61 protein-coding genes and 4 tRNA genes (1 of these 65 only partly in view) are annotated in these 55,887 nt (G+C 60.2%); 6 read left to right on the top strand and 59 right to left on the bottom strand.

Annotation, left to right across the window (positions count from 1 at the left end):
- The 4 genes in view from AC57B1_RS10375 to pilM are tightly spaced (each overlapping or abutting the next) and all read right to left on the bottom strand, a layout consistent with a single transcriptional unit that may run on beyond the window.
- Positions 1–1,503, bottom strand: the 5' portion of a protein-coding gene (locus tag AC57B1_RS10375; RefSeq protein ID WP_496417466.1) for a type IV pilus secretin PilQ. 279 nt of this gene lie to the left of the window's left edge; the window shows 1,503 of its 1,782 coding nt (coding positions 1–1,503); its start codon is at positions 1,501–1,503; its stop codon lies beyond the left edge, outside the window.
- Entirely contained in the window at positions 1,503–2,447 is a 945-nt protein-coding gene (locus tag AC57B1_RS10370; protein ID WP_496417465.1) for a hypothetical protein, read from the bottom strand. The genes AC57B1_RS10375 and AC57B1_RS10370 overlap by 1 nt, the downstream gene beginning before the upstream one ends.
- Positions 2,444–3,163 carry a fimbrial assembly protein gene (locus AC57B1_RS10365; protein WP_496417464.1) on the bottom strand — a complete coding sequence of 240 codons (720 nt, stop codon included), beginning with the start codon at positions 3,161–3,163 and terminating at the stop codon, positions 2,444–2,446. The genes AC57B1_RS10370 and AC57B1_RS10365 overlap by 4 nt, the downstream gene beginning before the upstream one ends.
- Positions 3,160–4,152 carry a type IV pilus biogenesis protein PilM gene (gene pilM / locus AC57B1_RS10360; RefSeq protein WP_408353136.1) on the bottom strand — a complete coding sequence of 331 codons (993 nt, stop codon included), beginning with the start codon at positions 4,150–4,152 and terminating at the stop codon, positions 3,160–3,162. The genes AC57B1_RS10365 and pilM overlap by 4 nt, the downstream gene beginning before the upstream one ends.
- 253 nt (positions 4,153–4,405) lie before the next feature.
- Here pilM and AC57B1_RS10355 point away from each other — a divergent pair, with 253 nt between their 5' ends.
- A complete protein-coding gene (locus AC57B1_RS10355) occupies positions 4,406–6,805 on the top strand; it encodes a penicillin-binding protein 1A (protein ID WP_408353138.1) in 2,400 nt (799 codons plus the stop codon).
- Positions 6,806–6,926: 121 nt separating this feature from the next.
- Here AC57B1_RS10355 and cyaY read toward each other — a convergent pair whose 3' ends face one another.
- Positions 6,927–7,244 (bottom strand): iron donor protein CyaY, encoded by a 318-nt coding sequence (cyaY, locus tag AC57B1_RS10350; RefSeq protein ID WP_091798393.1) that lies wholly within the window; start codon positions 7,242–7,244, stop codon positions 6,927–6,929.
- A gap of 35 nt (positions 7,245–7,279) precedes the next feature.
- Here cyaY and lptM point away from each other — a divergent pair, with 35 nt between their 5' ends.
- On the top strand, positions 7,280–7,621 hold the full coding sequence (lptM, locus tag AC57B1_RS10345; protein ID WP_408353140.1) for an LPS translocon maturation chaperone LptM: 342 nt from the start codon (positions 7,280–7,282) through the stop codon (positions 7,619–7,621).
- 9 nt (positions 7,622–7,630) lie between these two features.
- The gene (gene lysA, locus AC57B1_RS10340; protein WP_408353142.1) at positions 7,631–8,893 is read left to right on the top strand and encodes a diaminopimelate decarboxylase; all 1,263 of its coding nucleotides are present in this window, start codon (positions 7,631–7,633) and stop codon (positions 8,891–8,893) included.
- A gap of 103 nt (positions 8,894–8,996) precedes the next feature.
- On the opposite strand, the gene msrQ is transcribed toward lysA, so the two are convergent.
- The 5 genes from msrQ to AC57B1_RS10315 form a co-directional block, all read right to left on the bottom strand.
- The gene (msrQ, locus tag AC57B1_RS10335; protein WP_496417463.1) at positions 8,997–9,698 is read right to left on the bottom strand and encodes a protein-methionine-sulfoxide reductase heme-binding subunit MsrQ; all 702 of its coding nucleotides are present in this window, start codon (positions 9,696–9,698) and stop codon (positions 8,997–8,999) included.
- Between the two features lie 11 nt (positions 9,699–9,709).
- Positions 9,710–10,705 (bottom strand): protein-methionine-sulfoxide reductase catalytic subunit MsrP, encoded by a 996-nt coding sequence (gene msrP, locus AC57B1_RS10330; RefSeq protein ID WP_496417462.1) that lies wholly within the window; start codon positions 10,703–10,705, stop codon positions 9,710–9,712.
- Between the two features lie 197 nt (positions 10,706–10,902).
- A complete protein-coding gene (gene ccsB, locus AC57B1_RS10325) occupies positions 10,903–12,111 on the bottom strand; it encodes a c-type cytochrome biogenesis protein CcsB (RefSeq protein WP_408481603.1) in 1,209 nt (402 codons plus the stop codon).
- 4 nt (positions 12,112–12,115) lie between these two features.
- A complete protein-coding gene (locus AC57B1_RS10320; protein ID WP_496417461.1) occupies positions 12,116–14,338 on the bottom strand; it encodes a cytochrome c biogenesis protein ResB in 2,223 nt (740 codons plus the stop codon).
- 122 nt (positions 14,339–14,460) lie between these two features.
- Positions 14,461–15,114 (bottom strand): c-type cytochrome, encoded by a 654-nt coding sequence (locus tag AC57B1_RS10315; RefSeq protein ID WP_091798367.1) that lies wholly within the window; start codon positions 15,112–15,114, stop codon positions 14,461–14,463.
- A 265-nt stretch (positions 15,115–15,379) separates the two neighbouring features.
- On the opposite strand from AC57B1_RS10315, the gene yihA reads away from it, so the two are divergent.
- Both yihA and hemB read left to right on the top strand, forming a co-directional pair.
- Positions 15,380–16,030, top strand: a complete 651-nt coding sequence (yihA, locus tag AC57B1_RS10310; RefSeq protein WP_496417460.1) for a ribosome biogenesis GTP-binding protein YihA/YsxC — start codon at positions 15,380–15,382, stop codon at positions 16,028–16,030.
- 253 nt (positions 16,031–16,283) lie between these two features.
- Positions 16,284–17,282 (top strand): porphobilinogen synthase, encoded by a 999-nt coding sequence (gene hemB / locus AC57B1_RS10305; RefSeq protein ID WP_496417459.1) that lies wholly within the window; start codon positions 16,284–16,286, stop codon positions 17,280–17,282.
- Positions 17,283–17,728: 446 nt separating this feature from the next.
- Here the strand turns inward: hemB and dsbD are convergent, their stop codons facing one another.
- From dsbD to rpoB, 38 genes are all read right to left on the bottom strand, one after another.
- A complete protein-coding gene (gene dsbD, locus AC57B1_RS10300) occupies positions 17,729–19,606 on the bottom strand; it encodes a protein-disulfide reductase DsbD (RefSeq protein WP_496417458.1) in 1,878 nt (625 codons plus the stop codon).
- The gene (cutA, locus tag AC57B1_RS10295) at positions 19,599–19,931 is read right to left on the bottom strand and encodes a divalent-cation tolerance protein CutA (RefSeq protein ID WP_496417457.1); all 333 of its coding nucleotides are present in this window, start codon (positions 19,929–19,931) and stop codon (positions 19,599–19,601) included. The genes dsbD and cutA overlap by 8 nt, the downstream gene beginning before the upstream one ends.
- Positions 19,932–20,116: 185 nt before the next feature.
- Positions 20,117–20,509, bottom strand: a complete 393-nt coding sequence (rplQ, locus tag AC57B1_RS10290; protein ID WP_496417456.1) for a 50S ribosomal protein L17 — start codon at positions 20,507–20,509, stop codon at positions 20,117–20,119.
- Positions 20,510–20,679: 170 nt separating this feature from the next.
- Positions 20,680–21,657 carry a DNA-directed RNA polymerase subunit alpha gene (locus AC57B1_RS10285; protein ID WP_028199575.1) on the bottom strand — a complete coding sequence of 326 codons (978 nt, stop codon included), beginning with the start codon at positions 21,655–21,657 and terminating at the stop codon, positions 20,680–20,682.
- Positions 21,658–21,781: 124 nt separating this feature from the next.
- Positions 21,782–22,405 (bottom strand): 30S ribosomal protein S4, encoded by a 624-nt coding sequence (gene rpsD, locus AC57B1_RS10280; RefSeq protein ID WP_007180123.1) that lies wholly within the window; start codon positions 22,403–22,405, stop codon positions 21,782–21,784.
- Positions 22,406–22,552: 147 nt separating this feature from the next.
- Complete coding sequence (gene rpsK, locus AC57B1_RS10275; protein WP_006052224.1) at positions 22,553–22,957, bottom strand: 30S ribosomal protein S11; 405 nt, start codon at positions 22,955–22,957, stop codon at positions 22,553–22,555.
- Between the two features lie 28 nt (positions 22,958–22,985).
- Positions 22,986–23,351 (bottom strand): 30S ribosomal protein S13, encoded by a 366-nt coding sequence (gene rpsM / locus AC57B1_RS10270; protein ID WP_006052223.1) that lies wholly within the window; start codon positions 23,349–23,351, stop codon positions 22,986–22,988.
- A gap of 41 nt (positions 23,352–23,392) precedes the next feature.
- Positions 23,393–23,509, bottom strand: coding sequence for a 50S ribosomal protein L36 (gene rpmJ, locus AC57B1_RS10265; RefSeq protein ID WP_004199844.1), 117 nt, complete (start codon positions 23,507–23,509; stop codon positions 23,393–23,395).
- Between the two features lie 20 nt (positions 23,510–23,529).
- Positions 23,530–23,748: a translation initiation factor IF-1 gene (gene infA, locus AC57B1_RS10260; protein WP_004521905.1), complete on the bottom strand. Its 219-nt coding sequence runs from the start codon at positions 23,746–23,748 to the stop codon at positions 23,530–23,532.
- Between the two features lie 8 nt (positions 23,749–23,756).
- Positions 23,757–25,103, bottom strand: coding sequence for a preprotein translocase subunit SecY (gene secY, locus AC57B1_RS10255; protein ID WP_091798353.1), 1,347 nt, complete (start codon positions 25,101–25,103; stop codon positions 23,757–23,759).
- Between the two features lie 46 nt (positions 25,104–25,149).
- On the bottom strand, positions 25,150–25,584 hold the full coding sequence (rplO, locus tag AC57B1_RS10250) for a 50S ribosomal protein L15 (RefSeq protein ID WP_007180125.1): 435 nt from the start codon (positions 25,582–25,584) through the stop codon (positions 25,150–25,152).
- A 29-nt stretch (positions 25,585–25,613) separates the two neighbouring features.
- Positions 25,614–25,796: a 50S ribosomal protein L30 gene (gene rpmD / locus AC57B1_RS10245; RefSeq protein ID WP_007180126.1), complete on the bottom strand. Its 183-nt coding sequence runs from the start codon at positions 25,794–25,796 to the stop codon at positions 25,614–25,616.
- A gap of 10 nt (positions 25,797–25,806) precedes the next feature.
- On the bottom strand, positions 25,807–26,325 hold the full coding sequence (gene rpsE, locus AC57B1_RS10240) for a 30S ribosomal protein S5 (RefSeq protein WP_007180127.1): 519 nt from the start codon (positions 26,323–26,325) through the stop codon (positions 25,807–25,809).
- A gap of 14 nt (positions 26,326–26,339) precedes the next feature.
- Complete coding sequence (rplR, locus tag AC57B1_RS10235) at positions 26,340–26,705, bottom strand: 50S ribosomal protein L18 (protein ID WP_006052218.1); 366 nt, start codon at positions 26,703–26,705, stop codon at positions 26,340–26,342.
- A 12-nt stretch (positions 26,706–26,717) separates the two neighbouring features.
- Positions 26,718–27,248, bottom strand: coding sequence for a 50S ribosomal protein L6 (gene rplF / locus AC57B1_RS10230; RefSeq protein ID WP_012434569.1), 531 nt, complete (start codon positions 27,246–27,248; stop codon positions 26,718–26,720).
- Positions 27,249–27,266: 18 nt separating this feature from the next.
- A complete protein-coding gene (rpsH, locus tag AC57B1_RS10225) occupies positions 27,267–27,662 on the bottom strand; it encodes a 30S ribosomal protein S8 (RefSeq protein WP_006052216.1) in 396 nt (131 codons plus the stop codon).
- A 14-nt stretch (positions 27,663–27,676) separates the two neighbouring features.
- Positions 27,677–27,982 carry a 30S ribosomal protein S14 gene (rpsN, locus tag AC57B1_RS10220; protein WP_006052215.1) on the bottom strand — a complete coding sequence of 102 codons (306 nt, stop codon included), beginning with the start codon at positions 27,980–27,982 and terminating at the stop codon, positions 27,677–27,679.
- A gap of 7 nt (positions 27,983–27,989) precedes the next feature.
- The gene (rplE, locus tag AC57B1_RS10215; RefSeq protein ID WP_006052214.1) at positions 27,990–28,529 is read right to left on the bottom strand and encodes a 50S ribosomal protein L5; all 540 of its coding nucleotides are present in this window, start codon (positions 28,527–28,529) and stop codon (positions 27,990–27,992) included.
- Between the two features lie 17 nt (positions 28,530–28,546).
- Complete coding sequence (gene rplX / locus AC57B1_RS10210; RefSeq protein WP_006052213.1) at positions 28,547–28,855, bottom strand: 50S ribosomal protein L24; 309 nt, start codon at positions 28,853–28,855, stop codon at positions 28,547–28,549.
- Between the two features lie 9 nt (positions 28,856–28,864).
- Entirely contained in the window at positions 28,865–29,233 is a 369-nt protein-coding gene (gene rplN, locus AC57B1_RS10205) for a 50S ribosomal protein L14 (protein ID WP_006052212.1), read from the bottom strand.
- A gap of 290 nt (positions 29,234–29,523) precedes the next feature.
- Positions 29,524–29,796 (bottom strand): 30S ribosomal protein S17, encoded by a 273-nt coding sequence (rpsQ, locus tag AC57B1_RS10200; RefSeq protein ID WP_007180129.1) that lies wholly within the window; start codon positions 29,794–29,796, stop codon positions 29,524–29,526.
- The gene (gene rpmC, locus AC57B1_RS10195; RefSeq protein WP_007180130.1) at positions 29,793–29,987 is read right to left on the bottom strand and encodes a 50S ribosomal protein L29; all 195 of its coding nucleotides are present in this window, start codon (positions 29,985–29,987) and stop codon (positions 29,793–29,795) included. Before rpmC ends, rpsQ begins: the two co-directional genes overlap by 4 nt.
- Positions 29,988–29,997: 10 nt before the next feature.
- Complete coding sequence (gene rplP / locus AC57B1_RS10190; RefSeq protein WP_007180131.1) at positions 29,998–30,414, bottom strand: 50S ribosomal protein L16; 417 nt, start codon at positions 30,412–30,414, stop codon at positions 29,998–30,000.
- Between the two features lie 2 nt (positions 30,415–30,416).
- Entirely contained in the window at positions 30,417–31,223 is an 807-nt protein-coding gene (gene rpsC, locus AC57B1_RS10185; protein WP_007180132.1) for a 30S ribosomal protein S3, read from the bottom strand.
- Positions 31,224–31,234: 11 nt separating this feature from the next.
- Positions 31,235–31,567 (bottom strand): 50S ribosomal protein L22, encoded by a 333-nt coding sequence (gene rplV / locus AC57B1_RS10180; RefSeq protein WP_007180133.1) that lies wholly within the window; start codon positions 31,565–31,567, stop codon positions 31,235–31,237.
- A gap of 7 nt (positions 31,568–31,574) precedes the next feature.
- Positions 31,575–31,850 carry a 30S ribosomal protein S19 gene (gene rpsS, locus AC57B1_RS10175; RefSeq protein WP_004199273.1) on the bottom strand — a complete coding sequence of 92 codons (276 nt, stop codon included), beginning with the start codon at positions 31,848–31,850 and terminating at the stop codon, positions 31,575–31,577.
- A gap of 10 nt (positions 31,851–31,860) precedes the next feature.
- The gene (gene rplB / locus AC57B1_RS10170; protein WP_091798350.1) at positions 31,861–32,688 is read right to left on the bottom strand and encodes a 50S ribosomal protein L2; all 828 of its coding nucleotides are present in this window, start codon (positions 32,686–32,688) and stop codon (positions 31,861–31,863) included.
- A 2-nt stretch (positions 32,689–32,690) separates the two neighbouring features.
- Entirely contained in the window at positions 32,691–33,005 is a 315-nt protein-coding gene (rplW, locus tag AC57B1_RS10165) for a 50S ribosomal protein L23 (protein ID WP_007180135.1), read from the bottom strand.
- Positions 33,002–33,622 carry a 50S ribosomal protein L4 gene (gene rplD, locus AC57B1_RS10160; protein WP_007180136.1) on the bottom strand — a complete coding sequence of 207 codons (621 nt, stop codon included), beginning with the start codon at positions 33,620–33,622 and terminating at the stop codon, positions 33,002–33,004. The genes rplW and rplD overlap by 4 nt, the downstream gene beginning before the upstream one ends.
- Entirely contained in the window at positions 33,622–34,281 is a 660-nt protein-coding gene (gene rplC, locus AC57B1_RS10155) for a 50S ribosomal protein L3 (protein WP_007180137.1), read from the bottom strand. The genes rplD and rplC overlap by 1 nt, the downstream gene beginning before the upstream one ends.
- Before the next feature lie 201 nt (positions 34,282–34,482).
- On the bottom strand, positions 34,483–34,794 hold the full coding sequence (gene rpsJ / locus AC57B1_RS10150; RefSeq protein ID WP_006998489.1) for a 30S ribosomal protein S10: 312 nt from the start codon (positions 34,792–34,794) through the stop codon (positions 34,483–34,485).
- A gap of 129 nt (positions 34,795–34,923) precedes the next feature.
- Positions 34,924–36,114, bottom strand: a complete 1,191-nt coding sequence (gene tuf, locus AC57B1_RS10145; RefSeq protein ID WP_007180138.1) for an elongation factor Tu — start codon at positions 36,112–36,114, stop codon at positions 34,924–34,926.
- A 47-nt stretch (positions 36,115–36,161) separates the two neighbouring features.
- On the bottom strand, positions 36,162–38,264 hold the full coding sequence (gene fusA / locus AC57B1_RS10140; RefSeq protein WP_091798348.1) for an elongation factor G: 2,103 nt from the start codon (positions 38,262–38,264) through the stop codon (positions 36,162–36,164).
- Positions 38,265–38,398: 134 nt separating this feature from the next.
- Complete coding sequence (rpsG, locus tag AC57B1_RS10135; RefSeq protein ID WP_006053291.1) at positions 38,399–38,869, bottom strand: 30S ribosomal protein S7; 471 nt, start codon at positions 38,867–38,869, stop codon at positions 38,399–38,401.
- A 191-nt stretch (positions 38,870–39,060) separates the two neighbouring features.
- Positions 39,061–39,441, bottom strand: coding sequence for a 30S ribosomal protein S12 (gene rpsL / locus AC57B1_RS10130; RefSeq protein ID WP_006998493.1), 381 nt, complete (start codon positions 39,439–39,441; stop codon positions 39,061–39,063).
- A gap of 222 nt (positions 39,442–39,663) precedes the next feature.
- Positions 39,664–41,511 (bottom strand): DNA helicase RecQ, encoded by a 1,848-nt coding sequence (gene recQ / locus AC57B1_RS10125; protein ID WP_496417455.1) that lies wholly within the window; start codon positions 41,509–41,511, stop codon positions 39,664–39,666.
- A 217-nt stretch (positions 41,512–41,728) separates the two neighbouring features.
- Positions 41,729–45,967, bottom strand: coding sequence for a DNA-directed RNA polymerase subunit beta' (rpoC, locus tag AC57B1_RS10120; protein ID WP_091798343.1), 4,239 nt, complete (start codon positions 45,965–45,967; stop codon positions 41,729–41,731).
- 21 nt (positions 45,968–45,988) lie between these two features.
- Positions 45,989–50,095, bottom strand: coding sequence for a DNA-directed RNA polymerase subunit beta (rpoB, locus tag AC57B1_RS10115; RefSeq protein ID WP_496417454.1), 4,107 nt, complete (start codon positions 50,093–50,095; stop codon positions 45,989–45,991).
- 124 nt (positions 50,096–50,219) lie between these two features.
- Between rpoB and AC57B1_RS10110 the strand changes: the two genes are divergently transcribed.
- Complete coding sequence (locus AC57B1_RS10110; protein ID WP_496417453.1) at positions 50,220–50,462, top strand: hypothetical protein; 243 nt, start codon at positions 50,220–50,222, stop codon at positions 50,460–50,462.
- Positions 50,463–50,465: 3 nt separating this feature from the next.
- Here AC57B1_RS10110 and rplL read toward each other — a convergent pair whose 3' ends face one another.
- From rplL to AC57B1_RS10055, 11 genes are all read right to left on the bottom strand, one after another.
- A complete protein-coding gene (rplL, locus tag AC57B1_RS10105; protein WP_091798332.1) occupies positions 50,466–50,840 on the bottom strand; it encodes a 50S ribosomal protein L7/L12 in 375 nt (124 codons plus the stop codon).
- A 63-nt stretch (positions 50,841–50,903) separates the two neighbouring features.
- Positions 50,904–51,407, bottom strand: a complete 504-nt coding sequence (rplJ, locus tag AC57B1_RS10100) for a 50S ribosomal protein L10 (RefSeq protein ID WP_496417452.1) — start codon at positions 51,405–51,407, stop codon at positions 50,904–50,906.
- Positions 51,408–51,709: 302 nt separating this feature from the next.
- Entirely contained in the window at positions 51,710–52,408 is a 699-nt protein-coding gene (gene rplA / locus AC57B1_RS10095) for a 50S ribosomal protein L1 (protein ID WP_007180145.1), read from the bottom strand.
- Positions 52,409–52,840: a 50S ribosomal protein L11 gene (gene rplK / locus AC57B1_RS10090; protein ID WP_007180146.1), complete on the bottom strand. Its 432-nt coding sequence runs from the start codon at positions 52,838–52,840 to the stop codon at positions 52,409–52,411.
- Between the two features lie 165 nt (positions 52,841–53,005).
- Positions 53,006–53,563 carry a transcription termination/antitermination protein NusG gene (gene nusG, locus AC57B1_RS10085; RefSeq protein WP_007180147.1) on the bottom strand — a complete coding sequence of 186 codons (558 nt, stop codon included), beginning with the start codon at positions 53,561–53,563 and terminating at the stop codon, positions 53,006–53,008.
- Between the two features lies 1 nt (position 53,564).
- A complete protein-coding gene (gene secE / locus AC57B1_RS10080) occupies positions 53,565–53,945 on the bottom strand; it encodes a preprotein translocase subunit SecE (protein ID WP_408187767.1) in 381 nt (126 codons plus the stop codon).
- A gap of 36 nt (positions 53,946–53,981) precedes the next feature.
- A tRNA-Trp gene (locus tag AC57B1_RS10075) sits at positions 53,982–54,057 on the bottom strand.
- 65 nt (positions 54,058–54,122) lie between these two features.
- Complete coding sequence (gene tuf / locus AC57B1_RS10070) at positions 54,123–55,313, bottom strand: elongation factor Tu (protein WP_007180138.1); 1,191 nt, start codon at positions 55,311–55,313, stop codon at positions 54,123–54,125.
- Positions 55,314–55,376: 63 nt separating this feature from the next.
- A tRNA-Thr gene (locus AC57B1_RS10065) sits at positions 55,377–55,451 on the bottom strand.
- Between the two features lie 16 nt (positions 55,452–55,467).
- A tRNA-Gly gene (locus AC57B1_RS10060) sits at positions 55,468–55,541 on the bottom strand.
- A gap of 42 nt (positions 55,542–55,583) precedes the next feature.
- Positions 55,584–55,669, bottom strand: a tRNA-Tyr gene (locus AC57B1_RS10055).
- Positions 55,670–55,887 lie beyond the last annotated feature (218 nt).

Below are 55,887 nucleotides of genomic sequence, written 5' to 3'. Positions count from 1 at the left end.
CACCCGGCCGTCCGGCATGATTTGCGGCTCGACCTCCAGTTTGAGGGTAGCGCGGCGAAACTGCACGCCCGACACGCCCTGCCCCACTTTCGCCTGATACGGCAATTCGGTGCCCTGCTCGACAACTGCCTTCATCCGGTCCGCCGTGACCACGCGCGGGCTCGAAACGATTTCGCCGCGCCCCTGCGCTTCGAGCGCGCTCAGCTCGATGTTCAGCAGCCGCGTCGCGCCGGCGGCGAATAACGTCAGACCAGCGGTCGCCGCGTCGAAGCCTGCAATCGGCCGGGCCGACAGATCGTAGACGGCGTCGGTGAAACCTCTCGCGGTGCCGTCGGTATTGCTGGCCGCCATCGAGAGTTTCACGCCGAGGTTGCGCGAAAAACCATGTTCGCCCTCGACAATGCGCGCTTCGATCAACACCTGGCGCGTCGGCCGGTCGATCGAGGCGAGCAGTGCCGCAATCTGCGCAAGGCGCGCTTCGAGATCGGTCACGAACAGCAGATTGGTGCGCGGATCGGCAGTCGCGGCGCCGCGTTTGGACAGGACCCGCTGGGCGCCGGAACCGGTCAGCAGCCGCCTGACGTCCTCGGCGTGCGCGTAGTGCAGCTCGAACGTGCGGCTCGCGAGCGGCTCGAGATCGGCGGCCCGGGCGTGCGCTTCGAAGCGCTGCCGCTCGCGCGCGGCCAGATCGGCAATCGGCGCGACCCAGATCACATTGCCATGGCGCTCCATTGCGAGGCCGTTGACGTCGAGCAAGGTATCGAACGCGGTGCGCCACGGCACCTTGTCGAGCCGCAGCGAGACAGCGCCGCGCACCCTTTCGCTCGCGACGATGTTCAATCCTGTGAACCGAGCAAACGCATTGAGCACGGCGCCGAGCTCGGCACGCTGAAAATTCATCGAGATCGGTTTGTCGTCGGGGGCGAGGCCTGCGTCGGCGGCACTGCGCGGCTCGCCGCTCAGACGCGCGAGCGGCGGCAGCGGCACTGGAGGTCCTTCGAGCGCGGCGGAGCCGGTGGCATTGTCGCGAGCCGCGGCATTGGATTGCCGTCGTTGCGGCACCGGGCCGTTGGTGGCGGTGGTGGCGTCGCTGGCGATGGTGTCGCTGGCGGAGGCGGTGGCATTGCTGGCGTCGGTGGCGTCGGCGTTGGTGGCGTCGGCAGCGCGCGCGTCGGAGGACGGCGCATCCGCGTGGGAATCGCCGGCCGCCGCGCTCGCACGCGATGCGTCAGCATCGCCGGCGGCGTCCTGTCGGAACGGATTGGGCACCGCGGCGGAAGCGTCGCCTGGCAGCGGCGGTACGTCGTACGAGACATCGAACGGCGTCACCACCGCATCGAGCGGCATCTCGGGAGGCAACGGCGGCAGCGGTTGAGTCGACGCCCGTGCAACGCCGACAGCCAGCGCCGCGCTGACCCATAGGCCGAGGCACACTTGCCGGCCTGCCGACGCACACGTATCGACGCCCGAAGACGCAAAGGGAAACGGCTTCGCCAGTCTCATCACGAAGTCTCCGTCAGTGCCAGCGTGCGAGTCGCGCCGCCCTTCACGAGGGTAATGCCGAACGCGTCCAGCCTCGCGAGACGTTCGGCGCCGATCTGCTCTCCGGACTCGACGACCGTGATGCCGTCCGGTGTATCGAGCAATGCCAGCCCTCGCGCGCGATCGCGCAGCAATCCGACCAGACGCAGTTGCGAAACGTCGGGCAGTTCGGCCGCCGCCTGCATCTGTGGTTGCGAAAACGGATCGAAGAAGACGACGTTTTCTTCGTCATCCGAATCGAGGCTGTCTTCGACGAACGCATCCGCGGAGGCTGCCGACGGCGCGGGCCGCAGCGCATTGAACACGCGCAGCGTGGCGCTGACCGACAGTGCTGCGGCCTCACGCTTGACGGTCACATCGACAGGCACGATCAGCACCGGCAGGTCCGACAGCCCGCGCATAAACGCCATGAGATGGACGAAGTCCGTGCGCGCAGTCAGTTGCAGCGGCCGCATGCTCTCAGCGCCCGCTCCGCTCGCGGCGCCAGGCTCCACTGAGAGCAACGCGACGCTGTTCTGCGCAGCCAGTTCGGAGACGATGCTTACGTCGTCGGCGGAACTCCACGGCTCCGATGACCGCGCGATCGAAGTGGCAAGCGAAGCGCCAATCGGGCCGGCGGCGGCTTCGCGGCGCAGCGCTGGCAATTGCGCAAGCGCGCGCCTTGCGTTCGCGAGACGCAGGCCGCCCGCTTCCAACGCCGCCCGGCTCGCTTCGACCCCGCCGAGGTCCGCGACAATCCAGCCGTGTGTACCAAGGCCGAACACCAGCACGGCAATCAGCAAAGCGACCGCCCAGCGGCGGCGCCCGCTCCATGCGTCGAGCGGCAAACGCGCGCGCGCCATCCAATGAGAGAGTGAGAAGCGCGAGCGCGCCACGCCGCCAAATTCGACAAAGGCCGTACTCATTTCGCACCTCCTGATTGTTCATACTTCACAGAACGCTGTGCGGCAGACGCGCCCGTGCGGGTCGTTTTTTGCGCCGTCTCGTTCCACCGCAGACGCGCGCCGAATTCGACCGGTCCGGTCATGCTTGCCTGCGAAGCCGCCCCGCCGCGCGAAGCCGAGCTATGCAGGTCGCTCACCTCCACCCCTTTCACGCCGTGGATCGCACTCAGGCGTTTGAGCCACTCGGCCGAAGCGATATGGCCACGCGAGCTAGCCAGCAACTCGGTCTCATCTTCACGGTGGCGCAACTGCTGCAACAGCACGCCGTCACCCGGCTCGAAACTCAGCGCATCAAAGAGATCGCGCAAATGCGTGAGTGGATCGGACAAACTCTTTGCGCGTGCCACGTTCTGGCGTTGTTCGTCACGCGTGCGGAGCAATGCCGCGTGCTCCGCGAGCGGCGCTGATAATTGCGCGAGCGATTGCTCGATCGACTCACGCCGTGCATCGAGGCGCGCTCGCTCGACCGCCTGCCAGCCGGCCAATGCGAAGACAGCGGCACAACCGGCGAAAGCGGCGGCAATCCATTCGAGCAGACACCGCCGGCGCGCGAGCCGCGCGTTGCGTTGCCGGTAAGGCAGCAAGTTGAACCCGCCGAGCCACCCTCGTGCGAAGCGCTCGCCACGTAACGGAGTCCCCGAGTTCGAGACTGCCGCGTGCAACACGCCGCCCGTCATTCGAGCACCCCGCGCAACGCAAGCCCGAACGCGACCGCACCGGACGGCTCGTGCAAAAGCGGGTCGCTCAACGGCCGCTCGTGGCCACCCAGCACCGCGCATTCGAACGGCAGCACCGAGCAGCCGAGCACGTCCGCGATATCCGCGATCGAGAAACCCACGCCGTCGAGCAGATCGACCTCACCGCTCAACAATGCGCAGTCGAGTTCGGGACCGTGCGCCAGGTCGCGTAACGCATCGGCGAGATCGGCGTGTTCCGGTGCCGGGTAGCGCATTTCGCCGGCGATGCCGTCGTCGACGATCCGCCAGCCATACACGCCGTCCGTGCCGATCCACAACGCGACATAGGGCTCGTGCGGATCGAGTTCATAACTCGCCGCATAGCGCATGGCGCGCAACGCGGCATGCGGCTCACCGTCGATGGCGGTGAGCGAGATGCCGGCGATCGCCGCGCATTCGATTCGCGCTTCGAGATGTTGCCGCGCGGTCGCGGCGATAGTCACGCAGCGCACTGGCGAAGGCGTTTCGTCGACATACCAGTCGACTGCAAGGGCATGCCGTTCGAGGCCGGCAATGCGCTCGACTTCAGTCATCACCGCCGGCTCGAGTTCAGCCAGCTGATGCCCGCCGTCTTCCGCGCAACCGCTCTGCGCGGCAAGTCGCGCGAGCGGCACCGTGGCGGTCACGGTAGCCGACGCGGGCAGCGCCATCGCGCATCGCAAGGCGCGCGTCGCACACGCGTGCGGCAGTCCGGCAAACGCGTCGCGCAAGGCACGCGCCACCGCATGCCGGTCGGCGATTTCAGCGCCGGCCATGGCACCGGCGGGAAGCGGCACGGTGCTCACGTATTCGATATGCAGTGCTGCAGGCGGGCGCGCCCGATGACTGAGCACCACAAGGCGCACGGCCTGCGAACCCACATCGATCCCCGCGGCATAACGATGCGCACCGGGTTGCACTGCCTGAAGCCAGGATCTTTTTAATGCCATGAAGCCCTCCCTCTGACTCACGCGACGAACCATTCGAACGCGAGTGATGAGGAGGAATTGTGCGTAGACGCGGCGCCGCGCGACACTCAGCCAAATGGCTAACGTTGAGGAATGCGCGTCCCGCAGGCGATCAAAGGGACTACAGTGAAGTCATTCCCGCGCGGCGCGCAGACTTGTGAAGACGTGTCAGTAAGCATGCCGAAAGCTGAAAAGCCTGGCGGCTATAATCGCGGGACTGTTTTTTGGTGCCCATATGCAATCCACGTCTCCTACGTCCCCGCCGCCCGCGCCGCAGAAGCGCAAACGCCCGCTGTGGCTGAAGCTCATCATCGGCTTTGTGGGTCTGATCGTCGCAGGCATTCTGTGCGTGCTGCTGGTGCTCGGCTATGCGCTCGTCGTCGCCACGCCCAATCTGCCGTCGCTCGATGCGTTGACCGACTACCGTCCCAAGGTGCCGTTGCGTATCTACACAGCCGACCACGTGCTGATCGGCGAGTTCGGCGAGGAACGGCGCGACATCGTCCATATTCAGGACGTGCCCGATAGTCTGAAGAAGGCGATCCTCGCCATTGAAGACGCGCGCTTCTACGATCACGGCGGCGTCGACCTCACCGGCATTGCGCGCGCGGGCATCGTCGCGCTGACCAATGGCCACGCCACCCAGGGCGCGAGCACGATCACCATGCAGGTGGCGCGCAACTTCTTCCTCTCCAGCGAGAAGACCTACACGCGCAAGATCTACGAGATGCTGCTCGCGTACAAGATCGAGTCGAAGCTGTCCAAAGATCAGATTCTCGAGGTGTACATGAATCAGATCTATCTCGGTCAGCGCGCCTACGGTTTCGCAAGCGCGGCGCGCGTCTATTTCGGCAAAGACCTGAAGGATCTGACGCTGGCCGAATCCGCCATGCTGGCCGGGCTGCCGAAGGCGCCGTCCGCGTATAACCCGGTGGTCAACCCGAAGCGCGCCAAGGTACGGCAGGAGTACATCCTGCAGCGCATGTACGAGCTGCACTACATCACGCAGGAACAGTACGACGAAGCGAGCAGGCAGCCGCTCGTGGTCAAGGGCGCGGGCAAGGAATTCAGCGTGCACGCGGAATACGTCGCAGAAATGGTGCGTCAGATGATGTACGCGCAGTATCGCGAAGAAGCCTATACGCGCGGACTGAACGTGGTGACCACGATCGATTCGGCCGACCAGGACGTCGCTTATCGGGCGCTGCGCAAAGGTCTGATGGACTACGAACGGCGCCACGGTTATCGCGGCCCGGAAGCCTTCATCGAGCTGCCGTCCGACGCCGACGACCGTGAACAGGCCATCGACGACGCGCTGCTCGAGCACCCGGACAACGGCGAGATCATTGCCGCCGTGGTCACCGCCGCGAGTCCGAAGCAGGTGCAGGTCACGTTCATCGACGGCAATATCGCGACGATCCAGGGTGACGGCCTGCGCTATGCGCAATTCGCGCTCGGTCCGCGCGCGCAGCCGAATCAACGTGTGCGGCCGGGCGCGATCATCCGGCTCATCAAGAACGACGACGGCAACTGGTCGATCACGCAATTGCCGCAGGTGGAAGGCGCGTTCGTTTCCGTGGTCCCGCAAGACGGCGCGATCCGCGCGTTGGTCGGCGGTTTCGACTTCAACAAGAACAAGTTCAATCACGTGACTCAGGCGTGGCGTCAGCCGGGTTCGAGCTTCAAGCCGTTCATCTATTCGGCGTCGCTCGAAAAGGGGCTCGGGCCGGCAACCGTGATCAACGACGCGCCGCTCTTCTTCAGCGCGGCTGAAACCGGCGGCCAGGCGTGGGAGCCGAAGAACTACGGCGGCGGCTTCGACGGCCCGATGACCATGCGCACCGCGTTGCAGCGGTCGAGAAACCTGGTGTCGATCCGCATTCTGAACCAGATCGGTACGAAGTACGCGCAGCAGTACATCACGCGCTTCGGCTTCGACGCGGATCGTCATCCGGCTTATCTGCCAATGGCGCTGGGCGCAGGTCTCGTCACGCCGCTGCAGATGGCGGGCGCGTATTCGGTGTTCGCCAACGGCGGCTATCGGATCAACCCGTATCTGATTGCCGAAGTCACCGATCAGCGAGGCATCGTAGTCGCGCACGCGCAACCGCTGGTGGCCGCGCAAAGCGCGCCGCACGCCATCGAACCGCGTAATGCGTACGTGATGAACAGCCTGCTGCAAAGCGTCGCGCAACGCGGCACGGGCGCCAAGACCAATGCGCTCAAGCGCACCGACCTCGCCGGCAAGACGGGTACGACCAACGATTCGCGCGACGCGTGGTTCGCGGGTTATCAGCACACGCTCACGGCCATTGCGTGGATCGGCTACGACAACCCGCGCAGCCTCGGCGACAAGGAGACTGGCGGCGGCCTGTCGTTGCCCGTGTGGGTCGAATACATGGGGCGGGCGCTCAAAGGCGTGCCGGAGTACAAGATGCCGATGCCCGACGGCCTGACCGAACTCGGCGCGGAGTTGTATTTCGACGACTTCACGCCGGGGCATGGTTTCGTCGCCACGGTCGGCATCAGTCAGGCGGCGCTGGATGCCGAAGCGAGCGGCGCATCGGCGGCAGCGCCCGAGCAGGTCGGCGAGCAGGAGAAGCAGGACATCATGAATCTGTTCCGCGGACACTGAAGCATCCGCTCGAAGTCGCTCAAAAAGCAAAACGGCCGCGCGAATCATGCGCGGCCGTTTTGCTTGTGCGGTCTGGGCGATCGATTCGGCCGCTTGAGCGGCGCACTTCGTCCCGCGGTTTCTATGCTTCGAAGTGAACCGGTTCGCCGGCTTGCTGCGTTGCGTACTCCGACAGCGCGGCGAAAAACTCCGTGCCGCTACGCGTGTCACGCCACTCGCCGTCGATGAATCGGAAGTGGAAACCGCCCGCCTTCGCGGCGATCCAGATCTCGCTCATGGGCGGCTGAAGGTTCACGATAATCTTCGAGCGGTTCTCGAATTCGAGGGTCAGGACGTTGCCGCTGCGCTCGAGTTCGATGTCGGCATCGGTGTCGTCGAGCGCACGTTCGATGGCGGCTAGCGCGGCTTCCGCGCGGGTCAGGTATTCACTATCGGACATGCTAAACTCCATCGATTATTTATTCAGGGACAGTCATGCGAGTCGTATCTCGGATGCGCGCGGCGGCGCCCGGCCGCGCGATTGTAGCGGTTTTAGCCATTCTCGCAGGTTGTGCACTCGCTGGCTGCGGACAACGCGGTTCGCTCTATTTGCCCACCGTGCCGCCGCTACCGGCCAAGCCGATCGATCGCACGCAAACGCCGCCGGACGTCGCACATTCAGCCCCGGCAACATCCACCGACATGAGCACCGTTCCGGATACCTCCGGCACACCGCTTTCGTTGGCGCCGGAAAACGAACTCGCCGCGCCGCCCACCTCCGCCGCATCCGCTCCGTCGGCGCCGCTGCCTGCTTCTGTCGTCACCCCCGCTCAATAAGACTTTCGCATGACTCGATCCGCATTTGACTACGTCGACGGCGTGCTGCACGCCGAAGGCGTGTCCGCCGTCTCTCTCGCCGAGCAGTTCGGCACGCCGCTCTACGTGTATTCGCGCGCCGCGCTCACCGCTGCGTGGAACGCCTACGCAGGTGCTTGCGCCGGCCGCCGCGCGAGCGTGCACGTCGCCGTCAAGGCCAATAGCAACCTCGCGGTGTTGAACGTGTTCGCGCGCCTCGGCGCCGGCTTCGACATCGTTTCGGGCGGCGAACTGGCACGCGTGCTTGCCGCCGGCGGCAAAGCGGAAAACACGGTGTTTTCCGGCGTCGGCAAGAACGCGGACGAAATGCGCGACGCACTCGCAGCCGGCGTGAAATGCTTCAACGTCGAATCGATCCCTGAGCTGGATCGGCTGAATGCGGTCGCCGCCGAAATGGGCAAGAGGGCGCCCGTCTCGCTGCGTGTGAATCCGGACGTCGACGCTAAGACGCATCCCTATATTTCCACCGGACTGAAGTCGAACAAGTTCGGCGTCGCCTTCGAAGACGCGCGCGCCACGTACCAGGCAGCCGCGGCGATGGCGAATCTCGAGGTGGTCGGTATCGACTGCCATATCGGCTCGCAGATCACGGAGGTCGCGCCGTATCTGGACGCGGTCGACAAGGTTCTGGAACTGGTCGAGCAGATCGAGCAGGACGGCGTGAAGATTCGCCATATCGACGTGGGCGGCGGTCTCGGCATCACGTACGACGACGAAACGCCGCCGGAAATCGGCGAGTTCGTGCGCACTGTGCTGGATCGCATCGAAGCGCGCGGTCACGGCCATCGCGAAGTGTATTTCGAACCAGGTCGCTCGCTGGTCGGCAACGCCGGCGTGCTGCTTACGCGCGTCGAGTTTCTGAAGCCGGGCGCGGAAAAGAATTTCGCGATCGTCGACGCGGCCATGACCGATCTGGCGCGCCCTGCCATGTACGAGGCGTATCACGCAATCGACCCGGTCGTGAAGCGCGATGTGCCGGCTCACGTGTACGACGTGGTCGGTCCGGTTTGCGAGAGCGGCGACTGGCTCGGCCGCGAACGCCTGCTCGCGGTCGAACCGGGCGATCTGCTGGCGATCCGCTCGGCCGGCGCATACGGCTTTGTGATGAGCTCGAACTACAACACCCGTCCGCGCGCGGCCGAGGTGATGGTTGATGGTACACAGGTACATGTGGTTCGCGCGCGCGAAGAGGTCCAACAGCTGTTTGCGGGCGAAAAGATTTTGCCGGCGTAAACGTCATACTTCGCGTCAATCGTTGCGCAACGTAAAAGAGGCGATGCCACTGCGGCATCGCCTCTTTTTTGTTTGCGTGATCGACCGCTGCGCCCGTGGCGAGTCAACGCGCCTTTGACATCCTGTCACGCAACCAGACAAGCAAACGCCAGCCGAGCAACGCCACCATGATCGCACCGTAAATCTTCGGCAAGATCAGATCGTGTTTGCCCGCCTTCATCCACCAAAAGTGCAGGATCGCGAGCGCACCGATCGCATAGATCAACCGATGCAGCATCTGCCAACGGCGCCCGAGTTTGCGCACCATCGCGCGCGGCGACGTCACGGCCAAGGCGATCAGCAACACGAACGCCGCGAAGCCCACCGTGATGAACGGCCGCTTGCCGATGTCCTTGATAATCTCGGCGACATCGAACCACTTGTCGAACCACAGGTAAGTGGTGAAATGCAGCGTCGCGTAAAAGAACGCGTAGAGCCCGAGCATCCGGCGAAAGCGCACGAATGCGGCGACGCCGGTGAGCCGCCGCAACGGCGTCACGGCCAGCGTGATGCAGAGAAAGACGAGCGTCCACAGACCCGTCGAACGCGTGATGAACTCGATCGGATTCGCACCGAGCCGGTCAGTCAAGCCGTACAGCACGATGCGCGCAAGCGGATACCACGCCGCGATGAATACGACGACTTTGGCCGGCACGATCCAGCGCGCCCCGGTTGCGGCCCGCTTCGCGTTCGACGCGGACGCCTGCGCACGTGGCGCTATGCGTTCGGTCTGGGTAACAGGTTGCGTATCCGTATCGGAAGCCATGCTCGCGTCGCTCAGAAATTTTTCTTCAGGTCCATGCCCTGATAAAGCGATGCGACCTGATCGCCGTAACCGTTGAACATCAACGTCTTACGCTTGGGTGTGAAGAAACCGTCTTCGCCGATACGCCGCTCGGTCGCCTGACTCCAGCGCGGGTGATCGACATTCGGATTCACGTTCGAATAAAAGCCGTATTCGTTCGACGCATACGTGTTCCAACTGGTCGGCGGCTGCTTGTCGAGGAAACGGATTTTCACCAGCGATTTCGCGCTCTTGAAGCCATATTTCCACGGCACCACGACGCGCACCGGCGCGCCGTTCTGATTGGGTAGCACCTGACCGTAGAGGCCCATGGTGAGGAACGTCAGCGGATTCATCGCTTCGTCCATGCGCAGACCTTCGGAGTACGGCCAATCGAGCACGGGGGTCGACAGCCCGGGCATTTGCGACGGATCGGCCAACGTGATGAACTGCACGTATTTGGCGTTGCCAGTCGGCTGCACACGCTTGATCAACTCCGAAAGCGGCACGCCAATCCACGGAATCACCATCGACCAGCCTTCCACGCAGCGCAACCTGTACACGCGCTCCTCGAGCGGCGCGAGCTTGAGCAATTCGTCGATGTCGTAGACCTTCGGATTCTTGATCTCGCCCTCGACGCTCACCTTCCACGGATGCGGCCGCAGCGTCCCGGCGTTGTGCGCGGGATCGGCCTTGTCGGTGCCGAATTCGTAGTAGTTGTTATACGTGGTGATGTCTTTGTACGGCGTGATCTTGTCGAGCGCGACGAATCGGGTGCTGGTTTTCGCCGCCAGCTTTTGCGCCTTCGGGTCCGGCGACGTGTAAGCCGCCAGCGCCTCGCCGTTCACGCCGATCAAACTGCCGAGCGCCGCCGCGCCGGCCGCCTGCAACACGCGCCGCCGGTTCTGAAAAACACGCTGCGGCGTGATTTCGCTGCGCGCAATGTCGTCGCCGTTGAGTTGAATTCTGTCGCTACGCTTGATCCACATCGTGGTGCTCCTTGCCGGCCCATCGGGCTATACATCTTACGGGGCCATAGTGATGATCGCTCGTCCGGGCGTCCGTCCCGTCATCCATAGGTACTGTCAGAGCGAACACTCTGGATGCAGCGAATATTCCGCCAGCCATAAAAAAACCGCCGGTGCGCAGCGCACGGCGGTTTTCAGTCGGGTCAGAGCGGCAAATCTTACAGCTTGCCGTAGCTATGCAAGCCCGACAGGAACATGTTGACGCCCAAGAAGGCGAAGGTCGTCACCAGCAGCCCGGTCAACGCCCACCATGCCGCGACCGTGCCGCGCAGCCCCTTCATGAGGCGCATATGCAGCCACGCCGCATAGTTCAGCCAGACGATCAGCGCCCACGTTTCCTTCGGGTCCCAGCTCCAGTAGCCGCCCCACGCTTCGGCGGCCCACAGCGCGCCGAGAATCGTCGCGATCGTGAAGAATGCAAAACCGACGGCGATCGACTTGTACATTACGTCGTCGAGCACTTCGAGCGCCGGCAGGCGGTCAGCCAGCACGCCGCGCTCTTTGGCCAGATACGCGACGCCCACCATGGCCGACAGCGCGAAGCTGCCATAACCGATGAAGTTGGCCGGCACGTGAATCTTCATCCACCAGCTTTGCAGCGCAGGAACCAGCGGCTGAATCTGCTGCGCGTCGCGCGCCACCGAGTACCACATCAGGAAGCCGACCGCGGCGCTGATCACCAGCAGCACGAACGCGCCAAGCGCCCGCGTGTTGTAGTGCTGCTCGTAGTACAGGTAGAAAAGCGCCGTGATCAGGCTGAACAGCACGAACACTTCGTACAGGTTCGAGATAGGAATATGACCCACATCCGCGCCGATCAGGTACGACTCGTACCAGCGCACCATCAGGCCGACAAAGCCCATCAGCACGGCCGCCCACGTCATCTTCGAGCCGATCGCCGCGCCGGTCGGCGAACGTGACAGCAGGCCGATCCAGTAGAACACGGTGGCGAACACGAAGAGCGCGCTCATCCACAGAATCGCGGACTGGCTCGACAGGAAGTACTTGAGGAAGAACGCGTTGTCCGCGCGGCTCAGATCGCCGTGATAGATCTGGATGGCCAGCAGCGACAGCGCCGCGATCCCCACCATTAGCGGGCGCACCGGTTTCCAGCGCCAGCCGAGCACCACGAACACCGGCACGGCGCAGCAGAGCACCAGCTTGTCGTAGTAATTCATGAACGGGTGGTAGCGCGACAGCGCAAACCCGGCGCCCGCGACCATCGCAAGGGCAAACAGCCAGTCGACGATACCGAGCCGTTTCAGAAATGGCCGCTCGTCGTACTGGGCGAGGTTGGGCGCTTCACTCGCGGGCGCCTTCTTGGGCCGCGAGGGTGAAGAGGAGGAGGAAACCTGAGTCAAGTCCATGATCTTACCGGGTCGAATCTTGTGAGCTTGCGGACGGCGCGCCGGCGTTGCCGGATTTGTCGGAAGCGCTGGCGGCGTCGGATGCTTCAGCGAGTTTGGCGCCCAGTGCGGCGCCAACGGCGTCGCGCGTCTGAACGAACTCTTTCTCGAAATCGAGCGTCTTGCGCGCGCTCGACATCGCCATCACGACGTTCGTGCCGTGATCGGTGTCTTTGAGCCAGAACCAGAGGCGCCGTTCGCGGACGTAGAACATCGAGAAGATGCCCAACACGAGGAGCAGGCTGCCAAGATACACGACTTTTTTGCCCGGCGCGCGCGTCAACTGAAATACCGAAGCTTGCACCTGCTTGAAGGAGTCAAGTTGCAAGTAGACCGGCGATCCATACAAAAAGCTGTCGGATATCGCGTTGATCGAGCTCTGGATGAAGCGGCTGGCGTCTGCATTGGCCACCGCTTCGGGCTCGCCGAGTTGCTGGCGGGACAGTTGGTACAGATCCCACGTGGAGCCTTCCAGCATGCGCAGCAGCAACCCGGCCGCCTTTTCCTGCTCGCCCTTCGGCACCGAATGGTCGATAAAGCCGGCAATCGCCTGGAAGCCGCCGACCGGCTGGCCGCTCGGCATCTTGATACTGTTATCCGCGCCAGCAAAAAGGGTCAGCACGCGCAACGCGCTTTCTTCGAGATGCTGCTGCAATTCGGTGTTCGAACCGGGCACCGAGCGAAGCGCGAAACGGTGAGCGGCCGAGGCGCGCATGGCCGGATCCTCCAGCGTGGCACGCAAGTTCATCCATTCCCTGACCGTGCCGCCGCTGTCGGCGGGAATGCGCAGGTAGCGGAACGGATCGTCCGGATTCACGCGCATGCCGGCGAGAAACATCTTTTCGCCCGAGACGTCTACCGGCAGCATGTAGTTGTTGTATTCGCGCGCCTGGCCGTCCTTGTCGCGCACCTTGTATTGCACCGACGGGCCGACATTGTGCAGATCGAGCGGCTTCGAGGTCTTGGCGCCGGAGCCGAGACGCTCGTCGAACGCTTCTTTCAACGTGCGGTGCGCCGCGACGCCGCGCGCATCGGTCTGGCCGCTGCCGTTCTGGATGTTTTCGACGTTGATCGCGCGGAAATCGGTGAATTCCACCGTCTGGCCGTCCGCAAGCGGCGTGGCCGTGCTCAACGGCGCATTGCCGCCGATCGTGCCGCCGAATGGCGCGGTCTTCGCGCTGGCGCCGCTCATCGGGTAGGCCGTCATCTGCATTTGCGAGCCGCCGTCCTGGAAGCTCGACTGATAGATCGACACGCCGTCGTAGGTGAACGGCTGGTTCACTTCGACACGGGCCGGCACGCGCGCGCCGGTCTTGTGATCCACCACCACGATGTCGCTCGCGAACAGCTTCGGCATGCCCGTCGAGTAATAGTCGACGATGAATTTGTTCAGTTCGATCGAAAACGGCAGGTCCTGGATCAGCGAGCCATCCGGCTGGTTCAGAATCGCCGTGGAGACGTGCTGCCCTTCCGGAACCCATGCGTAGCCGCGGAACGTGGGGTTCGATTGCGACAAACGGTGTTCCGGCGGAATCTCGTTGATCACCGTGTTGGCGCGGATCGGCGACTTGTCGAACAGCCACATTTGCAGCTTGATCGGCAGATTGCTGTCGAGCAGCCCGCCCAGACAGATCACCACGATCGCAAGGTGAGCCGAGATGTAGCCGAACTTGGTCAACGCGCCACGTTTGGCGGCGATCAGGGTCGCGCCTTCGGACTCACGCGTGACGAACTTGTAGCCGAGCTTGCCCGAGAGTTTGGCGAGCGCGGCCGAGGTCTCTGCACGCGTGCCCTGCACCGCGAACTCGCCCTTGTGATGGAACGCGCGCAAGCTGCCTTCGCGGACTTTGTCCTTCCAGCTCTTCGCGTCGGCGACCATTTTCGGCCCGTTGCGGATCACGCACAGCGACACCGACACCATCAGGAAGCCGAGAATCAGCATGAACCACCACGAGCTGTACACCGTGTACAGGCTCAGCGAGCGGAAGATGTCCGCCCAGAACGGGCCGAACTGATTGACGTAATTGGGATACGGATCGTCCTGCGTGAGGACGGTGCCGATAATGCTGGCGATCGACAGAATCACGAGCAACGAAATGGCAAAACGCATCGAACTCAAGACTTCGATGACGCTGCGCGTAATGCGATTGCCCGACTTCGACTGCAAACCCGACGTGGTGACGCTCATTCATACTCCGACTGAACAGCAAAAAAGGGTGAAGGGCTGTCGTAGGCACGACGCCCCCACCCTTTTCTTGTTTTGTACCGGCCTCGCCGGGCCGGTTGCACTTGCGTACGGGCTTCCTATTCCTAGTGCAAGCCCGCGATGTAATCGGCTACAGCCTTGATCTCGCTGTCCGACAGACGCGTTGCAATGGCATGCATCGCCTCGTTGTTGTTCCGTGCGCCAGGACCTTGCGTGAACGCCAGCAACTGCGCCACCGTATATTCCGACCATTGCCCCGACAGCCGCGGATACTGCGACGGAATTCCCTGACCGGTCGGCCCGTGGCAGCTTGCACATGCCGGTACGCCCTTGTCGGCAATCCCGCCGCGATAAATCTTCTGTCCTAGCGGAACGGTGTCTTTGTTGTGCGCATAGCCAGGCTTCGGGGTCTGCGCCGCGAAATAAGCCGCGACATTGACCATGTCCTGATCGGACAGCGCCGCCGCCATGCCCGCCATAATCGCATTGTTGCGCGCCGGCTGCTTGGCGCCCGGCTGCGTTTTGAAATCCTTGAGCTGCTTGACGAGATACTCAGGGTGTTGGCCCGCCAGCTTCGGATACGCGCCGCCGGCACTGTTGCCGTCCGCGCCGTGACACGACGCGCACACCTGCACCGCGATTGCCTGCCCCCGATTGACGTCCGGCTTTGCCGGATCTGCTGCTCGTGCCTGAATTGCCAAACCTGAAAGACCTGCCGCTACATGAAGCACCATCAGAGTCTTGCTCAGTCGATTCATTCGCACACCCTGTCTCGTCTTGTGGGATTTTTAGAGAGCCCCCAAACCTGCCGCATCGCGCCAGGCCCGGCGTTTTTCTTGAAGGTTTTGCAAAATACGACGGCGACCGAGTGACCGCCGGGAGCCGCCAAGGCACGTGGGCTGGCCCCCTCAGGTTTTCAGTAAACCATCGTATTGTACAATAACTCGCTAATCGCTAAGACGCCAGTCGGGCTTGACCCGTCCCCACTCCGGGTTCCCCGGCGTCTCGAATCCTGGCCTGATCATGTCCTTCCTGCTCCACCAATCCCGCTTTTTCACGACCGTCAATCACTTGCGTGATCTGCCGGCCACTTCGCAACCCGAGATCGCCTTCGCGGGGCGCTCGAACGCAGGCAAGTCGACGGCCATCAATATTCTGTGCAATCAGAAGCGACTGGCCTTCGCCAGCAAGACGCCGGGCCGCACGCAGCACATCAATTACTTTTCGGTGGGCAAGGCGGACGAGCCGACCGCGCATCTGGTCGATCTGCCGGGCTACGGCTACGCGGAAGTGCCGGGCGCGGCCAAAGCGCATTGGGAAGCGCTGCTGTCCACCTATCTGCAGTCGCGCTCGCAATTGCGCGGCATGATCCTGATGATGGACTCGCGCCGCCCGCTGACGGATCTGGATCGCCGCATGATCGAATGGTTCGCGCCGACCGGCAAGCCGATCCACACGCTGCTCACCAAGTGCGACAAATTGACCCGCCAGGAAAGCGTGAATGCGCTGCGCGCAACGCAGAAGGGTCTGGCTGAATATCGCGCCGCCGGCTATCGCGGGGAATTGACTGCCCAGTTGTTCTCGGCGCTCAAACGCGTCGGTATCGACGAAGCGCACGAGTTGATCGAAAGCTGGCTGATCCCCGACGCGAAGGGCGAAGCAGACGCGCCTTAGTAAGCGAGGAGAGCGCCGCCGGATAGGAGAAAACGCTATTGCGGCCGCCCATAAAAAAACCCGCCGCTTTAACGGCGGGTCAAACAGCCTAATCGAAAAAACGACAGGCACCCGCTCAGGGAGGAGAAGCGGGGAGGTCAGCGCAAGGCGCCTTGCTCGATCGGTATGATATACCATTGTCTCGAAAAGTTTCCGGCAGCGGAGACAGGCGTTACTTGGCCACTCCACACATCCACGTTTCTTCGATTCGTCTATGAGCTTCTATCCCCACCACCGTCCGCGCCGCATGCGCCGCGACGACTTCTCGCGTCGTCTGATGCGGGAAAATATCCTCACCACCAACGATCTGATCTACCCGGTCTTTATCGTCGAAGGCACGAACGTGCGGCAAGCCGTTCCGTCAATGCCGGGCGTCGAGCGCGTCTCGGTGGATCTGCTGATGGGCGTGGCCGAGCAATGCGTCGAATTGGGCGTGCCGGTGCTGTCGCTGTTTCCCGCCATCGAACCTGCACTGAAAACGCCTGACGGCCGCGAAGCAACCAACCCGGCCGGTCTGATTCCGCGCGCGGTTCGCGAACTCAAAAAGAACTTCCCCGAACTGGGCGTGCTGACCGATGTCGCACTCGATCCGTACACGAGCCACGGCCAGGACGGCGTGCTCGACGGAGCCGGCTACGTCATCAACGACGAGACAGTCGAGATTCTGGTCGAGCAGGCACGTGCACAGGCTGAAGCGGGCGTCGATATCGTCGCGCCGTCGGACATGATGGACGGCCGCATCGGCGCCATCCGCGAGATGCTCGAAAGCGAAGATCATGTCCACACTCGCATCATGGCTTATGCCGCCAAGTTCGCGTCGGCGTTTTACGGCCCGTTCCGCGATGCCGTGGGGTCCGCCACGAACCTCGGCAAAAGCAACAAGATGACCTACCAGATGGACCCGGCCAATTCGAATGAAGCGCTGCGCGAAGTGCAAGCGGACATCAACGAAGGCGCGGACATGGTGATGGTCAAGCCAGGCATGCCGTATCTGGATATCGTGCGCCGCGTGAAGGACGAGTTCCAGTTCCCGACGTACGTGTACCAGGTGAGCGGCGAGTACGCCATGCTGAAAGCGGCCGCGCAGAACGGCTGGCTCGATCATGACAAGGCGATGATGGAATCGCTACTGGCGTTCAAGCGGGCCGGCGCGGATGGTGTGCTGACCTATTTCGCATTGGATGCCGCGCGGATCTTGCGTTCGCAGAAGTAACCCGACACGCCGCCTTTCGCGGCGGCTCAGGCGTTGGGATAAACGGAGGCCGGCCGGTGAGTCGAGCCTCCGTTTTTTGTTTGGCGCTTGAGTCGGCGCGCACCGTCAGTCTCTGCGAAGTCGTGGTTGGTTCGCGTCTCGCGGTGCATGGGTACTCGCTAATCGAATTTCTCGCTATTCGAATTCGACAGCGATCGTCTTGCCCTCGACATTCAGCTCGACCCGCTGCGTTGCGCGCTCAATTCCCCGTTTCAGGGAAGGCTCCAGCCGGCCGCGGATCAGAACCGAGATCCGATTGAGCGATACGCCGGCTGTCGGCCAGCCAGCGATCGTGGTGATCCATTTCGGCTTTTATCGCCTCGACTGCAAGACGCGCCGTGCCGTCACCGAGTGGCCGCTGACTACCGCAGACACGCCACGCGCCGTAGCGGGCCCCTCATAAGCCGTCATGCCCCGGGCTCACGCGCCCGATCCAGACTGCGCAAAAACTTATCCGCTGACTCATAGCCAACTACGCGCAGCACTTCCTTGCCACTCCGATCGAAGAAGATGATCCCTGGCGGCCCGAACAGGCTGAAGCGCTTGAGCAGCGTCTGATCGTCGGCGTTATTGGCGGTGACGTCGGCGCGCAGCAGATTCATCTGCTTCAATTTCGCCTGGACACGCGGGTCGCTGAAGGTGAACTTCTCCATTTCTTTACAGCTGACGCACCAGTCGGCGTAAAAATCGAGCATAGCGGGCTGTGCAGCCGTCTTGACAGCCTCATCGAGTTCATTCGATGACCGAACCTGGGCGAACGTCAGATCGCTCTGCGGCGCGCTGCCCGGCCTATTAGAAGCGCCCGCGACGCCCGCCTCGCCGCCGCGCGCCGCCAGGACGGCAAGCGGGCGCAGAGGATCCGATGAACCCGCCGCTAGCCCGACCAGCAGGACCGCCGCCCAGACGGCCAGCGCGACGCCGATACCGCGGCCAAGCCGGCGCCACACGGAAGCCTGCGCGGCCGGCGCCGCGAACAAACCGAGGGAGACAGCGGCGACCAGCAACCAGAGCGCGCTCAGGAGCATGGTCGCCGCCGCGCCCAGCACCGGCCAGACGATCCACAGCGCCGCCGCGAGCAGCACCACGCCAAAGAACACCTTGACGCCGTCCATCCACGCGCCGGCGCGCGGCAAAAACGTGCCCGCGCCAAGACCGAGAATCAGCAGCGGCACGCCCAAGCCAAGTCCCATCGAAAATAGTGCCGCGCCGCCGAGCAGCGCGTCGCCCGTATGCGCAATGAACGCCAGCACTGCGAAGAGCGGAGCGGTCATGCAGGCGCCGACCACCAGTGCGGACAGCGCGCCCATCACGGCAACCGCTGCAAACTTGCCTCCGGAGCGGCCCGCCGATGCGCGCGAGACGCCGTCCTGCCAACGCTGCGGAAGCGCGATATCAAAGCCGGCGATCAGGGTCAGCGCGAAAACCGTCAGCAGCACGGCAAAAGCACCCAGCACCCACGGATTCTGCAACCACGCGCCGAGGCTTTGCCCGATCAGTGCCGCGCCAATGCCAAGCGCCGTGTACACGAGTGCCATACCGATCACGTAGGCCGCCGACAGCGAAAATCCGCGAGCACGTGTCACTCGCGCGCCTTCTCCGATAATGATCGCCGAAAGAATTGGAATCATCGGATACGAACAAGGGAGCAGACTCAGCACTGCGCCGGCGATGAAATAAAGCCCGACGATCGCGAAGAAGCCGCCGCCTTGCAGCAGCGACTGCGCGTAGTCCGCGCTGGTGGCACGCTCAAACCATGAGGTGCTTGCGGCGGCCGATTGTTGCGCACCATTGACGCTCGGGCCTTGCGCGCTGCCAGCCGGTTGCAGAGCCGCGCCGCTGACGTGGTACACCCGCTCCATCGGCGGGTAGCAGATGCCGGCATCGGCACAACCCTGCGACGTCACCGCCAGATCAAATGGTCCGGCCGCTTGCTTAACGGGAATCCGGATCGTCAACTCGTTCCGATACGTCTCGACGTCCTTGTTAAAGGTCTGATCGAACTTGACGTGCCCCGCGGGCAATTGCGGTTCACCGATCGTGGCCGTTCCGTTGCGGGTAGCGAAGGCGAAGCGCTCGCGGTACATGTAGTAGCCATCCGCGATCTTGTAGGTCACCTCGACTTCGCCGGGCCTCTCCTTCGCGCTGAATTTGAAGGCGACCGCCGGATCAAGGAAGTCATCCGCAGCACAAGCCAGCGTGCCGAACTGCGCAAAAATCACGCAACCAACTAGGAAAAATAGCGTACGCAGCGCATTGCGCGCGCGTCGGTCAAGACCGTTAAACATGGAGGGTACGTTGAGTTTCAGCAGTGACCCACTGGCCGTACGCGGCCGATGCCGTCGCTTGCCACGAGAGGATCTCCGGCGTGTCGTAGGGATGGTGAGCCTGAATGAACTGCTCGAGTTCAAGCGCACGCGCCGCGCTAGTCTTGAACAGCAACTGGATCTCGTGCGCCGTTTCGATCGCGCCCTGCCAGTGGTAGCTGGACTGCACGGCACCTAGCTGCGTGACGCAGGCGCATAGCCGTGTGGCCAAGGCATCCGCAGCAAGCTTCTGAGCCACGGCCGCGTCAGGCACCGTCGTCAGAATCAAGGTCACATTCACACTCACAGATGGCTCCGGTCAGGCACGATTCAGGTGCCGATATCGTATCACCTAGCCTTGCCCTACCGCAGACGGCGCCGCGGCGGCGATGCGGCAAATGGCCACGCGCACCGCATTCTGCCGCGCGCGTTATGGCGCTGGAAACAAAAAAGCCAGGCTTGGCGCCTGGCTTTCTTTTGATGCTAAAAAGCTTACTCAGCTTCTTGCACTTCGACTTCTTCAACTTCCGGACGGTCGAGCAGTTCGACCAGTGCCATCGGAGCGTTGTCGCCAACGCGGAAGCCGAACTTCAGCACGCGCAGGTAGCCGCCCGGACGGGTAGCGTTACGCGGGCCCAGAACTTCGAACAGCTTCGTGACCGAGTCACGATCGCGCAGGCGGTTGAATGCCAGACGACGATTTGCCAGCGACGGCTTCTTGCCGAGCGTGATCAGCGGCTCGACGACTTTACGGAGTTCTTTCGCCTTCGGCAGCGTGGTCTTGATGACTTCGTGCTCGATCAGCGAGTTGGACATATTACGGAGCATTGCCAGACGGTGGCTGCTCGTGCGGTTCAGTTTCCGCAAACCATGACGGTGACGCATGTTAATTCCTTCGATTCAAAGTTTTGGTCCAGCTCTTCTATCGCTCTCGAACTTCCCGCCGTTTCCCAACGGTAGCGAGTGCACGGGCCGGTAGTGAAAAAAGACAAGACGCGGATTTTAAAGGAAAATCCGCGTCTTTGCCAGTGCAGCGACGGGGTTCTGCCCCGGGATTACTTGTCCAGACCAGCCGGCGGCCAGTTCTCGAGTTTCATGCCGAGCGTCAAACCACGCGACGCCAGTACTTCCTTGATTTCGTTCAGCGACTTGCGGCCCAGATTCGGCGTCTTGAGCAGCTCGTTTTCCGTGCGCTGGATCAGGTCGCCGATGTAGTAAATGTTCTCGGCCTTGAGGCAGTTCGCGGAACGAACCGTCAGTTCGAGATCATCAACCGGGCGCAGCAGGATCGGATCGATCTGCGGCGCGCGCGACGGCGCTTCAGCCGTTGCTTCGGTGCCTTCCAGAGCAGCGAAGACCGACAGTTGATCGACCAGAATGCGCGCCGATTGACGGATCGCTTCTTCCGGCGAAATCACACCGTTGGTTTCGATGTTCATCACGAGCTTGTCGAGGTCGGTACGCTGTTCGACGCGGGCGCTTTCCACGGCATAGCTCACGCGGCGAACCGGCGAGAACGACGCATCCAGGACGATACGGCCGATGATCTTGGCCGACTCTTCGCCATAACGACGCACATTGCCCGGCACATAGCCGCGGCCCTTTTCGACCTTGATCTGCACGTCGAGCTTGCCGCCCTTCGACAGATGCGCAATCACGTGATCCGGGTTGATCACTTCGCAATCGTGCGCGAGTTCGATGTCGCCAGCGGTGACAACGCCTTCGCCTTCCTTGCGCAGCGTAACCGTCACTTCGTCACGGTTATGCAGCTTGAAGACCACGCCCTTCAGGTTCAACAACAGGTTGACCACATCCTCTTGCACACCGTCGAGCGTCGAATACTCATGCACGACGCCTGCGATCGTCACTTCGGTCGGCGCATAGCCCACCATCGACGACAGCAGCACGCGCCGGAGCGCGTTACCCAAGGTGTGGCCATAACCGCGTTCAAACGGTTCCATGACCACTTTCGCGTGGCTCTCACCAAGCGATTCAACAGCGATGATCTTGGGCTTCAACAAACTGGTTTGCATAGGTTTTCCTTTTCAATACCCTCGGCTCGTTACACCGATAAGGCTGACCGGTAACAACCTGAAAATAAACAGCCGAGACGCCCCCTTGCTTAGCGCAATCGAGGTGCCCCGGCCGTTAATCCGATTACCGCGAATACAATTCGACGATCAGGCTTTCGTTGATATCGCCAGCGATGTCGCTGCGTTCCGGCTTCTGCTTGAACGTGCCTTCGAACTTCTTCGAATCAACAGCGACCCAGCTCGGCAGACCGCCTTGCTCAGCCAGCGACAGCGCTTCGAGAATACGCGCCTGCTTCTTCTTCTGTTCGCGGACAGCAACGACGTCGCCAGCCTTCACTTGCATCGACGGGATGTTCGACACAACGCCGTTCACCGTGATCGCCTTGTGGCTCACCAGCTGACGCGCTTCAGCGCGCGTCGAGCCGAAGCCCATGCGATACACGACGTTATCCAGACGCGACTCGAGAAGTTGCAGCAGGTTTTCACCCGTGTTGCCCTTCAGGCGGTCAGCTTCAGCGAAGTAACGGCGGAATTGGCGCTCGAGGACACCGTAGATGCGCTTCACTTTTTGCTTTTCGCGCAGCTGCGTGCCGTAGTCGGACGTACGTGCACCCGAGGTGCGGCCGTGTTGGCCGGGCTTGCTGTCAAGCTTGCACTTGTCAGCGAGCGAACGACGGGCGCTCTTCAGGAAAAGGTCAGTGCCTTCACGGCGGGACAGCTTGGCCTTAGGGCCGATATAACGTGCCACGTTGATTCCTTCTATGATTAATCACGCAAATGCATGCATTCGCGCTAGTCCGAACCCTTTGGGTCGAACGGTGGGCTTAGTCAATTCAATAGCGCAAGCAGCCCGCCGCCGCGCAGGGCGGCAACAGGCGCTGGCAAAACAAGCGTCTTAGATACGACGACGCTTCGGCGGACGGCAGCCGTTGTGCGGGACGGGAGTCACGTCGGAGATCGCGGTGATCTTGATGCCAAGACCATGCAACGCGCGCACCGCCGACTCACGGCCAGGACCGGGGCCCTTGATCCGCACTTCGAGGTTCTTCACGCCGTATTCCATCGCCACGCGGCCAGCCGATTCGGCTGCCACCTGGGCTGCAAACGGGGTCGACTTACGCGAACCCTTGAAGCCCTGACCACCCGACGTTGCCCAAGCAAGTGCATTGCCTTGACGATCAGTGATCGTGATGATGGTGTTATTGAACGACGCGTGAACGTGAACCACGCCCTCGGCGACGTTCTTCTTGACCTTCTTGCGAACGCGTTGCGCCGCGGAGTTGTTCGAAGCCTTAGCCATTACGTTTTCCTGTAACTGTCAGTTCCGCTTACTTCTTCAGCGATTGCGCTGCACGACGCGGACCCTTGCGCGTACGGGCATTCGTACGCGTACGTTGGCCGCGCAGGGGCAAGCCCTTACGATGCCGAACGCCACGGTAGCAGCCGAGATCCATCAGGCGCTTGATGTTCATCGTCGTTTCACGGCGCAGATCGCCTTCAACGATGAACTTGCCGACTTCTTCACGCAGCTTTTCGAGGTCTGCGTCGTTCAGGTCTTTGACCTTCTTCGAAAATGCCACACCAGCAGCGACGCAAATGTCGCGCGAGCGCGTGCGGCCGATACCGTAGATAGCCGTCAGGCCGATTTCGGTATGCTGGTGATTCGGGATGTTAACCCCTGCGATACGAGCCATTGTTTTTCCTCAAACAAAAAGCGCAAGCAAAAGCGCGGCGTTCAGCCTTGACGCTGTTTGTGGCGCGGATCAGAGCTGCAAATCACGCGCACAACGCCTTTGCGCTTGATGATCTTGCAATTGCGGCAAATGCGCTTAACCGATGCCATCACTTTCATGATATTACCCTTTTTTCAAATCACTTCGCCCGGAACACGATCCGCGCACGCGACAGATCGTAAGGCGTCAATTCAACCGTCACCTTGTCGCCCGGCAAGATCCGGATGTAGTGCATCCGCATCTTCCCAGATATGTGTCCCAATACGACATGGCCGTTTTCCAGCTTCACCCTGAAGGTAGCATTAGGCAGGTTTTCGATGACTTCACCCTGCATCTGGATAACATCGTCTTTGGCCATAAGTCCTTTCAACGCATCGGGACGCCGCCGCCTTTGAAATTAGCTTTCTTCAGCAGCGATTCATACTGTTGCGACATAACGTACGACTGCACCTGCGCCATGAAATCCATTGTGACGACGACAATGATCAGCAGCGACGTTCCACCAAAATAAAACGGCACGTTCCAGCGCAGCACCAGAAACTCGGGCAGCAGACAAACGAACACGATGTAGATCGCACCGGCCAGCGTCAGACGCGTGAGGATGCGGTCAATGTATCGGGCCGTTTGATCGCCCGGGCGGATGCCTGGGACGAAAGCGCCACTCTTTTTCAGGTTGTCGGCCGTCTCTCTGCTGTTGAACACCAGTGCGGTGTAGAAGAAACAGAAGAAAACGATCGCCAACGCGTACAGCAACACGTACACGGGTTGACCGGGCTTAAGGGCTTCGGCCACGTTGTGCAACGTGTCTGCGAACCAGCTGGTACGCGACCCCGAACTAAACCAGTTCAGGATGGTTGCCGGGAAGAGAATGATCGACGATGCAAAGATCGGCGGAATCACGCCCGACATGTTCAACTTCAGCGGTAAATGCGAAGACTGACCGCCGTAAATCTTGTTACCGACTTGCCGCTTTGCGTAATTCACAAGAATCTTGCGCTGGCCGCGTTCGATGAACACCACCAGATACGTCACAGCAGCAATCAGCGCGACGACGATAATCGCGGATATTGGACTCATCGAACCGGTTTGAACCAGCGAAACAAGACCACCGATTGCATTCGGGAAGCCCGCTGCAATCCCGCCGAAAATAATGATCGAGATACCGTTGCCAAGCCCGCGCTCCGTGATCTGCTCACCCAGCCACATCAGGAACATCGTGCCGGTCACCAGCGTCACGACCGTCGTCAACCGAAAAACCATTCCCGGATCAATCACCAGGCCAGGCTGATTTTCCAACGCCACGGCAATGCCGAACGCCTGGAACGTCGCCAGCAGGACCGTGAAGATACGCGTGTACTGCGTAATCTTCCGTTGACCCGCTTGCCCTTCCTTTTTCAGCGCTTCGAGCTGCGGCGAGACAATCGCCAGCAACTGCATGATGATCGACGCCGAAATATACGGCATGATCCCCAGCGCAAAAATCGTGAACCGCGAAAGTGCGCCACCCGAAAACATGTTGAACATGCCAAGGATGCCGCCCGACTGGCTTTGGAAAAGCTTTGCCAGCTGGTCCGGGTCAATACCCGGCACCGGAATATGCGCGCCGATACGGTAGACGATCAGCGCCAGCAGCAGGAACACTGCCCGCCGACGCAGATCGCCGAACTTCGCCGCGCCGCGACCGGGTTTTGCGAGACTCGGGCTGTTAGCCAAGTACCTTCTCCGATGCAAATGCTAGTGACGGCAATTAACTTGCGCGTTACTCGGCAAAAGAGCCACCGGCTGCTTCGATAGCAGCGCGCGCACCCTTCGTCGCACCCAGACCCTTCACAACGACCTTGCGCTTGAGCTCGCCCGTCGCGATGATCTTGGCGCTCTTGATCAACTCGCCGACCAGGCCGGCTTGTTTCAGAGCCAGCAGATCGATCTCGTCGACCGGCAGCTTTTCCAGATCCGAGAGACGCACCTCACCAACGAATTCCTTCGTCAGCGAAGTAAAGCCACGCTTCGGCAGGCGACGTTGCAGCGGCATTTGACCGCCTTCGAAGCCAACCTTGTGAAAGCCGCCCGAACGCGACTTCTGACCCTTGTGACCGCGGCCAGCCGTCTTGCCCAGACCGGAGCCGATACCACGGCCGACGCGACGCTTAGCGTGCTTCGAGCCTTCAGCCGGCTTCAGGTTATTCAATTCCATTATCAACTCCTTGAGTCCTGGTCAGCCGCTTAGCTGATGACCTTAACGAGGTACGAAACCTTGTTGATCATGCCGCGCACAGCCGGCGTGTCCTGCAACTCGCTAACCGAGTTGAGTCGGCGCAGGCCCAAGCCACGTACCGTTGCACGGTGCGTCTCACGGGTGCCGATCAGGCTCTTGACGAGCTGGACCTTGACAGTTTTATCAGACATGGTGTCCACCTTAGCCCAGAATATCTTCGACGGACTTGCCGCGCTTCGCCGCGATGTCGCCCGGCGTGGACTGCTTGCGCAGACCATCGAGCGTTGCACGAACGAGGTTGTACGGGTTCGTCGAACCGTGGCTCTTAGCAACCACGTTTTGCACGCCCATCACGTCGAACACTGCGCGCATCGGACCACCTGCGATCACGCCCGTACCATCCTTCGCCGGAGCGAGGAGAACTGCGGATGCGCCGTGCTTACCGTGCACTTCGTGTTGCAACGTACCGTTCTTCAGCGGCACCTTGAACATGTTGCGGCGAGCTTGCTCCATTGCCTTCTGAACAGCAACCGGAACTTCCTTCGCTTTACCCTTGCCCATGCCGATGCGGCCATCGCCGTCGCCAACCACGGTCAGTGCGGCAAAACCGAGAATCCGGCCGCCCTTCACAACCTTGGTCACGCGGTTGACCGAAATCATCTTTTCGCGCAGGCCGTCGTCGCGTTCGTCAGCCTGAACTTTCGCTTGCATCTTTGCCATGACGAATTCTTCCCTTAGAACTTGAGTCCGGCTTCGCGCGCCGCATCAGCCAGCGCTTTCACGCGGCCGTGGTAACGGAAACCCGAACGGTCGAAGGCGACGGATTCGATGCCGGCAGCCTTAGCCTTTTCTGCGATGCGCTTACCGATCAGAGTAGCAGCAGCGACGTTGCCGCCCTTGCCCGTCTGATCAGCCAGTTGCGCACGCACTTCGGCTTCGAGCGTCGACGCGCTGGCGAGCACCTTGGTGCCGCACGGCGAGAACACTTGCGCATAGATGTGCGTGTTCGTGCGATGCACGGCGAGACGCGCGACCTGCAGCTCAGCGATCTTGATACGCGTCTGACGAGCGCGGCGCAGGCGAGATTGAGTCTTATCCATGATTGCGCACCCTTACTTCTTCTTCGTTTCTTTGAGGATCACAACCTCATTGGCGTAACGCACACCCTTGCCCTTGTAGGGCTCCGGCGGGCGATAGCCGCGCACTTCTGCAGCGACCTGGCCAACTTGTTGCTTATTGATCCCCTTGATCACGATTTCGGTTTGCGTCGGGGTTTCAGCCTTGACGCCTTCCGGCATCTGGTGCACCACAGGGTGCGAGAAACCCAGCGACAGGTTCAGCTTGTCGCCTTGCGCTTGTGCGCGATAACCAACGCCAACCAGCGTCAGCTTGCGCTCGAAACCCTTCGTCACGCCGTTCACCATGTTCGCAACCAGTGCGCGCATCGTGCCCGACATCGCATTCGCTTCGCGGCTTTCGTCAACCGGCTCAAAATTCAGCGTGCCGTTGTCGTTCACCACTTTCACGAGGCGGTTTGCCGCCTGCGTAATCGTACCCAGCGGGCCCTTGACGGTGATGCGATCGTCGCTCAGGGCCACTTCTGCGCCTTGCAGCGCGACCGGGCTTTTACCTACTCGAGACATGTTTCTCTCCTTTCGGCCTTAAGCGACGTAGCAGATGACTTCGCCGCCAACGCCCGTTGCACGCGCCTTGCGGTCCGTCATCACGCCCTTCGGCGTCGACACGATTGCCACGCCGAGGCCATTCATGACCACGGGGATGTCGTTACGGCCGCGGTACACACGCAGACCAGGCTTCGAAACGCGTTCAATGCGTTCGATGACCGGACGGCCAGCGTAGTACTTCAACACGATGTTCAATTCAGACTTCGCACCTTCGGACTTCACTGCGAAATCATCGATATAGCCTTCGTCCTTCAGGACCTGCGCAATCGCAACCTTGACTTTCGACGAGGGCATAGTCACCGAGACTTTCTCAACCATCTGCGCATTGCGGATGCGAGTCAGCATATCGGCGATAGGATCACTCATGCTCATTTACGTTTCTCCTATTACCAGCTCGCCTTGGTCAGGCCAGGGATCTCGCCGCGGAACGCGATTTCGCGAATCTTGTTACGCGCCAGCCCGAATTTACGGAACGTGCCACGCGGGCGACCGGTAATTGCGCAACGATTGCGCTTACGGGTCGGATTAGAGTTGCGCGGCAGTTGTTGCAGCTCCAGACGTGCTGCGTAATGCTCTTCGTCCGACTTGCTCATATCGCCGATGATCGCTTTCAGCTCTGCACGCTTGGGAGCGTACTTAGCAGCCAGGCGAGCACGCTTCTTTTCACGTTCGATCAGTGCCAGTTTAGCCACGGTAACCTCAGTTTCTGAACGGGAACTTGAAGCTGGCGAGCAGAGCCTTTGCTTCGTCGTCGGTCTTCGCAGTCGTCGTGATGCTGATGTTCAGCCCACGCAGTGCGTCGATCTTGTCGTAGTCGATTTCGGGGAAAATGATCTGCTCTTTCACACCGATGTTGTAGTTGCCGCGACCATCGAATGCACGACCCGACACGCCACGGAAGTCACGCACACGGGGGAGCGCGACCGTCACGAAACGGTCCAGAAATTCGTACATTGCTTGACCACGCAACGTGACCATTGCACCGATCGGATAGCCTTGACGGATCTTGAAGCCAGCGATTGCCTTGCGTGCCTTCGTGATCACCGGCTTCTGGCCTGCGATCTTCGTCAGGTCGCCAACGGCGTTTTCGATGATCTTCTTGTCAGCAACGGCTTCGCCAAGACCCATGTTCAGGGTGATCTTGGTGATGCGCGGCACTTCCATCACGGACTTGTAACCGAACTTCTCGATGAGGCCGGGTACAACCTTTTCTTTGTAAAACTCTTGCAAACGAGCCATTTTTTTACTCCGCAGCGTCAGGCGCTCAGCTCGGCACCGGTCGTCTTAAGGAAACGGACTTTCTTGTCTCCCTCGACCTTGATGCCTACACGCGACGCCTTGCCATTCGCGTCGACCAATGCGACGTTCGAAATTTGCAGCGGCATCGTCTTGGCTTCAACACCGCCCGTCGTACCCTTCATCGGGTTCGGCTTGACGTGCTTCTTGACGAGGTTGATACCCTCGACAATCACTTTGCCTTCGCCAACGGACAGCACGACGCCGCGCTTGCCTTTATCTTTGCCGGTGATGACGATAACTTCGTCACCTTTGCGAATCTTGTTCATCGCGACTCCTTACAGCACTTCAGGTGCCAGCGAAACGATCTTCATGAATCGTTCGCTGCGCAACTCGCGCGTGACAGGCCCGAAAATACGGGTGCCAATAGGTTCGAGCTTGGCATTCAACAACACAGCGGCGTTGCCATCGAACTTGATCAGCGAGCCGTCCTGACGGCGCACGCCCTTGGCGGTGCGAACCACCACGGCGTTATAAATTTCGCCTTTCTTCACGCGCCCGCGCGGCGTTGCTTCTTTGACGGTCACCTTGATGATGTCGCCAATGCTGGCATAACGACGCTTCGAGCCGCCGAGCACCTTGATGCACATGACTTCACGCGCACCCGTGTTGTCGGCCACTTCAAGCCGAGTTTCGGTCTGGATCATGGTTTATCTTTCCCAACTTAATCCGGTCACACCACCATGGCGTGCCCGGTCAGTCTTGGTCCCGTCAGCCAATCGGCTGCTTGGGTATGAACAGCAGCGACGGCAAACGAAACCCGCCATCGCAATCCGGTGAATCCTTCGGAACAGACTGGCGCCCGATCCGCTTCCCCCACCAACTTCGCCCGCGACGGGGCTCCCATAAAAGAGGGAAGACCGAAATTATAACAAATAATCTCGGTCTTGCAAGCGAAACCTACTGCGATTTCAATTACTTCTACAACACTGCGGCGTCAGATGACGCGAGCAGCCTCGACCAGGCGAGCCACAACCCAAGCTTTCGTCTTCGAAATCGGACGCGTTTCCTGGATTTCAACGAGGTCGCCCTCGTTGTACGTGTTCGCATCGTCGTGCGCGTGGTACTTCTTGGAACGCACAACGTACTTGCCGTAGATCGGGTGCTTCACGCGGTGCTCAACCAGCACGGTGACCGTCTTGTCCATCTTGTTGCTGACGACCTTGCCGACCAGCGTCCGCTTGAGCGAGGTTTTTACGCTATCGTTCATTTCTGGTTCGCCTTCTCAGTCAGGACGGTCCGCACACGTGCGATGTCGCGACGGACCTTCTTCAGCTGGCTCGTGTTCGTGAGCTGCTGGGTCGCGAGTTGCATGCGCAGGCCGAATTGCGCCTTCAACAGGTCCGACAGCTCCTTGTTGAGCGCGGCCTGATCTTTCTGGTGAAGTTCGGAAGCCTTCATCATTTGCTCCTTAGGCGCCGAGCTGACGCACGATAAACGTCGTCTTGAGCGGCAGCTTAGCTGCAGCCAGACGGAACGCTTCGCGTGCCAGCTCTTCGGTTACGCCGTCCATTTCGTACAGCATCTTGCCCGGTTGAATCTCTGCGACGTAGTACTCAGGGTTACCTTTACCGTTACCCATCCGTACTTCAGCCGGCTTGTGCGAGATCGGCTTGTCCGGGAAGATGCGAATCCAGATGCGGCCACCACGCTTGATGTGACGCGTCATTGCACGACGTGCCGCTTCGATCTGGCGCGCGGTCAAGCGACCACGACCGATAGCCTTCAGGCCGAACTCACCGAACGACACCGCGTTGCCGCGGGTAGCGATACCGGTGTTACGACCCTTCTGCTCTTTGCGATACTTTCTGCGTTTCGGTTGCAGCATCGTTATTCTCCAGTCTTCCCGCCGTCGCCGGCACCGCCAGCACGACGGGGAGCGCCACGGCGTGCACCTGCCGGGCCACCACCTTCACCATCGCGACGCGGACGGCGATCGCCACCCGGACGTGCGTTGCGGCGCGGACGCTTTTCTTCGGCGACTTCTTCAACCACCGGTGCGTCGTTGCGGCCGAGCGTGTCGCCCTTGTAGACCCACACCTTCACGCCGATGATGCCGTACGTCGTCTTTGCTTCCGACGTTGCGTAGTCGATATCAGCACGCAGCGTATGAAGCGGCACACGACCTTCGCGATACCATTCCGTACGTGCGATTTCGATACCGTTCAGGCGGCCAGCGCTCATGATCTTGATGCCTTGAGCACCCAGACGCATTGCGTTTTGCATCGCACGCTTCATCGCGCGGCGGAACATAATCCGGCGCTCGAGCTGTTGCGTGATCGAATCCGCGATCAGTTGCGCATCGGTTTCCGGCTTGCGGATTTCTTCGATGTTGACGTGAACCGGAACGCCCATGCGCTTTTGCAGCTCGGACTTCAGCAGTTCAATGTCTTCACCCTTCTTACCGATCACGACACCCGGACGCGAGCTGAAAATCGTGATACGCGCGTTCTTCGCAGGACGCTCGATCACAACGCGGCCGACGGACGCGTTCTTCAGCTTCTTCTTCAGGTATTCACGAACACCGATGTCTTCCTGCAACATCGCCGCGAAATTGTTGTTGTTCGCGTACCAACGCGACGCCCAATTGCGGCTGACGGCCAAACGGAAGCCAGTCGGATGAATTTTCTGTCCCATCGTATGACCCCTTAATTCCCGACCGTCACAGTGATGTGACAGGATTGCTTCTCGATGCGGTTACCGCGGCCTTTAGCGCGCGCGGTAAAACGCTTGAGCGACGCAGCCTTGTCGATGTAGATGCTCGTGATCTTGAGCTCATCGATATCGGCGCCTTCGTTATGCTCCGCATTCGCGATCGCCGACAGCACGACCTTTTTCACGATTCCCGCAGCCTTCTTCGGCGAAAACGTCAGAACGTTCAGCGCCTTGTCGACCGGCAAACCGCGGATCTGGTCAGCCACAAGGCGCGTTTTCTGCGCCGAGATGCGGGCACCGCGATGAATTGCTTTCACTTCCATCATGAGCCCCTTATTTCTTAGCCTTCTTGTCGGCTGCATGACCCTTGAACGTACGGGTCAGTGCGAACTCGCCAAGCTTGTGGCCGACCATGTTTTCCGAGATGTACACCGGAACGTGTTGACGGCCGTTATGAACGGCGATCGTCAGACCGATGAAATCCGGGAGGATCGTCGAGCGACGCGACCAGGTTTTGATCGGCTTCTTATCCCGCGAAGCTGCTGCCGCCTCAACTTTCTTCAGCAAATGGGCGTCGCAGAACGGACCTTTTTTTACAGAACGTGCCATTGCCTACTCCTTAACGCTTGTGACGGCGCTGGACGATCATGCTCGTCGTGCGCTTGTTGCTGCGGGTGCGATAACCCTTAGCAGGTGTGCCCCACGGGCTCACCGGATCGCGACCTGCAGCCGTCTTGCCTTCACCACCACCGTGCGGGTGATCGACCGGGTTCATTGCAACGCCACGCACCGTCGGGCGGATACCGCGCCAGCGGTTCGCGCCAGCCTTACCGATTTGACGGAGGCTATGCTCTTCGTTGCCAACTTCACCAATCGTCGCGCGGCACTCGACGTGGACGCGGCGGATTTCACCCGAGCGCAGGCGGACCTGTGCGTAGATGCCTTCACGAGCCAACAGCATCGCCGACGTACCAGCCGAACGCGCCATTTGCGCGCCCTTGCCAGGCAGCATTTCGATGCAGTGAATCGTCGTACCGACCGGAATGTTGCGGATCGGCAGCGTGTTGCCTGCACGAATCGGCGCTTCCGAACCCGACATCAGTTGCTGACCGACGGTGATACCCTTCGGAGCGATGATGTAGCGGCGTTCGCCGTCTGCGTACAGAACCAGCGCAATGTTCGCGCTACGGTTCGGATCGTACTCAAGGCGTTCGACCTTCGCTGCGATACCGTCCTTGTTGCGACGGAAATCGACGACACGATAGTGATGCTTGTGACCACCACCCTTATGACGGGTCGTGATGTGGCCGTTGTTGTTACGGCCGGCGGTCGTGGATTGCGAGTCGAGCAGCGGTGCGAACGGCTTGCCCTTATGCAGATCCTTGTTGACCACCTTGACCATCGCACGGCGGCCCGGCGAAGTCGGCTTAACTTTAACGATTGCCATGATTACTTGGCCTCCGCTTCAAAGTTGATTTCCTGGCCGGGCTTCAGGCAGACATACGCCTTCTTCACGTCCTTGCGCTTGCCCATGAAGCGGCCAAAGCGCTTGGCTTTGCCCTTCGAGACCAGCACGTTGACGGAATTGACTTCCACCTTGAACAGCAGCTCGACTGCAGCTTTCACTTCCTGCTTCGTGGCATCGGGCGCGACTTCGAACACGACTTGCTCGTTCTTGTCGGCCACCAGCGTCGCCTTTTCGGAGATCACCGGCGCGAGCAGGACCTGCATCAAACGATGATCGTTCTTGCGAATCTCGCTCATGACAGCAACTCCTCGATCTGGGCGACCGCAGCCTTCGTGATCAGGATCTTCTTGAAGTAGATCAGCGACAGCGGGTCGGCGTAACGCGGCTCGACAACTGCCACATGGGCGAGGTTGCGCGACGCGAGGTACAGGTTTTCGTCAACCGTGTCGGTAATCACCAGCACGGAGTCGAGACCCATCGCCTTGAATTTTTCGGCCAGCAGCTTCGTCTTCGGCGCTTCGAGCGTCAGCTCGTCGACCACCGAGATACGGCCTTCGCGGGCCAGCTGCGAGAAGATCGAGCAGAGACCTGCGCGATGCATCTTCTTGTTGACCTTGTGCGAAAAGTTTTCTTCCGGCGAATTCGGGAAGATCCGGCCACCGCCGCGCCACAACGGGCTCGACGACATACCGGCACGGGCGCGGCCCGTACCCTTCTGGCGCCACGGCTTCTTGGTCGTGTGCTTGACTTGCTCACGGTCCTTCTGCGCGCGGTTACCGCTACGGGCATTCGCTTGATACGCCACCACCACCTGGTGAATCAGGGCTTCGTTGTAATCGCGGCCGAACACGACGTCCGACGCGCTAACGCCTGCACCTTCCTGACCATTGGCATTCAGGAGCTTAAGTTCCATTATTTCGCTCCTTTCACGGCACGCGTCTTCACGGCCGGCGTAACGAATACCTTGCCACCCTTCGCACCCGGAACGGCGCCCTTGACCAGCAACAGCTTGCGGTCAGCGTCGATACGAGCGATTTCGAGGTTTTGCACGGTTACCGTATCGTCACCCATGTGACCGGTCATGCGCTTACCCGGGAAAACACGACCCGGATCCTGCGCCATACCGATCGAACCCGGCACGTTGTGCGAGCGCGAGTTACCGTGCGATGCACGGCCGGATGCGAAGTTGTAACGCTTGATGGTACCGGCGTAGCCCTTACCGATCGACACGCCTTGCACGTCGACCTTCTGGCCTACTTCGAACAGGTCGGGACCGACCACGGTGCCGTTCGACAACTCGGCAGCCTTGGCAGCATCGATCTGGAATTCTTTGAGGATTTCACCGGCTTGAACACCGGCTTTGGCGAGATGACCGGCCAACGGCTTCGTCACGCGCGATGCACGGCGCGTACCGAATGCAACCTGCACGGCCGTGTAGCCGTCGGTTTCAACAGTCTTGATCTGCGTCACGCGGTTGTCGGACACGTCCAGCACGGTAACGGGAATCGAATCCCCTTCTGCCGTGAAGATACGGGTCATGCCAACCTTGCGACCTACGAGTCCAAGGCTCATCGTTTTCTCCATTCCCGACTGCGATTGGTCGGGGCTAATTTACAAAATGCCGGTGCCGTTTCGGGCATGAATTCATGCTGCAGCACACCGACTTTTTTGCGCAAATGCGCGAAAAGCCCACTATTATAGCGAGGCCTTTCGTTTTCCGCAAGCAATCAATGACTTAGCGCTGCCGGGCATGCCTGGCAACGTTTTGAAGCCTTATTGCAGCTTGATTTCCACGTCCACACCAGCCGGCAGATCCAGCTTCATCAATGCGTCAACGGTCTTATCCGTCGGATCGACGATGTCCATCAGGCGTTGGTGCGTACGGATTTCGAGCTGGTCGCGCGACGTCTTGTTGACGTGCGGCGAACGCAGGATGTCGAAGCGTTGAATACGGGTCGGCAGGGGAACCGGACCACGAACGATTGCGCCAGTCCGCTTTGCCGTGTCGACGATTTCAGCAGCCGATTGATCGATCAGGCGATAGTCGAAAGCCTTCAGGCGAATGCGGATTTTCTGGTTCTGCATGACAATTCCTTGGAAAGAGCGAGGCGATATTGCACCGCCAGACAGTAAAAGAACGTAGAGCCGGGCTTCCACCGAGGGCAGGCGCCCGGCTCCGGGCACCACTTACACCAAATACGGCAATTCGCGATTTTACTCGAGAATCTTGGCAACCACACCTGCGCCGACCGTACGGCCGCCTTCGCGAATTGCGAAGCGCAGGCCTTCTTCCATCGCGATCGGGTTGATCAGCTTCACCGTGATCGACACGTTGTCGCCCGGCATGACCATTTCCTTGTCCTTCGGCAACTCGATCGAGCCCGTCACGTCCGTCGTACGGAAGTAGAACTGCGGACGGTAGTTGTTGAAGAACGGCGTGTGACGACCGCCTTCATCCTTGCTCAGCACGTACACTTCAGCCGTGAAGTGCGTGTGCGGGTTGATCGAACCCGGCTTGGCCAGAACCTGGCCACGCTCCACGTCTTCACGCTTCGTGCCGCGCAGCAGGATACCGACGTTGTCGCCTGCCTGACCCTGGTCGAGCAGCTTGCGGAACATTTCCACGCCCGTGCAGGTCGTCTTCACCGTCGGCTTGATACCGACGATTTCGATTTCCTCGCCAACCTTCACGACGCCGCGCTCAACGCGACCCGTCACCACCGTGCCGCGACCCGAGATCGAGAACACGTCTTCCACCGGCATCAGGAATGCGCCGTCAACTGCGCGCTCCGGCGTCGGGATGTACGTGTCCAGCGCATCGGCCAGATTCATGATCGCCACTTCGCCCAGCTCGCCCTTGTCGCCTTCCAGCGCCAGCTTGGCCGAACCCTTGATGATCGGCGTTTCGTCGCCCGGGAAGTCGTACTTCGACAGAAGTTCGCGAACTTCCATCTCGACCAGCTCCAGCAGCTCAGCGTCGTCCACCATGTCGCACTTGTTCAGGAACACGATGATGTACGGAACGCCAACCTGACGCGCCAGCAGGATGTGCTCACGCGTTTGCGGCATCGGGCCGTCAGCGGCCGAGCACACCAGGATCGCGCCGTCCATCTGCGCTGCGCCCGTGATCATGTTCTTCACATAGTCAGCGTGGCCCGGGCAGTCGACGTGTGCGTAGTGGCGGTTAGCCGTTTCGTACTCGACGTGTGCCGTGTTGATCGTGATACCACGTGCCTTTTCTTCCGGCGCCGCGTCGATCTGGTCGTATGCCTTCGCTTCGCCGCCAAACTTCTGCGTCAGAACCGTCGTGATCGCTGCCGTCAGCGTGGTCTTGCCGTGGTCAACGTGACCGATCGTGCCGACGTTCACGTGCGGCTTGGTCCGTTCGAATTTACCTTTAGCCATGTTTCTCTTCTTTCAAAAAGTTAATCGTTGAATGACTTGCCGCGCGATTACTTCGACTTCGCGTTGATGATCGCTTCGGACACGTTACGCGGTGCTTCGGAGTAGTGCTTGAACTCCATCGTGTACGTTGCACGACCTTGGGTCAGCGAACGCAGCGACGTCGAGTAGCCGAACATTTCCGACAGCGGGACTTCGGCGCGAACGATCTTGCCGCCGCCAACCATGTCGTCCATGCCCTGCACGATGCCGCGACGACCCGACAGGTCGCCCATCACGTTGCCCATGTAATCTTCAGGCGTTTCGACTTCCACAGCCATCATCGGTTCGAGGATGACCGGTTGAGCCTTGCGCATTGCTTCCTTGAACGCCATCGAGCCGGCCATGCGGAACGCATTTTCGTTCGAGTCAACGTCGTGGTACGAACCGAACGTCAGGTGAACCTTGACGTCGACGACCGGGAAGCCTGCCAGCACGCCTGCCTTCAGCGTTTCCTGGATACCCTTGTCCACCGCCGGGATGTATTCGCGCGGAATCACACCGCCCTTGATCTCGTCGAGGAACTCGTAGCCCTTGCCTTGCTCATTCGGCTCGAGCGTGATGACCGCGTGACCATACTGGCCGCGACCACCCGACTGCTTGACGAACTTGCCGTCAACGTCTTCCGCCTTGCCGCGAATCGTTTCGCGGTAAGCAACTTGCGGCTTGCCGACAGTCGCTTCCACGCCGAATTCGCGCTTCATACGGTCAACCAGAATTTCCAGGTGGAGCTCGCCCATGCCCGAAATAATGGTTTGGCCCGATTCTTCGTCCGTTTGAACGCGGAACGACGGATCTTCTTGTGCCAGACGGTTCAGCGCCAGACCCATCTTTTCCTGGTCAGGCTTCGTCTTCGGCTCAACCGCCTGCGAAATCACCGGCTCCGGGAAAATCATGCGCTCGAGCACGATCGGGCTTTGCGGATCGCACAGCGTGTCGCCGGTCGTCGCGTCTTTCAGGCCGACTGCTGCTGCGATGTCGCCTGCGCGGACTTCCTTGATTTCTTCGCGCTGGTTCGCGTGCATCTGCAGAATACGACCCAGACGTTCCTTCTTGTCTTTGGTCGCGTTCAGCACGGTGTCGCCGGAATTCACGACGCCCGAGTACACGCGGAAGAAGATCAGCTGGCCGACGAACGGGTCGGTCATGATCTTGAACGCCAGTGCCGAGAACTTTTCGTCGTCGGCAGCGCGGCGCTCGCCCTTCTCACCGTTTTCCAGCTCGCCGGTAACCGGCGGGATGTCGATCGGCGAAGGCAGGAAGTCGAGCACGGCGTCCAGCATGCGTTGCACGCCCTTGTTCTTGAACGCGGTGCCGCACAGCATCGGCTGGATTTCGCAAGCGATCGTACGGTCGCGCAGACCCTTGATGATTTCCGCTTCAGAGAGCTCGCCCTCTTCCAGGTACTTGTTCATCAATTCTTCGCTCGACTCGGCAGCCGCCTCGACCATCTTCTCGCGCCATTCCGTGCACGAGTCAGCCAGTTCCGCCGGAATTTCTTCGTACGAGAACTTCGTGCCTTGGGACGCTTCGTCCCAAATGATCGCTTTCATCTTCAGCAGATCGACGACGCCCGTGAAGTTTTCTTCTGCACCGATAGGCACCACGACCGGAACCGGGTTCGCCTTCAGACGCAGCTTGAGCTGGTCGTAAACCTTGAAGAAGTTCGCGCCGGTGCGGTCCATCTTGTTGATGAACGCGAGACGGGGAACCTTGTACTTATTAGCCTGACGCCACACGGTTTCCGACTGGGGCTGAACGCCACCCACAGCACAGTAAACCATGCACGCGCCGTCGAGCACGCGCATCGAGCGCTCAACTTCAATTGTGAAGTCAACGTGGCCCGGGGTGTCGATGATGTTGATGCGGTGCTCAGCGCGGTCGCCGGCCATGCCTTTCCAGAACGCCGTGGTAGCAGCGGACGTGATCGTGATGCCGCGTTCCTGCTCCTGCTCCATCCAGTCCATGGTGGCAGCGCCGTCGTGAACTTCACCAATCTTATGGTTCACGCCGGTGTAGAACAGGATGCGCTCGGTCGTCGTCGTTTTGCCGGCGTCGATGTGAGCGCTAATACCGATGTTACGGTAGCGCTCGATAGGTGTCTTGCGAGCCACTTTGATCCTCTATTGGGATGACGCGATGCGAGAAAATACCCATCGCGCTGTAACACAAACGGGCGAGGCGCTTTGTAAGCGCACCCGCCCGGAATTTCTTTCCGTTTTTTCTGCTAAACCCGGGTTCGGGAAGCTTAGAAACGGAAGTGCGAGAACGCCTTGTTGGCTTCTGCCATCCGGTGAACTTCGTCGCGCTTCTTCATTGCGCCGCCACGGCCTTCGGCCGCTTCGGAGAGTTCACCTGCCAGACGCAGGGCCATCGACTTCTCGCTGCGCTTCTTCGCGGCTTCACGCAGCCAACGCATCGCCAATGCCATACGACGCGACGGGCGCACTTCGACCGGAACCTGATAGTTCGCACCACCAACGCGGCGGCTCTTCACTTCGACCACCGGCTTGACGTTGTTGAGCGCTACCGTGAACACTTCCAGCGGGTCCTTGCCACCCTTGGTCTGGATCTGTTCGAAAGCGCCGTACACGATACGCTCGGCAACCGACTTCTTGCCGGAGAGCATCAGCACGTTCATGAACTTAGCTACATCAACGTTACCGAACTTCGGATCCGGCAACACTTCCCGCTTGGGGACTTCGCGACGACGCGGCATGTTTCTTCCTTTAACTTTTCAGTTGGAGCTATTTTTAGCCCCGCGGCCACCAACTAACCCGATTCATCTCTAACGACTTACCAGCCTGGTCGGGTGACCACTTACTCGACAGCACCGGCGATTCCGGCACCACCGCTAATACCGCCTATGCAGGCGACCTGAAACTACTGACCGGCTAATTACTTGCCAGCTTATTTACCAGCTTTTGCACGCTTCGCACCGTACTTCGAGCGAGCCTGCTTACGATCCTTGACGCCCTGGGTATCCAGCGAGCCGCGAACCATGTGGTAACGCACACCCGGCAAGTCCTTCACACGGCCGCCGCGAATCAGCACGACCGAGTGTTCCTGCAGGTTGTGGCCTTCACCACCGATGTACGAAATGACTTCGAAGCCGTTCGTCAGACGAACCTTGGCAACCTTACGCAGTGCCGAGTTAGGCTTCTTCGGCGTCGTGGTGTACACACGGGTGCACACGCCGCGACGCTGGGGGCAGTCCTGCAAAGCCGGGCTCTTGCTCTTCGTCGTTTCCGACGCGCGGCCTTTGCGAACCAGTTGATTGATGGTTGGCATTGTTTATTCCTGAAATTGAACAAAATCGACGCATCTGTTTCCGGGCAAAGCAGAAACGATTGCGCATCGAACTCCCGGACTCGACCGCCAGCGCATGATTTGACTTCGCGCGCAGGCATTCCAAGAACCGGAACCTAGCATAATATTCCGAAATTACTAAGGGAGTCAACAGGTTGCGATGTTTCGCACCCCTGCGGACCTGCCCAGGCGCTCGCTGAGCGCTCAGTCAGCGGCAACGACTTCTAGCAACTCGTCGCCGAAACGGTCGAGTTTGCGCGCACCTATACCCGGAATGCCGCGCAAATCTTCGATGGAGTCGGGGCCGTTACGGGCGATTTCAGCCAAAGTCGCGTCGTGGAAGATCACGTACGCCGGCACGCCGTCGCTCTTCGCCGTTTCGGTGCGCCACGCACGCAGCCGTTCCCAGCGCGCACGTTCGCGCGGGCCCATGCCGATTGTCGGGTCGGCGCGCTCACTGGTGCGCCCGGACGATTGACGGGTACGCGTCGGCTTGACGTAACGGCGCATCGTGACGTTCTGCTCGCCCTTGAGCACCGGTTTGCTTGCCTCGGTTAGAACCAGCGAGCCGAATCCCTCGTGGTCGACGGTCAGATAGCCGAACGCGACAAGCTGGCGAAACACCGCGCGCCACTCCGGCTCGCCGAGCGCCGAACCGATACCGAACGTGGTCAGCTTCTCGTGGCCTCGCTGAAGGATTTTTTCGCTGCTGTTGCCACGCAGAATATCGATCAGATGGCCGGCGCCGAAATGAAAACCGCTCGCCCGCTGCGCACGGAACACGCACGATAACGCCATCTGCGCTTCACGCGTCGCATTCCATGTAGCCGGTGGCTCAAGACAGTTGTCACAGTTGCCGCATGGCTTGCTCGACTCGCCGAAATACGCGAGAAGTCGCACTCGCCGGCAAGTCGCCGCTTCACACAGACCGAGCAGCGCGTCCAGCTTGCCTGTTTGCACGCGCTTGTGTGCGTCGTCGGCGTCGGATTCGTCGATCATTTTGCGCTGCTGGACGACGTCGCCGAGACCGTAGGCCATCCATGCGTTCGCCGGCATGCCGTCGCGCCCCGCGCGACCGGTTTCCTGGTAGTAGCCTTCGACGCTCTTCGGCAAGTCCAGGTGAGCCACGAAGCGCACGTCCGGCTTGTCGATGCCCATGCCGAACGCGATCGTCGCGCACATCACGATTCCTTCTTCGCGCTGAAACATCTCCTGATGCTTCTGGCGGATTTCAAACTCCATGCCGGCGTGATACGGCAGCGCGCGCATCCCTTTTTCTTTCAACCACTCCGCAGTCTCTTCGACCTTGCGACGCGAGAGGCAATAGACGACGCCGGCGTCAGTCGTGCCGTCCGGCTTCGAATGCTCCGCGCGGATGAAGTCCAGCAACTGCGTACGCGCGTTGTCCTTTTCGACAATGCGATAGCGGATGTTCGGCCGGTCGAAGCTCGACACGAAAATACGTGCGTCATCCAAGGCAAGACGGTGGATGATCTCGTCCCGCGTGATGGCATCCGCGGTAGCTGTGAGCGCGATGCGCGGCACGTTCGGAAACCGCTCGTGCAGCACCGACAACTGGATGTATTCCGGTCGGAAATCGTGCCCCCATTGCGACACGCAATGCGCTTCGTCGATGGCGAACAACCCGATGCGCGTACGCTCCAGTAGCTCCTGGAAACGGGGCGTCATCAAACGCTCCGGCGCCACGTAAAGCAGGTCGATCTCGCCGTCGCGCAACGCGCGCTCAGTCGCCATCGCCTCAGCGCTGGACAGCGTCGAATTCAGATACGCCGCCCGCACACCCACTTCCGTAAGCGCGGCCACCTGATCCTGCATCAGCGCGATCAGCGGAGAAACGACGATGCCGGTTCCAAACCCGCCTTCACGGCGCACCAGCGACGGAATCTGATAGCAGAGCGACTTGCCGCCGCCCGTCGGCATCAGCACGAGACAGTCGCCGCCGCCGGCGACGTGCTCGACAATTTCGCCCTGCTGTCCTCTGAACGCGGGGTAACCGAAGACTTCGTTGAGGATTTCGAGCGGACGGGACATGAATTTGAGAGAAGCAGCGTGATGCCGGTGACACGAATTTTACCAACGCATTCGTGCTGCGCCCGCGCTTTACTGCAACGTTAGCCATTCGGGCTAACAAAGCATGGGCAAGCGCACAAAAAGAAAGCGCATAAAAAAAGCCGCTCAGTCGAAACTGAGCGGCTTCGCTGGCTAGAGCTCCAAGCGGCTTGCACCGCCTGGACCTACTGACCTGAGCTTACTCGCCTGAGTGCTGCTGTTCGGCGGCCGGGGTTTCCGGCGTACCGAATTCGAACGACTCTTCCGCTGCGATCTGATCGAAACGCTCGCGGTCGGACAGTTCCTTGCTCTTGCGCGCCTTGTGGAACGCGAGACCCGTACCAGCCGGAATCAGACGGCCGACGATCACGTTTTCCTTCAGACCACGCAGGTCGTCACGCTTGCCCATGATCGCCGCTTCGGTCAGCACGCGGGTCGTTTCCTGGAACGACGCCGCCGAGATGAACGAATCGGTCGACAACGAGGCCTTCGTGATACCGAGCAGCACGTTTTCGTACGTTGCCGGACGCTTGTCTTCCGCGATCATACGGTCGTTCTCATCGAGCATATCCGACCGCTCGACCTGTTCGCCCGGGATGAAACGCGTATCGCCGTTGTCCGTAATCTGCACGCGGCGCAGCATCTGACGAACAATCACTTCAATGTGCTTGTCGTTGATCTTCACGCCTTGCAGACGGTACACGTCCTGCACTTCGTCCACGATGTAACGCGACAGCGCTTCGATACCTTGCAGACGCAAGATGTCGTGCGGATCGGCCGGACCGTCGACAATCATTTCGCCCTTGTTGACGACCTGACCATCGTGCACCAGAACCTGCTTTTCCTTCGCGATCAGGAACTCGTGCTGATTGCCTTCGAGGTCCGTGATAACGAGACGCTGCTTGCCCTTCGTGTCCTTACCGAACGACGTCGTACCCGTGACTTCCGCCAGGATACCTGCGTCCTTAGGCGAACGTGCTTCGAACAGTTCAGCCACACGCGGCAGACCACCGGTAATGTCACGCGTCTTCTGCGATTCAACCGGGATACGTGCCAGCACTTCACCGACCTGCACTTGCTGACCATCCTTCACGGTGATCAGAGCGCCGACCTGGAAGCCGATCTGCACCGAGTGCTCGGTGTTCGGGATCTTGACTTCTTCGCCGTTCGCGTCGAGCAGCTTGACCTGCGGACGCACCGTCTTCGAAGCTTGCGAACCACGACGCTTCACGTCGATCACGACCAGCGTGGACAGACCCGTCACATCGTCGATCTGCTTGGCAACCGTCACGCCTTCTTCGACGTTTTCGAACTTCACCGTACCGCCCCACTCGGTGATGATCGGACGCGTCATCGGATCCCACGTTGCCAGTTGCGTGCCGGCCTTGATCTGCGCGCCGTCCAGTTGCAACAGCGTCGCGCCGTACGGCACCTTGTGACGTTCGCGCTCGCGACCGTGGTCGTCGGTGATCATGGCTTCGCCCGAACGCGAGATGACGATCTGCTCGCCCTTCGCGTTGGTGACGTAACGCATGGTTGCCGTGAAACGCACCGTACCGTTCGACTTCGCTTCAACCGACGAAGCCACTGCCGCACGCGATGCCGCACCACCGATGTGGAACGTACGCATCGTGAGCTGCGTGCCCGGTTCGCCGATCGACTGCGCAGCGATCACGCCAACTGCTTCACCGACGTTGACCGACGAGCCGCGGCCCAGGTCGCGGCCGTAGCAGGCTGCGCACAGACCGTAACGCGTTTCGCAAGTCAGCGGCGTACGCACGCGCACTTCGTCGATGCCGAGGCGTTCGATTTCTTCGACCGCATCTTCGTCGAGCAGCGTGCCCGTTTCGTACAGCGTTTCCTGCGATTCCGGATTGACGACGTCAGCCACCGTCACGCGACCGAGAATACGGTCACGCAGCGCTTCGACGACTTCACCGCCTTCGACCAACGCCTTCATGGCGACGCCGTTGGACGTACCGCAATCGTCCTCGACCACCACCAGATCCTGCGTCACGTCGACGAGACGACGCGTCAGGTAACCCGAGTTAGCCGTCTTCAGTGCCGTATCAGCCAGACCCTTACGTGCACCGTGGGTCGAGATGAAGTACTGCAACACGTTCAGGCCTTCACGGAAATTCGCCGTAATCGGCGTCTCGATGATCGAGCCGTCCGGCTTCGCCATCAGGCCACGCATACCGGCCAGCTGACGAATCTGAACCGCGGAACCACGAGCACCCGAGTCCGCCATCATGTAAATCGAGTTGAACGATTCCTGACGCGTTTCGTTGCCGTCGCGGTCCGTGACCGGTTCCGTCGACAGCTGCTCCATCATCGCCTTGCCGACCGCTTCCGACGTTGCCGACCAGATGTCGACCACGTTGTTGTAGCGCTCTTGCGACGTGACGAGACCCGACATGTACTGACGGTCGTATTCCTTCACCTTCTTCGCGGCGTCGCCGACGATGGTTTCCTTCTGCGGCGGCACGAGCATGTCGTCGACGCAGATCGAGATACCCGCGCGCGTTGCCAGACGGAAACCCGACTGCATCAACTGGTCGGCGAAAATCACCGTTTCGCGCAGACCGCACTTGCGGAACGCGGTGTTGATGAGGCGCGAGATTTCCTTCTTCTTCAGCGGCTTGTTGAGCACCGAGAACGGCAGGCCCGGCGGAAGAATTTCCGACAGGATTGCACGGCCGACGGTGGTCGGGTAAAGCGTGATCTTCGGCACGAACGCCGGCGCACCTTCCGACTTGTCTTCGTTGTGGACCATTTCGGTGATCCGCACGTTGACGCGCGAGGCAAGCTCGACTTCCTTGTTCTCGTACGCACGCAGCGCTTCCGAGACGCCGGTGAACGTCAGGCCTTCGCCCTTAGCATTCACGGCTTCACGGGTCGCGTAGTACAAACCGAGCACGATATCCTGCGACGGCACGATCGACGGATCGCCGTTGGCCGGGAACAGGACGTTGTTCGACGCCAGCATCAGCGTGCGCGCTTCCATCTGCGCTTCCAGCGACAGCGGCACGTGAACAGCCATCTGGTCACCGTCGAAGTCGGCGTTGAACGCCGCGCAAACGAGCGGGTGCAGCTGGATTGCCTTACCTTCGATCAGCACCGGCTCGAAAGCCTGAATGCCAAGACGGTGAAGAGTAGGCGCACGGTTCAGCATGACCGGATGTTCGCGGATCACCTCTTCCAGGATGTCCCACACCACCGGCGTCTGGTTCTCGACTTCCTTCTTCGCAGCCTTGATGGTGGTAGCGACACCCATCACTTCGAGCTTGTTGAAGATGAACGGCTTGAACAGTTCGAGCGCCATCAGTTTCGGCAGACCGCACTGATGCAGCTTGAGCGTCGGGCCGACCACGATCACCGAACGGCCCGAATAGTCGACGCGCTTACCGAGCAAGTTCTGACGGAAACGACCGCCCTTACCCTTGATCATGTCAGCGAGCGACTTCAACGGACGCTTGTTCGCGCCGGTCATGGCCTTACCGCGACGACCGTTGTCGAGCAGCGAATCGACGGCTTCCTGCAGCATCCGCTTTTCGTTGCGGACGATGATTTCAGGCGCTTTCAGTTCGAGCAGACGCTTCAACCGGTTGTTACGGTTGATCACGCGGCGATACAGGTCGTTCAGGTCCGACGTCGCGAAGCGGCCGCCGTCCAGCGGCACCAGCGGACGCAGTTCCGGCGGCAGCACCGGCAGCACTTCGAGCACCATCCAGTCAGGCTTGATGCCCGAACGCTGGAAAGCCTCGAGCACCTTCAGGCGCTTTGCGTACTTCTTGATCTTCGCTTCCGAACCCGTGTTCTTGAGTTCAGTGCGCAGCATCTCGACCTGTTCGTCGATGTTGATCGCGCGCAGCAGTTCGCGCACGCCTTCCGCGCCCATCTCGGCACGGAATTCGTCACCGTATTCTTCGACCTTGTTGTAGTAATCCTCTTCCGTCATGATCTGCCGCGCTTTCAGCGGCGTCATGCCCGGATCGATCACCACATATGCTTCGAAGTACAGCACGCGTTCGATGTCGCGCAGCGTCATGTCGAGCACCATGCCCAGACGCGACGGCAGCGACTTCAAGAACCAGATGTGCGCAACCGGCGAGGCCAGTTCGATGTGGCCCATGCGTTCGCGACGCACTTTCGCCAGCGTCACTTCAACGCCGCACTTCTCGCAGATCACGCCACGGTGCTTCAGGCGCTTGTACTTGCCGCAAAGGCATTCGTAGTCTTTGATCGGCCCGAAGATCTTCGCGCAGAACAAACCATCGCGTTCCGGCTTGAACGTCCGGTAGTTGATGGTTTCCGGCTTCTTCACTTCACCGAACGACCACGAACGGATCTTGTCCGGCGAAGCCAGACCGATCTTGATCGCGTCAAAAACTTCAGGCTGTTGGACTTGCTTGAATAGATCGAGCAGAGCTTTCATTGCTTTCTCTCCGTAGTCCGATTAGTTGCGGTCGAGGTCGATATCGATACCGAGCGAGCGGATTTCCTTCACCAACACGTTGAAGGATTCCGGCATGCCGGCGTCGATCACGTGATCGCCCTTGACCAGGTTTTCATAAACCTTGGTCCGGCCTGTCACGTCGTCCGACTTCACCGTCAGCATTTCCTGCAGCACGTACGATGCGCCGTACGCTTCGAGCGCCCACACTTCCATTTCACCGAAACGCTGGCCACCGAATTGCGCCTTACCGCCCAACGGCTGCTGCGTCACGAGCGAGTACGGGCCCGTGGAACGCGCGTGCATCTTGTCGTCGACCAAGTGGTGCAGCTTCAGGTAGTGCATGTAGCCGACCGTCACCATACGTTCGAACATTTCGCCCGTACGGCCGTCGTACAGACGCACCTGGTTCTTCGACGGCGTCATGCCGAGGTTCTTCGCGATGTCGTCCGGGAATGCCAGATCCAGCGCGCGCGACATTTCTTCTTCCGTCGCACCGTCGAACACTGGCGTAGCGAACGGCACGCCTTCGCGCAGGTTCTTCGCCAGTTCGACGATCTCGTCGTCCGTGAAGCTGTCCAGCTCTTCGGCGCGGCCCGACTCGTTGTAGATCTTGGTCAGGAATTCGCGCAGTTCTTCGATCTTCGCCTGACGCTGCAGCATTTCGCCGATACGCCAGCCGAGACCCTTCGCGGCCCAACCCAGATGCACTTCGAGAACCTGACCCACGTTCATCCGCGACGGCACGCCGAGCGGGTTCAGAACGACGTCAGCCGGACGGCCGTCGGCCATGTACGGCATGTCTTCGATCGGAACGATCTTCGACACCACACCCTTGTTACCGTGACGGCCGGCCATCTTGTCGCCAGGCTGCAGGCGGCGCTTGACTGCCAGATACACCTTGACCATCTTCAACACGCCCGGCGGCAATTCGTCGCCTTGCGTGAGCTTCTTGCGCTTCTCTTCGAACGCCAGATCGAACTGGTGACGCTTCTGTTCGATCGAGTCCTTGATCGCTTCGAGCTGTGCCGCTGCTTCTTCGTCCGCGAGGCGGATGTCGAACCAGTGGTAATGATCCAGATCTTGCAGGTAAGCCTGTTCGATCTTCGTGCCCTTCGCCAGCTTCTTCGGACCGCCGTTCGCGACCTTGCCGTCGAGCATACGTGCGAGACGCTGGAAGGCGTCGCCTTCCACGATACGCAGCTGGTCGTTCAGGTCGAGGCGATAGCGCTTCAGTTCATCGTCGATGATCTGTTGCGCGCGCTTGTCGCGCTGAATGCCTTCACGCGTGAACACTTGAACGTCGATCACGGTGCCGCTCATGCCCGAGGGCACGCGCAGCGACGTGTCCTTCACGTCCGAAGCCTTTTCACCGAAGATCGCGCGCAGCAGCTTTTCTTCCGGCGTCAGCTGGGTTTCGCCCTTCGGCGTGACCTTGCCGACCAGCACGTCGCCTGCTTCGACTTCAGCGCCGATGTAGACGATGCCCGACTCATCGAGACGGCCAAGTTGCACTTCAGCCAGGTTCGAGATGTCGCGCGTGATTTCTTCCGGTCCGAGCTTCGTATCGCGAGCAACGACGTTCAGTTCTTCAATGTGGATCGACGTGTAACGGTCGTCCGCAACCACCTTCTCCGAGATCAAGATCGAATCTTCGAAGTTGTAGCCGTTCCACGGCATGAACGCGACCAGCATGTTCTGGCCGAGAGCCAGTTCGCCGAGGTCGGTCGATGCGCCGTCAGCCAGCACGTCGCCGCGCGACACGATGTCGCCGACCTTCACGATCGGGCGCTGGTTGATGTTCGTGTTCTGGTTCGAACGCGTGTACTTGATCAGGTTGTAGATGTCCACGCCGGTTTCGCCAGCAGCGGCTTCATCGTCGTTCACGCGAATCACCATACGGCCTGCGTCGACGTAATCGACCACACCGCCGCGGAATGCCTGAACCGTCGTACCCGAGTCGACTGCCACCGTGCGCTCGATACCCGTACCGACTACCGCCTTTTCAGGACGCAGGCACGGCACAGCCTGACGCTGCATGTTCGAACCCATCAATGCGCGGTTCGCGTCATCGTGCTCGAGGAACGGAATCAGCGATGCTGCCACCGACACGATCTGCGACGGCGCCACGTCCATGTACTGGATGCGGTCCGGCGTGACCATCAGCGTTTCGCCTGCTTCACGCGACGACACCAGTTCATCGGTCAGCGAGCCGTCTTCCGCCACGGCCGCGTTCGCCTGAGCGATCACGTAACGGCCCTCTTCGATCGCCGACAGGTAATCGATTTGATCCGTCACCTTGCTGTCCACGACCTTGCGATACGGCGTTTCGAGGAAGCCGTATTCGTTCAGGTGCGCGTACAGAGCGAGCGAGTTGATCAGGCCGATGTTCGGACCTTCCGGCGTTTCGATCGGGCACACGCGACCGTAGTGAGTCGGGTGCACGTCGCGGACTTCAAAGCCAGCGCGCTCACGCGTCAAACCGCCCGGGCCAAGTGCCGAAACGCGGCGCTTGTGGGTGATTTCCGACAGCGGGTTCGTTTGGTCCATGAACTGCGACAGCTGCGACGAACCGAAGAACTCGCGAATCGCCGACGAAATCGGCTTCGAGTTGATCAGGTCGTGCGGCATCAGGTTTTCGCTTTCGGCCTGGCCGAGGCGTTCCTTCACAGCACGCTCGACACGCACGAGACCCGCGCGGAACTGGTTTTCCGCCAATTCGCCGACGCAACGCACACGACGATTGCCCAAGTGGTCGATGTCGTCCACTTCGCCCTTGCCGTTACGCAGCTCGACCAGGATCTTGATCGTGGCGAGGATGTCGTCGTCTTGCAGCGTCATCGGTCCGACGATTTCGTCGCGGCCGACACGGCGATTGAACTTCATACGACCCACCTTGGACAGGTCGTATGCGTCTTCGCTGTAGAACAGACGGTTGAACAGCGCCTCGACCGCTTCTTCGGTCGGCGGTTCGCCCGGACGCATCATGCGGTAGATCGCGATGCGCGCGGCCATCTTGTCCGCGGTTTCGTCGATACGCAGCGTCGACGAGATGTACGGACCTTGATCCAGATCGTTTGTGTAGAGCGTCTGGATGTCTTTGATCTTCGACTCGCGCAGCTTCTCGAGCACGGTTTCCGTGATTTCGTCGTTCGCGTTAGCGATGACTTCACCCGTGTCGCCGTCGACGACGTTCTTCGCCAGCACGCGGCCGAGCAAATAGTCTTCCGGAACCGAAATAAACTTGGTCTTGGCGTTGTCGAGGTCGCGAATGTGCTTCGCGTTGATCCGCTTGTCCTTCTGGACGATCACGTTGCCATCACGGTCCGTGATGTCGAAACGCGCGACTTCACCACGCAGACGCTCCGGCACGAATTCCATCTGCGCGCCTTCCGGCATCAGCGTGAAATTGTCGAACACGAAGAAGTTTGCGAGGATCTGTTCCGGCGTGAGGCCGATTGCCTTCAGCAGGATCGTGACCGGCATCTTGCGGCGACGGTCGACGCGGAAGTACAGCACGTCCTTCGGGTCGAACTCGAAATCGAGCCACGAACCGCGATAAGGAATAATACGTGCCGAGAACAGGAGCTTGCCTGAGCTGTGCGTCTTGCCTTTGTCGTGCTCGAAGAACACGCCCGGCGAACGGTGCAGCTGCGAAACGATCACACGCTCCGTGCCGTTGATGACGAACGAACCCGTCGGCGTCATGAGCGGGATTTCGCCCATGTACACTTCTTGTTCCTTCACTTCCTTCACAACCGGCTTGCTCGGCGATTCCTTGTCGAGCAACACCAGGCGGACTTTCGCGCGCAATGCCGAGCAGTACGTCAAACCGCGCTGCTGACATTCCTTGATGTTGAATGCCGGCGGCGACAGCATGTAGCTGACGAACTCTAGACGAGCGAACCCGTTATGCGAAACAATTGGGAAAACGGAGGTAAACGCAGCTTGCAGGCCTTCCGGCTTGCGTTGCGTGGACGACGTGTCTGCTTGCAGAAACGTGCTGAATGATTCAAGCTGGGTAGCCAGCAGGAAAGGTACTTGGTGAACGATGGGGCGCTTCGCAAAACTCTTGCGAATACGCTTCTTCTCGGTGAAGGAATATTGCATACGATCTCCGAATCACGGCGGGCATTGTTGTCGAGGCAGGATACCTTGATGAGACAACCCGAGTGTTCACCGACTGAGACCCGATGGCCGTCCGATGGCTTGAACGAGCCTAGAAGCTTGGTGGTTGGCCGCTACCAACCGCTGGCTGACGGCAGCGGATGCCTATGTTGCCCGCTACCCGACCAAACTTGCCTTCTGCAGTCGCTTCAGAAGACAAAGAGAAACGCCGGTCAATGTTGCCGAATGGCGGTTTTCTTTGGCTTCTGGGGCTTCAGTTTTTGCCAAAATTAGCTGGCAAAAACGTGGTCCCCACAAAGCACAAAAAGGCCGGCGGTGGAAAACCGCCAGCCTTCGCACAGCGCGCTGAAACTTACTTGATTTCAGCCTTCGCGCCGGCTTCTTCCAGCTTCTTCTTGGCTTCTTCAGCAGCAGCCTTCGGTACCGATTCCTTAACAGGCTTCGGTGCGCCGTCGACCAGGTCCTTCGCTTCCTTCAGGCCGAGACCCGTCAGTTCACGAACAGCCTTAATGACCGAAACCTTGTTCGCGCCGACTTCCGTCAGGTTGACCGTGAATTCGGTTTGCTCTTCAGCAGCAGCAGCAGCGCCGCCGCCTGCCGGGCCTGCCACTGCAACAGCAGCTGCCGACACGCCAAACTTTTCTTCGAACGCCTTAACCAGCTCGTTCAGTTCCAGAACCGACATCGAGCCTACGGCTTCGAGAATGTCTTCTTTTGCGATTGCCATTTGAAATACTCCTAAATTGAATTCGGATACAGCCAGCGATCAATCACGCTCGACTGAAGTGCATTACGCAGAGGTTTCTTCGCCTTGTTTCTTTTCTGCCAGCGCGGCCAGAGCGCGCGCAAAGCCGGAAACAGGTGCTTGCATAACGTACAACAGCTTGGAGAGCAGTTCTTCCCGGCTCGGGATGTTTGCCAGCGCTTGCACGCCAGCCTTGTCCATCACCTTGCCTTCGTAGGAACCAGCCTTGATGACCAACTTGTCATTGCTCTTGCTGAAGTCATTGACGACCTTAGCAGCAGCAATTGCATCTTCCGAGATGCCGTAGATCAGGGGGCCAGTCATCTGCTCTGCCAGCGGAGCAAACGGGGTACCTTCAACAGCGCGACGCGCCAGCGTGTTTTTCAACACGCGAAGGTAAACCTGTTGCTCACGCGCTTTCGCGCGCAGCTTGGTCAGATCGCCAACCGCGATTCCACGATACTCAGCCAGAACCACGGTCTGGGCTTTCGCGACTTGCGCGGCAACCTCAGCAACGACGGCCTGCTTGCTTTCTTTGTTAAGTGGCACGGTTAACCTCCAGATTCGATACACGCAGCGTGCGCCTTGTGTACCGCGTTCAATAACGGCGTCCGACCAGTCAGGAGTATTTCAACCGCCCAACATTCGCATTGCTGCGGACATCGACCGGCTTCATCACTACAAAACCTTTTCGGGTTCGCCATCTGCGTTGGCCTTACATTAAGGACCCGCCCACCTGCTGCGTGCCCGCCAACGGTCTTTGACAACCGGTCGCTCAATGCAGACTGCCACTTTGCGACCGCCCAAAGCCCATAAAACCGCCTCGACTCTCGCCGAGACGATGAAATCTATTACTGCGCTGCGATCGATGCCTGATCGACGCGAACGCCGACACCCATCGTGCTCGACAGTGCAACCTTGCGCAGGTAGACACCCTTGCTCGTTGCCGGCTTCGCTTTTTGGAGCGCATCAACGAGAGCGTTGAGGTTGCTACGCAGAGCCGTCGGCTCGAACGAAGCACGGCCGATCGTGGCATGGATGATACCGGCCTTGTCGACACGGAATTGCACCTGACCAGCTTTGGCGTTCTTCACCGCAGTCGCGACGTCCGGCGTAACCGTACCGACCTTCGGGTTCGGCATCAGGCCGCGCGGGCCGAGGATCTGACCGAGCGTACCGACAACGCGCATTGTGTCCGGCGAAGCGATCACGATGTCGAAGTCCAGCTTGCCGGCCTTGACTTGTTCGGCCAGGTCTTCCATACCGACGACTTCGGCGCCAGCTGCACGAGCCTGCTCAGCCTTTTCGCCTTGCGCGAAAACGGCGACACGGACCGACTTACCGGTACCAGCCGGCAGGACGACCGAACCACGAACCACTTGGTCCGACTTCTTCGCGTCGATGCCGAGTTGCACCGCAACGTCGATCGACTCGTCGAACTTCGCGCTCGCACATTCCTTCACGAGCGACAGGGCTTCGTCAATCGCGTAGAGCTTTTGACGATCAACCTTGGCTGCAAATGCTTGCAGACGCTTTGAAAGCTTAGCCATTTACACGCCCTCCACGGTGATGCCCATCGAGCGGGCGCTACCAGCGATCGTACGAACCGCTGCGTCCAGATCAGCTGCCGTCAGATCGGGCATTTTGGTCTTGGCGATGTCTTCAGCTTGAGCGCGGGTGATCTTGCCGACCTTGTCGGTATGCGGCTTGCTCGAACCCTTGTCGATCTTCGCTGCCTTCTTGATCAGTACCGTTGCCGGCGGCGTCTTCAGAACGAACGTGAAGCTCTTGTCCGCGAACGCGGTGATCACGACCGGAATCGGAAGACCCGGTTCCAGTGCCTGGGTCTGCGCGTTGAACGCCTTGCAGAACTCCATGATGTTCAGGCCGCGTTGACCCAGTGCCGGACCGACCGGCGGCGACGGATTGGCTTTACCTGCAGGAATCTGCAGCTTGATAAAGCCGATGATTTTCTTTGCCATGTTGAAAACCTCTTTGGAACACCACATGGGCACATGCGGTTGTTCAGTGAGTAGTAGCGCGCGTTCCCCGGAAAATCGGATACTGACGCTCCTCAACGGCCATTACGCGGACCGTAAGCGCGAAATACGGAGCGCACCGACTGGTGCGCTCCGTAGAATTCTGGATTACAGCTTTTCGACTTGGCCGAATTCCAGCTCGACCGGCGTAGCGCGGCCGAAGATTGTAACGGAAACACGGACGCGCGACTTTTCGTAATTCACTTCTTCGACGCTACCGTTGAAGTCCGTGAACGGACCGTCCTTCACCCGCACCATTTCGCCGACTTCAAACAGGGTCTTCGGACGTGGCTTCTCCACGCCCTCCTGCATCTGCGACATGATCTTCTCGACTTCGCGCGGGGAGATCGGACTCGGGCGATTACGCGCACCACCTACGAAACCCGTCACCTTCGCTGTGTTTTTCACGAGGTGCCACGTCTCGTCTGTCATTTCCATCTCGACCAACACATAGCCCGGAAAGAAACGACGCTCGGTCACCGATTTGTGACCACCTTTTACCTCGACCACTTCTTCAGTCGGAACGAGAATTTGACCAAACTGGTCTTGCATGCCGGCACGTTCGATACGCTCCTGAAGCGCCCGCTGCACGCTCTTCTCCATACCGGAGTAGGCGTGCACGACGTACCAACGCTTGCCGCTCGGGGATGCCGGAGTATCACTCATATCATTTCCAACCCAGAATCACCGAGAAAATCGCCCATTCAATGGATTTGTCGCTAACCCAGAGAAAAATTGCCATGACGAACACGAAGCCGAACACTACGAGCGTTGTCTGGGTAGCCTCTTTGCGGGTAGGCCAAACAACCTTACGGACTTCCTTGTACGAGTCTTTGGCGAAAGCGATGAAACCCTTGCCAGGCGCGGAGAGAAGACCGACTGCAACACCCGCGATCGCACCTACAGCCAAGGCGGCTCCGCGGACGTACCATTCCTGGCCACCAAGCCAGAAGAACCCCACGAACCCGGCCAAGACTAACAATACGCCCGCGACGAGCATCAGCTTATCGCCGGATGTATTTACAGTTTCGACGGAAGGATTCGCCATAACACCTTAACGAAGCGCCACATAAGGCGCGAGAGTTGGCAGGGGCAGAGGGAATCGAACCCCCAACCTTCGGTTTTGGAGACCGACGCTCTGCCAGTTGAGCTATACCCCTAAACCATTTTGGGGTTGACGACACCGCCAACCCCGAAACTACCGATCAACGAGAACTGTCTGGCGTTACTCGAGAATCTTGGCAACCACACCTGCGCCGACCGTACGGCCGCCTTCGCGAATTGCGAAGCGCAGGCCTTCTTCCATCGCGATCGGGTTGATCAGCTTCACCGTGATCGACACGTTGTCGCCCGGCATGACCATTTCCTTGTCCTTCGGCAACTCGATCGAGCCCGTCACGTCCGTCGTACGGAAGTAGAACTGCGGACGGTAGTTGTTGAAGAACGGCGTGTGACGACCGCCTTCATCCTTGCTCAGCACGTACACTTCAGCCGTGAAGTGCGTGTGCGGGTTGATCGAACCCGGCTTGGCCAGAACCTGGCCACGCTCCACGTCTTCACGCTTCGTGCCGCGCAGCAGGATACCGACGTTGTCGCCTGCCTGACCCTGGTCGAGCAGCTTGCGGAACATTTCCACGCCCGTGCAGGTCGTCTTCACCGTCGGCTTGATACCGACGATTTCGATTTCCTCGCCAACCTTCACGACGCCGCGCTCAACGCGACCCGTCACCACCGTGCCGCGACCCGAGATCGAGAACACGTCTTCCACCGGCATCAGGAATGCGCCGTCAACTGCGCGCTCCGGCGTCGGGATGTACGTGTCCAGCGCATCGGCCAGATTCATGATCGCCACTTCGCCCAGCTCGCCCTTGTCGCCTTCCAGCGCCAGCTTGGCCGAACCCTTGATGATCGGCGTTTCGTCGCCCGGGAAGTCGTACTTCGACAGAAGTTCGCGAACTTCCATCTCGACCAGCTCCAGCAGCTCAGCGTCGTCCACCATGTCGCACTTGTTCAGGAACACGATGATGTACGGAACGCCAACCTGACGCGCCAGCAGGATGTGCTCACGCGTTTGCGGCATCGGGCCGTCAGCGGCCGAGCACACCAGGATCGCGCCGTCCATCTGCGCTGCGCCCGTGATCATGTTCTTCACATAGTCAGCGTGGCCCGGGCAGTCGACGTGTGCGTAGTGGCGGTTAGCCGTTTCGTACTCGACGTGTGCCGTGTTGATCGTGATACCACGTGCCTTTTCTTCCGGCGCCGCGTCGATCTGGTCGTATGCCTTCGCTTCGCCGCCAAACTTCTGCGTCAGAACCGTCGTGATCGCTGCCGTCAGCGTGGTCTTGCCGTGGTCAACGTGACCGATCGTGCCGACGTTCACGTGCGGCTTGGTCCGCTCAAACTTACCCTTGGCCATTTTCGACTCCTAAGAGGATTTTTCCGTACGTTGCGCCGGGCGCAAACAATCACCGAGTACTTCTGGTGCCCATGGGCAGGATCGAACTGCCGACCTCTCCCTTACCAAGGGAGTGCTCTACCACTGAGCCACATGGGCGCTACTTCTGTGTTGCTGGAGCGGGTGAAGGGAATCGAACCCTCGTCGTAAGCTTGGAAGGCTTCTGCTCTACCATTGAGCTACACCCGCAAGGATCCATGGATTCCCAAACAACTGCTGCAACTTGCATTCTGGTGGAGGAGGTTGGATTCGAACCAACGTAGGCGTAAGCCAACAGATTTACAGTCTGCCCCCTTTAGCCACTCGGGCACCCCTCCGCAGAGAACTGATGATTATGGGGGAACAACCGCTTGTTGTCAAGACTTGCTTGACCGTTCCAAACCCAAGGCTCTCACTTATATAGTGTTTTCAGCGCGGCCGTAAACGCAGAAACCCCACCTTTATGGGGTGGGGTTTCTGATGCTGCTGGGGAGCCTGACGATTACCTACTTTCACACGGGAATCCGCACTATCATCGGCGTGGAGTCGTTTCACG

The organism is Paraburkholderia sp. BGA-UO-ETr-F21 (genome assembly GCF_059567925.1).
This window is presented reverse-complemented; position numbering and strand designations above follow the sequence as displayed.

Coding starts and splice junctions, on each gene's coding strand:
- AC57B1_RS10370 (WP_496417465.1), bottom strand. CDS start 2,447: ATGAGTACGGCCTTTGTCGAATTTGGCGGCGTGGCGCGCTCGCGCTTC.
- AC57B1_RS10365 (WP_496417464.1), bottom strand. CDS start 3,163: ATGACGGGCGGCGTGTTGCACGCGGCAGTCTCGAACTCGGGGACTCCG.
- pilM (WP_408353136.1), bottom strand. CDS start 4,152: ATGGCATTAAAAAGATCCTGGCTTCAGGCAGTGCAACCCGGTGCGCAT.
- AC57B1_RS10355 (WP_408353138.1), top strand. CDS start 4,406: ATGCAATCCACGTCTCCTACGTCCCCGCCGCCCGCGCCGCAGAAGCGC.
- cyaY (WP_091798393.1), bottom strand. CDS start 7,244: ATGTCCGATAGTGAATACCTGACCCGCGCGGAAGCCGCGCTAGCCGCC.
- lptM (WP_408353140.1), top strand. CDS start 7,280: ATGCGAGTCGTATCTCGGATGCGCGCGGCGGCGCCCGGCCGCGCGATT.
- lysA (WP_408353142.1), top strand. CDS start 7,631: ATGACTCGATCCGCATTTGACTACGTCGACGGCGTGCTGCACGCCGAA.
- msrQ (WP_496417463.1), bottom strand. CDS start 9,698: ATGGCTTCCGATACGGATACGCAACCTGTTACCCAGACCGAACGCATA.
- msrP (WP_496417462.1), bottom strand. CDS start 10,705: ATGTGGATCAAGCGTAGCGACAGAATTCAACTCAACGGCGACGACATT.
- ccsB (WP_408481603.1), bottom strand. CDS start 12,111: ATGGACTTGACTCAGGTTTCCTCCTCCTCTTCACCCTCGCGGCCCAAG.
- AC57B1_RS10320 (WP_496417461.1), bottom strand. CDS start 14,338: ATGAGCGTCACCACGTCGGGTTTGCAGTCGAAGTCGGGCAATCGCATT.
- AC57B1_RS10315 (WP_091798367.1), bottom strand. CDS start 15,114: ATGAATCGACTGAGCAAGACTCTGATGGTGCTTCATGTAGCGGCAGGT.
- yihA (WP_496417460.1), top strand. CDS start 15,380: ATGTCCTTCCTGCTCCACCAATCCCGCTTTTTCACGACCGTCAATCAC.
- hemB (WP_496417459.1), top strand. CDS start 16,284: ATGAGCTTCTATCCCCACCACCGTCCGCGCCGCATGCGCCGCGACGAC.
- dsbD (WP_496417458.1), bottom strand. CDS start 19,606: ATGTTTAACGGTCTTGACCGACGCGCGCGCAATGCGCTGCGTACGCTA.
- rplQ (WP_496417456.1), bottom strand. CDS start 20,509: ATGCGTCACCGTCATGGTTTGCGGAAACTGAACCGCACGAGCAGCCAC.
- AC57B1_RS10285 (WP_028199575.1), bottom strand. CDS start 21,657: ATGCAAACCAGTTTGTTGAAGCCCAAGATCATCGCTGTTGAATCGCTT.
- rpsK (WP_006052224.1), bottom strand. CDS start 22,957: ATGGCTAAGGCTTCGAACAACTCCGCGGCGCAACGCGTTCGCAAGAAG.
- rpsM (WP_006052223.1), bottom strand. CDS start 23,351: ATGGCTCGTATCGCAGGGGTTAACATCCCGAATCACCAGCATACCGAA.
- rpmJ (WP_004199844.1), bottom strand. CDS start 23,509: ATGAAAGTGATGGCATCGGTTAAGCGCATTTGCCGCAATTGCAAGATC.
- infA (WP_004521905.1), bottom strand. CDS start 23,748: ATGGCCAAAGACGATGTTATCCAGATGCAGGGTGAAGTCATCGAAAAC.
- rplO (WP_007180125.1), bottom strand. CDS start 25,584: ATGGAATTGAATAACCTGAAGCCGGCTGAAGGCTCGAAGCACGCTAAG.
- rpmD (WP_007180126.1), bottom strand. CDS start 25,796: ATGTCTGATAAAACTGTCAAGGTCCAGCTCGTCAAGAGCCTGATCGGC.
- rpsE (WP_007180127.1), bottom strand. CDS start 26,325: ATGGCAAAGATGCAAGCGAAAGTTCAGGCTGACGAACGCGACGACGGC.
- rplR (WP_006052218.1), bottom strand. CDS start 26,705: ATGGATAAGACTCAATCTCGCCTGCGCCGCGCTCGTCAGACGCGTATC.
- rplF (WP_012434569.1), bottom strand. CDS start 27,248: ATGTCTCGAGTAGGTAAAAGCCCGGTCGCGCTGCAAGGCGCAGAAGTG.
- rpsH (WP_006052216.1), bottom strand. CDS start 27,662: ATGAGCATGAGTGATCCTATCGCCGATATGCTGACTCGCATCCGCAAT.
- rplE (WP_006052214.1), bottom strand. CDS start 28,529: ATGGCTCGTTTGCAAGAGTTTTACAAAGAAAAGGTTGTACCCGGCCTC.
- rplX (WP_006052213.1), bottom strand. CDS start 28,855: ATGAACAAGATTCGCAAAGGTGACGAAGTTATCGTCATCACCGGCAAA.
- rplN (WP_006052212.1), bottom strand. CDS start 29,233: ATGATCCAGACCGAAACTCGGCTTGAAGTGGCCGACAACACGGGTGCG.
- rpsQ (WP_007180129.1), bottom strand. CDS start 29,796: ATGAACGATAGCGTAAAAACCTCGCTCAAGCGGACGCTGGTCGGCAAG.
- rpmC (WP_007180130.1), bottom strand. CDS start 29,987: ATGAAGGCTTCCGAACTTCACCAGAAAGATCAGGCCGCGCTCAACAAG.
- rplP (WP_007180131.1), bottom strand. CDS start 30,414: ATGCTGCAACCGAAACGCAGAAAGTATCGCAAAGAGCAGAAGGGTCGT.
- rpsC (WP_007180132.1), bottom strand. CDS start 31,223: ATGGGACAGAAAATTCATCCGACTGGCTTCCGTTTGGCCGTCAGCCGC.
- rplV (WP_007180133.1), bottom strand. CDS start 31,567: ATGATGGAAGTGAAAGCAATTCATCGCGGTGCCCGCATCTCGGCGCAG.
- rpsS (WP_004199273.1), bottom strand. CDS start 31,850: ATGGCACGTTCTGTAAAAAAAGGTCCGTTCTGCGACGCCCATTTGCTG.
- rplB (WP_091798350.1), bottom strand. CDS start 32,688: ATGGCAATCGTTAAAGTTAAGCCGACTTCGCCGGGCCGCCGTGCGATG.
- rplW (WP_007180135.1), bottom strand. CDS start 33,005: ATGAGCGAGATTCGCAAGAACGATCATCGTTTGATGCAGGTCCTGCTC.
- rplD (WP_007180136.1), bottom strand. CDS start 33,622: ATGGAACTTAAGCTCCTGAATGCCAATGGTCAGGAAGGTGCAGGCGTT.
- rplC (WP_007180137.1), bottom strand. CDS start 34,281: ATGAGCCTTGGACTCGTAGGTCGCAAGGTTGGCATGACCCGTATCTTC.
- rpsJ (WP_006998489.1), bottom strand. CDS start 34,794: ATGCAGAACCAGAAAATCCGCATTCGCCTGAAGGCTTTCGACTATCGC.
- tuf (WP_007180138.1), bottom strand. CDS start 36,114: ATGGCTAAAGGTAAATTCGAACGGACCAAGCCGCACGTGAACGTCGGC.
- rpsG (WP_006053291.1), bottom strand. CDS start 38,869: ATGCCGCGTCGTCGCGAAGTCCCCAAGCGGGAAGTGTTGCCGGATCCG.
- rpsL (WP_006998493.1), bottom strand. CDS start 39,441: ATGCCAACCATCAATCAACTGGTTCGCAAAGGCCGCGCGTCGGAAACG.
- recQ (WP_496417455.1), bottom strand. CDS start 41,511: ATGTCCCGTCCGCTCGAAATCCTCAACGAAGTCTTCGGTTACCCCGCG.
- rpoC (WP_091798343.1), bottom strand. CDS start 45,967: ATGAAAGCTCTGCTCGATCTATTCAAGCAAGTCCAACAGCCTGAAGTT.
- rpoB (WP_496417454.1), bottom strand. CDS start 50,095: ATGCAATATTCCTTCACCGAGAAGAAGCGTATTCGCAAGAGTTTTGCG.
- rplL (WP_091798332.1), bottom strand. CDS start 50,840: ATGGCAATCGCAAAAGAAGACATTCTCGAAGCCGTAGGCTCGATGTCG.
- rplA (WP_007180145.1), bottom strand. CDS start 52,408: ATGGCTAAGCTTTCAAAGCGTCTGCAAGCATTTGCAGCCAAGGTTGAT.
- rplK (WP_007180146.1), bottom strand. CDS start 52,840: ATGGCAAAGAAAATCATCGGCTTTATCAAGCTGCAGATTCCTGCAGGT.
- nusG (WP_007180147.1), bottom strand. CDS start 53,563: ATGAGTGATACTCCGGCATCCCCGAGCGGCAAGCGTTGGTACGTCGTG.
- secE (WP_408187767.1), bottom strand. CDS start 53,945: ATGGCGAATCCTTCCGTCGAAACTGTAAATACATCCGGCGATAAGCTG.
- tuf (WP_007180138.1), bottom strand. CDS start 55,313: ATGGCCAAGGGTAAGTTTGAGCGGACCAAGCCGCACGTGAACGTCGGC.